We start from the raw sequence: 57,671 nt of genomic DNA on the forward strand, positions 1-57,671 counted from the left end.
TCTTCCACTCCGGCAAGCACCTGAACCAGTCCCTGATGCAGGGCAACTACTTCTTCAAGGACATTAAAAAGGAAGGCATTGTACTGTATGATACCGGCAAGGTACACTTGCAAAACCCTAAGAAACTCACCGCGGAAGAGGCCCGGCAAAAGGCTCAGGGGTATTTTGATCAGTGGTTTACGAGTGCTAATGAGTTCTTAGAATTTTATCAATTAGCATATGACAAAAGTTACTTTCATAACGCAGCGTTTCTGCTTCATCAAGTCACTGAACGTTTATATACAACCATACTGCTGGTCTATACAGACTACCGCCCCAAAGAGCATGACCTGGAGCGGCTGGACCTGCGAGTGAAAAACTGTGACCCTCGCTTTGCAGTATTCCCCTCCTCCACGGATCAGGAAAAACAGCTTTTTGAGTTACTCCGTCGTGCGTACGTAGATGCCCGGTATAAGATGGATGAGTACAGTATTTCTAAAGTGGAGTTAGATTACCTGGCGGATAAGGTGGAACAGCTAAAAGAGCTTACGGAGAAGCTTTGCAGGGAAAAGATCGGGGAGATTGGGAAAGGGGAGGTGTAAAAATTGTTAATGAGGTAAACTTAGATATGGCTCTTTAAATCCTAATCAAAATCAATTCGTCAAAAGTATCCGCATTATAATGCTACAATGCTCGGTCATACGAGGAAAAGGGGAACGCATTACGATTTGCTAAATGCGCTCCAGAAGAAGCCATTTCTTGCGCCACCAAGATATTTAGGTGTAATGTGAGACGAAACGGCCAGAGGCCTTCCCAATAGCCGTCACTTGCCAAAGGCATAGCGACTGTTTTTATCTTTTTTGGATACACGAGCGATTGATAGAGCAGCGGCACTGACTAAACATGTGGATATGCCCATAGGTACGTATACCGGAACACCACAGATTTCAGTACCTATATACACTATTGAAGATAACAATCTACAGATTCCAATCTCACTAAGCTACAATGCCTCCGGAATTCGGGTCGCTGAAGAGGCCAGTTGGACGGGTTTAGGTTGGGCCTTAAATACAGGAGGGGTGATCTCCAGAACGATAAGAGGAGTTAATGACTTTGAAATAACCGTGAAGACAGGATTTATCAGATCAAGGCAAATACCGGTCACAGGGCTGAATGATATTGATTCTGTTTTTTATGATGACCCTAACTGGCCCAGTATCATGGGAGCAGCAGTTCTGGGCTATTATGATCCCGAGCCTGATATGTTCTACTTTAGCTTTTTGGGGAATTCAGGTAAATTTTTCTTTAAGAATTGTTATGGATGTCCTCCCAAGACCATAGAAAAACCTGTATTTGATCAACAGGGAGATGATCACTTGGACATCGAATATCATCGAAACACTGACAAGTGGGAAGTGACAGACGTCATGGGAGTCAAATATATTTTTGGTACAAAGGAGATTACAGATACCAACACCATTTCCTCTGCGACTTATCTTCCTGATGATGCTACTGTCGGGATGAGTCTTGATCCCGTAACAAGCTCTTGGTACCTGGATAAAATTATTCTGCTCAACGGGGAAGAAATAAACTTCGAATATGACGTTGTTACGGCGAATAATATTTCCCTATACAGAAGTAAAAGCCAGTTAAGAAAATCCCAAAGTAGTACACGATCTGTTTCTCCTAGACCTATTGTTTACTGCTATACTGAATGCGGTGCTCCTGATGCGAATTGTCAAAACCCTTCACTGATCATTAATAATCATACGGCTTCATCAACTGTAACGGACCACATTTACCTAAAGAAAATAACATTTTCAAATGGTTACATGGAGTTTTTAAAAAGTCAGCGTTTAGATCTGGACCCAGTATTGAATCCGGGGTACCTACCACCTCAGAAACTTGATGAAATTTTGATCTACAACTCCAATGACGATTTGATAAAAAAGTATAAACTCTACCAGAGTTATTTTAAAAGAAACCCGACAGATACGGATACAAGATTTTTGCGTCTTCGCCTGGACAGCATACAGGAGATCAGTCCGGAAGGCGGAGCAATACCGCCTTATAAATTTGCCTATATTGACAATATATCCATTCCTAAGAAAACGTCCAGGAATATAGATCATTGGGGGTATTACAATGGTAAGAACAATGAAACGATCCCCGATTGGGGTAGAAACGGGAACACTAACGGGACATTGATCCCCAACTATTTTGATGGACTGGGTAATTCTTTCCTGGGAGCAAACAGGGAGCCTGATATCGATTATGCCAAAATTTTCACGTTATATCAAATTGAATTCCCGACTGGAGGCATACATACCTACGAATATGAAGCCAATGAATTCTTCAGCCTATCCCCACCCACTACGGTGGTACAAAACAAATCTTTATTTGATCCCATATATGCCTGTACTTTAGGACCTGATTTCTGTGATTATAATGACCCTGAGGTGATTTTGGATTTTGAAGTTACCACAGAGATGATCCAAAACAGCCCCTTTTCCAATGAGATTGAGGTTAGCTTCACTTTTGATGGTATTGCAAACCCGGTTGATTGTAATGATGGTATGATTTTACCCGGATCATTTTTGGGCATGGTTTGGTTGAATGAAATTGATGGCCCTGGTTCGGCGGCAGGTCAAATAAGACTAAACATCCTGTATCCCGATCCTTCTGATGCTGTCTACGGCTGTGAAGGTGGTGTTTCAGGCGAGTACTATTATTCTTCGAACCGGGACGATCGTTACCACAACCTCGATAAGGTAAAACTACAGGCAGGATGGTATAGGTTAAAAGTAAGATCTGAAATGGCGGGGCTTGAGATCTATGCCGATGCCACCTACAAGGCTAATGTGAGCATACCAAATAATCCAAATCAAAAGGGAGGTGGTCTGCGGGTTAAAAGAACGGAAATGAACCCAGGGGCAAACAGTATCATCAAAACCTATGAGTATACAAAAACCAATAACCCTGCTGAAACCTCTGGCTTGATCATGTCCAAACCGAGCTACTTTGTAGTACCTCCGTCCATAAACAACAAAAAGGTGTTTGGAGTAAATAGTTATGGTCATATCTATTGTTCTATCGGCGGCTATGTCAATGCATCTTCGGATAGCTACAGGTTGCTAAGTTCAGCTGCACAGGGCAGTTATATAGGATACTCCAGTGTTAAGGAAACCATGGAGCCGGATGGAGGGTACATCATTTATGAATTTGAAAATAATGTTGATCAGTATACTGGCCCTCAGGAATTACCCCAAATGCCACTGATTTCCCACCCCGGGAACGGAAGCTTGCGTCACAAAAAATATTACAACAACGGAAATACAATCGTTCGATCAGAGTATAATTCATATGATTACGATGAAGGCGAAAGTATTTACCATGTGGGAGTTAAGTTTTATGCTGTTCCACTGGAAGGAGGAGGTGTTTTGCCAATATTTTCTTCTTATCAGGTAAGATCTAGCGGATATTGGAGATTAGCATCGACCGGAATTACTGTATACGATGAAGGAGGAAGCCCTACAATTACGAAGGCTACATCTTACGAGCACAACACAAGCAACAGGCAAATTGCACAAGTGACCAGGCACAACAGCCACGGAAAAAATCATATAACGTCATACTTGTACCCTACAGATTTTCCCCAGGGTAATCCTCAATACGGTAGCGACCTTCTCCTTACCAATAAGATGAAGGGACAGGTACTGTACGAAACCCGAAACTATAATGGGAGTTCGATCTTTTCAAAAGAAAACCATTACAATACCCAGGAAAATCACATAGTTCCCGGTAGAATAGTTGAAAAAAGCAAACCATCTTCCACCCCCATTGTCCATGATATCGTTTACGATTCAAAGTCAAATCCTATTGAAGTGACTCGTGAGCATGCTCCGACTACTTCCTATTTCTGGGGCTATAACAAACAATACCTTATCGCTAAAATAGAAAATGCCAGCTACCAGGATATTGTTGATGTTCTCCCAGGTGTCAATAGCATCACAACCCTTAAAAATTTTGATGAATCCAATTTAACACAATTGGATCAACTCAGAGATCTGCTTCCCGAAGCAACTATGGTAACTACCTACACTTATCATCCTCTTGTAGGGGTTGCCAGTATGACTGACCCGGGAGGTTATACTACGCACTATCATTACGATGAATTCAAACGGCTTAAAGAAGTGCGTGACAGGGATAACAATCTTGTATATAGCTACGAATATCACTACGCGGGGCAGACCAAGTAAGGGCCGGGAAAATAAATGCAAACATGAAATCATGGATGTGCAGATTAATTAAACAGGATGTGAGCATTCGTAGGAAGTAAATTGATATTATATATCACTTAAGACAATAGAAAAAAGAAGTTAAGTTATGAAATTAAGGTTTACTTTTTTTAATTCAATTGTTGACTTCAACAAACGTTTACCCATACTAATATTAATATTGATTGTTCATAACCTTGTCTATGGACAAAGTCTTGACATAGTTGGTCCAACCAACGTTGATCTTAATGGGACATATCATTATTATATTCCAAATTTTCCGGAACCGATCAATTCCTATACTTGGGATCCGACAGGTATAATTATCAGTGAGAATTCGTATAGTGTGGATATTAAATGGGACGAACCAGGGGAAAATTATTTGTATGCAGAGTTCTATGGAAGTTCCAACACCTATGTTATAGATCTGATTGTCACTGTAGTTGATCCCAATCCAGTGCCCTATACTCCAAATGCTCCTTACAGGCCTTTGGATGGCTGTGGAGATGCAGTTGTGAAAAAGACTGGAAGTATCCCTGAAAATGTTACCTGGTACTGGCAAACACAACCCAATGGAACAAGTACCTCAGATTCCAGCTCTAGCATTACAGTTTCGAGTTCACAAACAGTTTATCTAAGGGCAAGACATGATATTTCTGGATTATGGAGCGTCAGCTCTTCGTACTTGGTAGTCAACATAAAGCCTATTCCTGCCGTCCCTTCACCTGCGTCCGTAACCAATAATTGTGGCAGCAGCCTATTGACTCGTGGTAATCCTCCCAGCGCGATCACATGGTACTGGCAGAGCAGCGTCTCAGGAACCAGTACGTCAAATTCCAGTGCTTCTGTTACTCGTACTACCGGCAGTACCTATTACCTAAGGGCCAAGTGGAACAACACTGACTGTTGGAGTACTGCGAGAGCTATAAACTATTCAATACAACAACCGACACTTTGGTATGCCGATACGGATGGAGATGCCTTTGGTGATCCCAATGTGACGCAAAATGCCTGTTCACAGCCTGCCGGGTATGTAGATAATAATCTTGACAGGTGTCCCGAAGAGTACGGAGAAGTGGAGGGATGCCTTTTTACACCTTATGATCTTTCATTATCTGATGAAAATTATGTGTATATCAGGCAATACCAGGTGCCCACGACTACACAAACAGTGAAATATAGCAAAGAGGTTGTGGAAGTTGTAAACTACTACGATGCGCTGGGACGTCCAAAACAAAAAATCGAAACTGCGGCAGGCGGAATTGATGCTGAAAATTACGTCAACGAACTGTCCATGGACTGGAGCGCAGGCACAGGTAGTGCTCCTTTCTTCAACCAAAATGGTAGTGCCAGTGAAAACAATAGGTTAACGGGGGTGGATCCCAGTGGTGGACTTTCTTTGCTTTGGAAATGTGGTAATGATATTGAAAGTAATGCTGACGGAGGATGGAACACTGATTACTTCAATGTAGACAAAAGTACGGGATATCGATATACAGTTTGGGTAAAACGTACAGGCTCTCAAAATGGAACTACCTATCATGGAACCAATAACGTCAGTAATCTTGCAGGAACAGTACAAAGCAATCCCTATTTCTGGTATGGAGATCTGCCACAGCTTGACACCTGGTACCTGATCGTAGGGATCATTTATCCCTACGATTATGCCGGAGAGGATCAAGGGATTAGTGGAGTATATGACCAACAAGGAAACAAGGTACTGGATGGAACCGAATTTAAGTGGAATAGCAATACTACCACAGCCCGGTTCAGAAGTTACCTGGATTACAGTACCGATCTCAGCACTAATCAGTTTTTTTGGAACCCGATCGTGCAAAGATCAGATGGGAATGAAACTTTATTATCTGATCTTATTAATGATCAACAGGGAAAACCAGCAGACATAGTAACTCATATCGAACATGATCAATATGGCAGGCAGGCAAAAATGTATTTACCGTTTGCGTCCGGCACCCTGGCTGGAAGTTATAAAACGATAAATATCACTGAAGATATCCATCAATATTACAAGAACCGCCATAGTGATGACTTTCCCGGAGTAGCTCTTGCTGACGTAAATGCGTATTCAGAAAGTATTTATGAAGCCTCTCCTCTTGACCGGGTACTGGAAAAGGCTGCTCCTGGGAAAACCTGGAAAGCGGATCCCGTTGTTAATACAGATCATACAATAAAATTTGATAGGAATAGCAATGGGGCTAGCGAAGTAGTATTCTTTTCTGTTGATTTTCCAAATAGTGGTGATACTTCGTCCCCCGTTTTGGTCAAAAACGGGAATTATAATGCAAATGAACTTTACGCAACCATAATCAAAGATGAAAATTGGCAACCCGGACAGGCCTATATAGATAATCATACTACCAGAGAGTATAAAGATAAATTAGGCCGTTTAATATTAAAACGCACCTACAATGCAAGCGAAGTACTCAACACTTACTATGTCTACGACGATTTCGGTAATCTTAGCTTCGTTCTGCCACCCAAGGTAGATGTCAATGATGGAGTGAGCCAGGAAGAACTTTCGAAATTATGCTACCAGTATAGGTATGATCACCGAAATCGTGCATTTGCCAGGAAGCTTCCAGGAAAAGGTTGGGAATATACCATCTTTAATGAGCTTGATCTGCCTGTTTTGACACAAGATGGCAATCAGCGAAGTAAAGATGAGTGGCTGTTTACCAAGTATGATGTTTTGAACCGCACTATAAGCACCGGTACCCTCCACGATTCAGGGAGTAGAACGGTCTTACAGCAAACCGTTGATCGACATTTTGCTACCAACGATTTTAGCTGGGACACACATTCAGGTGTGGTGTTTAACGGGGATCAGCGATTTACCAAAACCGCAACGGATTCATGGGGCAATGCCATACTGGCTTCTTTACCTATTGCCGGTGCCGGAGAAGATGCCATGATAATGATAGAAGCCCAACAAACCGACAAGGGATTCAGGTTTGGATTTGATGACTCCAGCGACAATACGGTATACAACGATATTGATCATTCCATTTACGTTCAGGTAACCGGTGCTCTGGCCATCTATGAAGGACCAACCTCAGTCTATTCATTACCAAGCGGAGCGTATGACGTAGGGGATCTGCTGTCCATAGAACGTGTCAATGGGGTGGTATACTACAAAAGAAACGGAGAGCTTCTGCACACCTCTTCTGTAGCTTCAAACGGATCAATAAAAGTTAGCACTGTAGTACACTCCAATAACACCGAGTTATACTTTCCTAAGGCTACGCATGAAGATACAGGAACGATGTTCGGTTATTCTAATTATAGCTTCCCTTTTACCAGTAAAGAAGAGGACTACCTGACGATCACTTACTACGATGATTATACCTTTCATCATGCCAGCCTTTCGGAATACCAGTTTAAGCCCAGTGAGGCACATAGCACCTACTTTGATGGAGTCAAAGGTCAGGTGACCGGTACCATGACCCGGATACTGGGGAGCAGGCAATGGCTGCGTAACATCACCTATTATGACGATCGCTACCGGGTGATCCAGGCCATAAATGACAACCACCTGGGGGGGTCAGACTGTATGACCAATACCTATGACTTTGTGGGTAAGGTGCTGGAAAGTAAAACCAAGCATACTACCCCGGAACCCATCCTGTGGCGTAACCGAAAAAGTGTCCGGGAGGTCAATAGTATTTTCACCGGGCTGGCCAGCAGCTCAGGATTTTCCTCGGTCAATACATTGGATGAAGACCAGGATGGCTGGGTCAGTACTGTAGTGACCAGCCTAACCGGGAGCCGTGTTTTTGGGTTGAATGATAATGACCTGAACACCAGCGTAGCAGACATTGACTACCCGGTCAACCTCTACAATGATGTTCTCCGGGTATTCGAACCGGTCAGCCAGTGGGTGGTTGTCGGATCGCTTGAGCTGGGAGACGTGATCAAACTGTCGCGGGAAGGCGGTAGTGTGAAAGTTTACCAGAATGACGTGCTGGTGCATACCTTTAGCACTGCCACTACCGGAGCATTGGTGATTGACACCTGGTTAGCAGCCGGTTCCGAATTAGCCTACCTGGACTGTTCCTTTTCCTTCGTCCGGCAGGCTACCGCACCCTATGACATCCTGTGGACCGGACTATCCCGGGTAACCCAGTCCTATGACACCCTGACCAAAGATGCCGTAGGCGGTTGGAATGGCGGAGCTTCCTCAGTGAACCGACTGGCCGCCGGGTATGACGGATGGGTCTCGTTTAAGAGTATGTTCACCGATAAGGCCCTTATGGTAGGACTCTCCCGGCAGGACATGAGCATAGCCTTCAATTCGATCGAATATGCCCTTTCTTTACAAGCCAATGGCCAGATCGTGGTCTATGAAAAAGGCGTACTCATCAATTCCTTTGGCACCTACCAGGTAGGGGATGATTTCCGTGTGGAACGCAATGGGACCCAGGTTACCTACCTTCATAACGGTACCCCATTTTACACCTCCACCACATCTTCTGCCACAGACCTGATCGTGGATGTTTCACTTTCCACGGCAGGTGCAGCGATGTCAGACCTGTACTGCTCTTTTGGGTTATTGCATCCTAAGGAAAAGAACTTCCCGATCACCCGTCAGTTTGACTACGACCACGCCGAACGACTGATCAATACCTGGCACAGTGTCCCCGAACATGCTTCCTTTACCGATGTAGTAGGTGTCGAAGTGCAGGGGAATTCGATGGTAAAGACCACCCTTGCAGCCGGTTACAATGCCGGTGCGGCTACGGTCAATACCATCCCTGCGAACAAGGAAGGCTGGATCTCGATGGAAGTGATCGGAGATAATTACGTTCTGTTTGGGTTAAGCGATGTAAATACCGGCACAGATTATCAATCCATAGATTATGCGCTACTAACGAATCCGATAGACCAACGGATTGTAGTCTATGAAGGTGGTACGAGCCGGGGAATCAAAGCCTATTATGAAGAAGGGGATATTTTAAAAGTAGCCCGGGAAGGGGAGACGATCAGGTATTACCGTAATGAACAAGAGCTCCATACCTCAACCCTCTCTTCCACTTCAGCGCTGATCGGAGATTTTTCACTTTACAACCAGGGCGACCGAATTAACAATGTGCAGTTCATGGGAGCCCCCATATTACTGGCCCATAACGAATACAATGAATTAGGCGAGCTGATCGAGAAGAATTTACACCAGGAGCCCGGGGGGACCGATTTTGCCCAAAGTGTAGATTACCGGTACAATATCAGAGGGTGGCTTACGAATATCAATAATGCAGCATTGACCAGCACAACTGTTAATGACGACACCAACCAAAACACCGATTACTGGGGAATGGAACTTGGATACAACACACAGTTGACAGGAGTAAATGCTGTACCTTCATACAATGGCAACATCAGCGGAGCGAAATGGAGTGATCGATTAGGGCAGCGTACCAAAGCCTATGCTTACGATTACGATCCCATGAACCGGCTTATTGATGCAGACCACAGCATTGTGGGACAGACCAACGGCCCTGCTTTTGACGTCAGCATCCGGGATGGAGTGAACTCCGGCTATGACCTGAATGGGAATATTAAAGCCCTTAGCCGGGGGGGAACCTCAGGAGCAGGTATGGATGTGTTGACCTATAACTATGGTACAGGAAGTGCCAGGAGCAATCAATTATTAGCAGTTACTGACGCCGGAGACACAGCAGGTTTTCGGGATGGCAATACTACGGGAAATGATTACGGCTACGACGCTAACGGCAACATGACCCAGGACCTGAACAAGGACATCACCGCTATCAGCTATAATCATCTAAACTTACCTGAAACGGTTGAAAAAACAGACGGCCAACTGATCTATTATACCTACGATGCGGGAGGTATTAAGCTGAAACAGGAAGTACACGAGACGGTATTGCAAGACCAGTCCTTTACCCCAAGTGAATTGATCTTGTGGAGTCCCTCCAATACCTTCAGAAGTGTGATAAGCGGACCCATAGGAGGAGAAAGTAATGTGTTAAGAGTATATGCCGGAGGCCAAAACAGCTTACACCGTCTGCTCAAGTACATGGAACCGCTTCAGGGAAAGCGGGTACGGGTGAAAGCAAAACTGTACCTGCCTTCCGGGAACACGAATGTAGACGGTGTACAAATAGGGATAGGAGCTTACAACAGTGCGATCTATACCGCTACCGATCAATGGTTAGATATCGAATATTTCCTGGACGATGTGGAGAATACAAACGACGGATTTGTGTATTTTCACATGGTATCCGGGGGAAATCAGATCTTCACGGGGGCTAATAGTGTCACGGACGATTTATTTTACCTTAAGGATATCGAAGTAAGCACAGTAGAACCGGTGAAGACAACAGATTATATAGGCGAGTTTATTTATGAAGATGGGGAGATAGCCTTGATCCAGCATGAAGAGGGGAGGATTGTGTTTGATCCGGTTACGGAGGTGCCTGAATACCAGTACCACCTCAAAGACCATTTGGGCAATACCCGAGTGACGTTTACGACGAAACCCAAAACGATTGAGTTCACAGCGAACTATGAAAACAACCCGGCAGTGCCTGATGATCTGGGCTTGTTTGAAAAGGTAGATCACACGACCCTTACTTCCAATGACCTGTTCGACCATACCGATGCAACAGGAACAATATACACGTACACTCAACTACTAACAGGAGGATTAAACTCTCAGATCGGTTCGGTGATCGCTATCCCTGTAGGTATGGGAGACACCTTACATGCAGAAGTCTTTGCGAAATACAAAGATAACTCAGGCAATGGCAACAACAGTGGGGCATTGGCTTTGGCTAACCTGTTAGTCACTGCCTTTACAGGAGGCACAGGTTATGTCAATGAGTTAGGCAACCAAAGCATTCATAATAACTTCCAATCGGGTGCTTTGATCGGTACTACGGGGTTTGCTCCTGAAGATAGTGATGCTCCTATGGCCTTTTTGAATGTGATGTTCTTGCCGGAAGGTGAGTTGGTCAGTTTAGACAGTGCAGTATCTTTTGCCTATGATCAGATAGATGCAGCAGCCCAGCAGCCTAATACATCTGTGAAAGCTGCCCATGATCGATTGCATGTTGATAACTTCCAGGCTCCTAGCAATGGATATATACTGGTGTATGTAAGTAATGAGAGTAGTATGATGACCGAAGTGTATTTTGATGATTTAAAAATAACTGTCAATGAGCATCCGGTGATCCAGACGGATAACTACTATCCCTTTGGAATGGCTCATGGGAACGGGTATCAACGTGTTACAGCTCAAAAAAATAAGTTTAAGTACAACGGTTTTGAATTACAGACTGCTTTAGACTGGGGTGTGTATGATTACCAAGCAAGGTACTATGATCCTCAAATAGGACGATTCTTAATGGTTGATCCTGCTGCGGATTTGATGCGAAGGCATAGCCCTTACAATTATGCGTTCGACAACCCGATCCGGTTTGTTGATCCAGATGGGATGATGCCGGGTGATGGAATATTTGGTGGGTTTGTTTCCAATCTAGCTACAAAGGCTAAAAATTATGTTGCTGCTAAGGTCAATGAAGCCATAGTTAACACTGGAAGGGCCATAGTACAGGAAGTTAGATCTTACGCTAATGATCTAGAGATAAGTTTTTATGGTAAGGCGGAAGGAAAATTGACAACTGGCCCTAGGATAGCCGGTGAGATTAAAGGAGTCGGTTTTGATGTAGATCTAGGCTCTAAAGAAATAGAATCAATAGAAGGAGAATTGACTGTAAATGTAAAAACGGGAGAGTTTGGTGCTGATGGCAATATTGATTACACGCTAGAAAATGGGAATGATAAATATACTGAAGGAGGAAGCGTAGGTTATTTGGTGGAAGGAGAGTATAAGGAAGAAAGCTTACAAAATTCAAACGGGGAAGTGGTGAAAGAGAAATCTTCAGGCAGTATGACCGTTGGAGTTGGAGTTGGAGCTAAATTTACTTTAGAATCAGGATCCTCTGAAGAATTTGAAACCCAATCTCTGAAAGGGGGGGCTGCTTTTGGAGGCAAAGTTGGAGCGGGTTTTGTTGTAGAAGGCGAACTACAGCTTGGACTAAAAATCGAAAGGAAAGTTGAACGAGATTAGTAATGGCGATAAGTGATAACAGTACCTTGATAATACAAGGATTTAATCTTTTTATTTTTTTGATGATAGTACTAATAGCGCTAGGCATTTGGTTATTGAGTGGAGTTCTTAGTTCTACATTTTATGTTTTAGGAATAGGCTTTGTTTTTTGGGGTCCTGTAATCTTTATCTTTTTGAAACTTCGTGAAGTGCAACTTACCGCCAGAGTTTTTTTGGTTAGAAATATTTTTGGAAAGAACCAGTTTGAAAAGTCTCAGTTCCACAAAATTGAGAAAACGATTTTATCTCCCATCGTTTATAGGATATGCTTTAAAAATTCATCTAACTATTATTTTATGGCCCCAATGGAGTACTTCTTTAAATCTATATTCAGCTTGGGGAGTGACTATGCTCTGGGAAAGATGAATGATAAAGTGAATGCGGTATAAAAACTATTTAGATAGAGTTGATGCTTGCTCCAGTTCATCTATTATCTCTGAGTCATATTGAAAATTTTGCACCCTCCATTCATTTTTTGGATTGTATAAAGTAATCTTAAATCTTATAGGCTGTAGATCATACTTCATTAAGAAGCTATATTGTTGAAGGGTATTATCAACTTTTTTTGAGGTTAGCAAATCATAGCCGTGATATTTTCCTAATTGATCAAGAACTTTAGACAAACTAGTTTTAACCTCTATTATTTGTTCTTTTCCTATAGACTTATTTGTTGAGAAAAGATAGTTTATTGCAGAGTCACTGCCCTCATTTTCATACTTAGTTAAAAATTGATCCACAATAGGGTTCAAGTCATCAGTACTAGTGCAGCTACAAATAAACAATACAAAAAAAGGTAAAATTTTCTTCACTATGTTTTCCAGTTAAAATTACAAAACAAAATATTAAAGGTTAGCCCCTTATAGAGATAGTTGTTTTTGCAGATCTCTTTGAAAAATAAAAGCCTTAAGCATGGCTTTGATAGACTGGCGATCCTCTTCACTTAAGGGTTGAGCTTTAGTAAACATGGTCAATAGCTCTGCATCCTGAATTTTACCTTTGGCCTTTTCCTCCTGAGAACCATAGACGAATATATCAGTAGATACTTCCAAAAGATCTGCCATCTTTTTGAGCACATCAATAGAAGGGACAGTTTGATTGCGCTCGTATCTTGAAATATGGATTGGATGAATGCCCATCATATCGGCCAACTGGCCTTGTGATACTACTTTTTCTGTCCTTGCCTCTTTTAAATTATCTCCAAAAGAACTCATGCTTCATACGCTTATGACATCAAAAATACCATAAAAGGCTATTAAATGAAATTGTTAGCTTCCCAACTAGTCCACAGTATATCGAGAAGTAAAAACTCGGAAACCCCTCCCCTAACTGGTCGTAGCATGAACGCAGTGGTGCTACGATCTAAAACCGGATAGGGCGTCCGCCCGGTTGAATTCAAGAGACGATATTTTTATAGCAGAAATTGAAACATCAGACAGAAGAAAAAAGTCATTTCCAAGAAAATCACCAATTATACAATTCGTTGTTTGAAGCACGATTGCTGTCAGGTGGCCCTGGTCAAACTGGCATAACGACCCGCAGCCTGTATCCCGTTCATTAAACTAAAATAAAAATGAAACCGTTATCTTTGAAAAAATGACAACCTCATGGTGACCGTAATCAAAAAAGGAACAGATAAAGAGATCATAGACAAATTATTGAAAGAAGCCCTTAAAACTAAAGGTGTTGATACCCACAAATATTGTGGTGTAATCAAGCTAAAAGAAGACCCTTTAGTGATCCAGAAACGACTGAGGGATGAATGGGAATAGTGTGTTATTAGATACCAATATTGTACTTTATCTTCTGTCAGGGGATGAAGTTTTATCGGATTTATTATATAATCGGAAACTGTATATCTCGTTTGTTACCCAATTGGAATTGTTAGGTTATCAAGGTATCACAAAAAAGGAAGAACAAGAGGTTAAACACTTTTTAGAGGACTGCATTATCATCGATATCAATAATCAAATCAAAGAGGAAGTGATCCACCTCAAGCAGTCGCGTAAAATCAAATTACCGGACAGTATTATTTTAGCCACTTCAAAGTATTTGAATATCCCTGTCATAAGCTCAGATAGTGATTTTAGCAAGGTTGAAGAAGTAAATGTGATTTATTACGAAAAGGAATAATCCTAACTGGTCATAACATGAACACAGTACTACAATCTAAAACCGGATAGGGCATCCGCCCGCTTGAATTCAAGAGACGCCTCGCAGATATGAAGATCTTGTTGAGGTCAACCCTCTAGCAGAGCACATTCAGCAAAGCGTAAGCCATTCCAAATTTACTTTCACAAAGAACATCCAATATCTCTAAGCCCACATTCCTGACTTGTGGCTGTGCTTAGAAACAACATAAAACACTAATTAACTACCTCACCTTTCATTCTGATCTCCTCAAGGGCCTTCCAAATATCCTCTCGCCGGGCTTCTTTTTCTACATGAACCGGTGGCGCTATACGGTCTTCACATTCTGTCCATGAGCAGCGTTCGCAGGTGGTGTTGACAACACGGGATTTGATCTTTGGATCCTGGATAAACCTTACTTTTTTCCTGAGATCATCGTCAATGTAAAAGCCTATGGTCACGCTCATGCTTTCTGCCGGATTAGACACGTTGGGAAAGGCCAGTGACAGGCACAGGTAATCATCCTCAGTTCCATGATACTTTGAGATCTGGGCGCCGGACGTGATCGCATTCGCTTTGCCGATTCGCGAAGAAGTTCGCAGCTGTTTGATCATACGTATGGCTAACCATCTACGACAGTAATGTTCATTAACGCCATTCGCATGCGGATTATGGAACCGGGCCAGGTGAAGCTCCTTAGTCAGGTTGTAAAATGAGAAATTATCGGTACCTACGAACCGAAGGAAAAAGAGGTTCTTGATCTTAAAATGTTTTGGCAGCATATTCGTCAACCGTTGCATCAACATCTCCGGGGTGGCACGATACTTATCAATCAAACGCACCATCATGCTGGTATCCAGGGAAGGAGAAGCGGCCACTTTATGTACGTCTTTCAGTATTTTCTCCTCCGGCAGAATTAATGCGGCAGAAAAGTAAGAAGCCTTATAATTACTGAGAATGGCTTCAAAACTGTCACCTCGCTGGGGAGGCGTTTCCATTGGGCGATGTGCCAGGTCCAGGTATTGAAAAGCTATCTCGCGGCCAAGCAGAAAGCTTTCCTGCTCCCGTGTTAACCCCTGATTTAGCAAGACCTTCTTTTCTTTTGCATTATAGTAGCAACGCAGATCACGCAATGATTCGTAAGTGGAAAGTGTACGCCGGTCCAGCTTAATACCGTACGTCTTATTCAGAATATCTTTCAAAGCGTTAACCGAGACAGGAACCGCCAGTAATGCGCCATGTTCTTTTCTAAATTGGCTGGCCGCTTCCTCTATTTCAGGAAAATAATTATCGTGTAACTCCTGGTAGGAGCGTAAGGCAGCAAAATAAAAATGCTCCCCGCGCATTTCATAGTTACGCGCAATGGTAATAACAGAGGTGATAAAGGCATTGATCTTTTCAGGGGCCTGGGACAACAACTCGATGACCTTTTGCGGATCAAGGCCGAACGTTTCTAACGGGAACTCTTTGAAAAAGTCAGATTGCATCAAATTGATAATGGGCTCCAGCTTTTTGGATACCCGCAGGGAGACGAGGTAATCATAGGTCACTTTTAAAGCCTCTGCCAGCGCCAGTATTTTGTCCCCTTTTGGATATTTTTTCCCCTTTTCAATCTCACTGAGGTAGGAAACGGATAATCCCGTCTTTTCTGATAATTCCTGGAAGGATAAGTCTTTACTCATCCGCAAGTCACGGATTTTCAGGCCAAAAATGTGCTTGAGTTGAAAATTACCATTGGTCATAAACAAAGATATCAAAATTTATGCTAAATTTTCTTTTAGCGAATTTTCGCTATTAAAGAATTTTCTCTATATTGCATGAGATTGACAAAAAAAGACAGATAAAATGATGGAGACCGACAACAATATCACTGAAACCGCCTCGTCTCTCAGAATAACTGCTGAGGTGCCTGAGGCCTATGCTCAAGTACTCACCCCTGAAGCACTGGCTTTTCTGGAAGTGTTACATATGAATTTCGATACGGAAAGAAAACAACGTCTGTCAGCGCGTGAACACCGGCAACTGGAACTCGATAGCGGTAAAATGCCTGGCTTCAGACCAGAAACCAAGGCCATTCGGGACGGGAACTGGACAGTAGCTCCTATCCCCGAAGATATTTTAGACCGGCGGGTAGAGATCACCGGACCTGTGGAGCGTAAAATGATCATCAACGCGCTGAATTCAGGTGCGAAGGTATTTATGGCCGATTTTGAAGACAGCAACACCCCCAACTGGGAAAATACGATCCAGGGACAAATTAATCTGAGTGATGCCATTGCAGGCACAATAGCTTATACTCACCCTGCTTCAGGAAAAGAATATACTCTGAACCCGGAGACGGCCGTACTCTTTGTACGACCACGTGGCTGGCACCTGGAAGAAAAACACATCCTGGTGGATGGTGAACCTATGAGTGGAAGCCTGGTAGATTTTGGCCTGTATTTTTTCCATAACGCCGCTAAACTTCTGCAAAAAGGCAGTGGCCCTTACTTCTATTTACCCAAAATGGAATGCTATGAGGAAGCACGCCTGTGGAATGATGTCTTTAAGTTTTCGCAAGATTACCTGGGCATCCCTCAAGGCAGCATTAAAGCAACGGTACTGATAGAAACGATACTGGCCAGCTTTGAGCTACACGAAATCCTATATGAGTTGAAAGAGCACAGCGCCGGGCTGAATTGTGGACGTTGGGATTACATTTTCTCTTTCATTAAAAAATTCCGCAATAAGGAAGGTTATGTGATGCCGGACAGGGCACAGATCAGTATGGAAGTGCCTTTTATGAAGGCTTACTCACTGGCCGTGATCAAAGCCTGCCATAAAAGAGGGGTCCACGCCATGGGAGGTATGGCAGCTCAGATCCCGATCAAATCTGACCCTGAAGCGAATAAGGCTGCACTTGAAAAAGTAAGGAAGGATAAAATGAGAGAAGTCCGTATGGGCCATGACGGCACCTGGGTAGCACATCCCGGTTTGGTGAAATTAGCCAAAGACACTTTTGACAACTGGATGCCCACGAAAAATCAGATCCATATCAAAAGGAACGATATCTACATTTCAGAAGAGGACTTAGTGGCAAAACCCATTGGGACCATCACCGAAAAAGGACTGAGAACGAACATTAATGTAGGTATCCTGTACATAGAAAGCTGGCTGAGAGGCAATGGCGCAGCGGCATTGTATCACCTGATGGAAGATGCCGCCACGGCAGAGATCTCGCGCACACAGGTATGGCAATGGATCAATAGTAAAGCACACCTGGAAGATGGCAGGCTGATCGATAATGCCCTTTATCAAGAGCTAAAAGCCGAAGAATTAGAGAAGATAAAAGAATATATAGGAGCTGAGAATTATAAGAACGGACAATTCGGCAAAGCCATAGCCTTGTTTGATCAACTGGTACTCTCAGAAAACTTTGAAGAATTTTTAACACTTAATGCGTATCAAATAATCCACTAATATCATGAGTAAAGCAGATCAAATCGAAAAGTTGTATAACGATTGGATGACTAATCCTCGTTGGAAAAACGTAAAACGCCCTTATGTTCCTGAAGAAGTGGTAAAATTACGTGGCACAGTCACCGTAGAACATACCCTGGCACGTCTGGGAGCTGAAAAACTATGGAAAAAGCTTAATGCCCAGGATTTTGTGGCCGGGCTCGGAGCTCTGACCGGAAACCAGGCCATCCAGGAAGTAACTGCCGGACTGGAAGCTATTTATCTTAGTGGATGGCAGGTAGCAGCTGATGCCAACCTAGCGGGACAAATGTATCCTGATCAGTCCCTCTATCCTGCCGACTCTGTACCTAACGTGGTCAAAAAGATCAACAACGCGCTCATGCGCAGAGACCAGATCCAAAGTGTAAGCGGGGAAACCGATATCGACTGGATGGTGCCCATCGTTGCGGATGCTGAAGCCGGTTTTGGAGGTAATCTTAATGCTTTCGAACTGATGAAAGGTATGATAGAGGCAGGAGCTGCAGGCGTACATTATGAAGATCAGCTTTCTTCTGCCAAAAAGTGCGGTCACCTGGGGGGTAAAGTACTGGTACCCACCCAAGAGGCCATTAATAAATTGGTAGCAGCTCGTCTGGCGGCTGATGTAATGGATGTCCCTACACTGCTGGTGGCCCGTACGGATGCTGAAGCTGCTAACCTGATCACTTCTGACATTGATGAAAGGGACCACAAATTTATTACAGGCAAACGCACTGCGGAAGGGTTCTACCATGTGAATAACGGGTTAGCGCAAGGCATTGACAGGGGGTTAAGCTATGCCCCGTATTCAGACCTGCTTTGGATGGAAACCTCAAACCCTGACCTGGGACTGGCCAGAGAGTTTGCACAGGGTATCAAAGAAAAGTATCCTGATCAAATGCTGGCGTATAACTGCTCGCCTTCTTTTAACTGGGCAGCCAAGTTATCCGTAAGTGAAATGGAAACGTTCAGAGAGAATTTAGCAGAAATGGGGTATAAATTCCAGTTCATTACCCTGGCAGGATTTCATGCATTGAACACTTCTATGTTTGAACTGTCGCTGGACTACAAAAATCGTGGAATGGCCGGATACAGTGCGCTCCAGGAAAGGGAGTTCGCGCTTCAGGACAAAGGATTCAAAGCAGTGAAACATCAGGCATTTGTAGGAACGCAGTATTTCGATACAGTGCAGAACATCGTACAGCAGGGAAGTTCAAGCACCACAGCGATGAGTGGAAGCACGGAAGAAGCACAGTTTGTGAAATAAACAAAGTAACCCCCTTGACGATTTCACCCATCTGATCTTCGGAACAGAGAGCACAGCAAATGACTGTGTTCTTTGTTTTTATCATTATTCATATCTTTTCATTCCCTTAACTAAATATTACTTTTACTTAAAAAGTTTTAACTGATGGAAATGATCGACATAAATGAATAGACCCATGCTCTTCCTTAATTTCATACTCTTACTTGTTTTTTCGTGTTCAGATGATAATAGTAATGACTCAGGCGATGACAGGCAGGATAGAAAACAGCATGCGGATATCACTGCCGTCAGAGCTTCTGGTAGTAACGGTAGCTATACCTTCTCTGTAACGCTGTCTAGTCCTGATACTGGCTGCGATCAATATGCCGACTGGTGGGAGGTACTTTCAGAAGATGGCAAGCTGGTCTATCGACGTATCCTGGCACACAGCCATGTCAATGAACAGCCTTTTGCCCGATCAGGAGGTCCGGTAGGTATTGATGAAAATCAAACGGTTTGGATAAGAGGGCATATGAATACTACGGGGTACGGAGGACAGGCTTTTAAAGGAAGTGTTGCCACTGGTTTTGAAGCCGCTGAACTGCCCGATCCATTTGCCACAGGTGTAGACAGCCAATCACCATTGCCCGGGAACTGTGCATTTTAAATGGTCAGTTTATCCAGTCTGTCTATCCCCCTTTTTCTTAACCTGTAGAGTAACCTCATCAATAACAAAGCGGTAGAATAAGCGTCGCCCAGCGCTGAGTGACGCTCAAGAGGAGTCACCTGAAAACGCTCCATAAGCGCATCTAAGGTATAATCCTTTCGATTGACATTACTCCGATCAAAGCGGGAATGTTCTAACCGGATGGCTAGTTGTGCGGTATCCAATTTAGGATTAGCTAAAGACAATCCTTTGTAGTATTTATCTAAAACAGCATTGACCATTGCTACATCGAAATCTATGTGATGCGCCACTAATACTGCCCCTTTAATGTATTCTAAAAAGGTTTCGATCAACTGTTCCGGTGTCATCCCTTTGTCACTCTGCCTCTTCGTGATACCGTGTATTTCCACATTTTCCGGGCGTGAACTTTCTTCCCATGACACATAACAATCCAGGGCAGTTTCAATATTGATCTGATGGCTTGTACAACTAACGGCACCAAGTGAAAGTAAGCGTGCCTCTTTCACGTTGAGTGAGGTAGTTTCAGTATCAAACACCACAAACCGTAGCCCCTCAAGCGAAGCAGATCTTTTGACCTGATCACATGAACTCAGATATTCCAGGGCAAACCCGGGAAGGTCTTTTTGCCGATCACCTTGAAACCACCCGGACAAAAATCCCATTATTGAAAATACCCTAGTTGATAGCGTAGACTCAGCATTTTCTGAAGTTGATTAATGGGTTCAAACGTATTGCGGAGGATCTGTCTCTCCAGCTTACTCAATGCGCTGATCGTAATAAACCGACCTGAATCCTGGTGCTTGAAGCCATTCAATGCACGAATTTGCATCAGGTATTCATAAGACTCAGCTGCTTGTGTATAAAGCTCACTACGTTTAGGTTCTTTTTCCGCTAATGCCAGGTAACGTTTTACGGTATTCATTTCGTCCAGCAAACCAACATCCAGGGCCAGGACCCTCGCTATATCTACCAAAGGCATCATGGCCCTGGCTTTTATATCAAACTCATCCTGGTGTTCGCCGGATCGTTCCACCATAAAGTTTTTGAAAAAAGTAAGTGGAGCCGGATTTTTCAATGCATTACTCGCCAGGAAGTTCAGGAAAATCCGTTCACTATTGATTTCTTTGGCCAAATGGGTTTTCAGCTCCCCAATGAGGTCAGAAGAACCGTATACTTTCCGGTAATCAAAAAAAATAGTGGACAGCATGAGTGATTTTTCCTGTGGTTGACTTATCCAACCGGTAAAGTATTTTTTCCATGCTGACAAAGGCTGACACCATTCTTCATTACCCGCCATCATATCCGCCGGGCAACGCTCAAAACCCGTATCCTCCAGTATTTGATTCACACGGGCAGCTAATTGCAGGAAATAGTCTTTTACCTCACTAAGCTTATTCTCAGCTACATCTTCAAAAACAATGGCATTATCCTGATCGGTACGTATTAACTGTTCTGAACGGCCTTCACTCCCTAAACTGATCCAGCTAAAATCTACGGGAGGACTACCTAAAGCAGGCACAAGCTCCTGCAGCGCGAGCGTAATGGCTTTATTGATCAAAGTATCATTGATGTGCGTGATCAATGAGGAAGTAAGCCTAACGGAAACATGCTGTTCCAAATAAAATTTAACCAGTACATCTGCATCACCTCGTAATCGCACCAGGTCATTGACAGAGGGTGCGCGCTCCAAAGCATAAATAAGCGCCATGGGATGGTTTTGGTGAGCGGCCATTAAATCGCGTTCACTTAACATTCCCACTGGCCTGCCTTCTTCTTCCAGGCAGATATGACGTATCTTATGCCTGAGCATTTCCAATAAGTACCTGGAAAGTGGCTGGCCCAGCGGCATTTTGATCAAACCTGCAGACATGATTTCATTTACGGGTGATGTAATATCAACCTTCCCGGTCCCTACCTTCTTTCTAAAGTCAGTATCGGTAACAATACCGATGGCCTGATCACTTGCATCGCAAAGTATAACGGACCCCACACGCTCCGTTTCCATCTTCAGCGCTATACTACGTATGGTTTCCGTAGTGTAAGCCCAAACCAAAGAACGCGATGGCTTATCTACCGCACGGTTCCAGTTTAACAATGCGCCAGGGTCCTGTACCGGAAGGGGATTGGTTTTCTTCTTCAAGAGAACGGCCTGACCGCCGGCCAACCCTGCTGCAAAGAACATGGCAATTTTACCATTTCCTTCCAGCATGGATTGAAAAAGTGCGATCGGAATGCCATACACCAGGCTTTCTTCTTCACACCTTGCTTGAAAAACATAGGGTTTACCGCTAAGCATGGCCCTCACACCAAAAAGGTCCCCTTCATCACATGTATCTACCAGTACGGCGACACCTGCTTCCAGCCTTTCCAGATGCACCAGACCTTCCCGTATTACATAAAGATAGCCCGACTTCTCCTCCCCCTGCTGAAAGACAAAATCGCCCGGGCCAAAGTACCGGACGATTGCCTGTTCGGACAACTGGCTTAACATATTCTCTTCCAGGTAAGAGAAGGGTGGATATTTCTTTAGAAAATCCGCAATTCTTGATCCTATGAGATTGGCAGCCACTTTACACTGGTTATGCGTTTATTTCAAAGCTATTTAGCCCCTTCCATGATCTCCTCCACTATTTCCGGGTTTAGCAAAGTGGAGGTATCTCCCATATTGCTTACTTCTTTCGTAGCTATTTTTCGTAATATTCTACGCATTATCTTCCCGGAACGGGTTTTAGGTAAGCCGGAAACGATCTGTATTTTATCCGGTTTGGCTATAGGCCCGATGATCTTGGTAACGGACTGCCGGATCTCCGAGGTAAGGTTCTCTTCAGAGCGGCCTTCCATATCACAGATCACATAGGCATAAATACCCTGTCCTTTAATATCATGAGGGTATCCGACAACGGCTGATTCCACCACTTTAGGGTGCTCATTAATGGCATTTTCAACTTCAGCCGTACCCATTCTATGCCCTGAAACATTGATCACATCATCTACTCTACCCAATATCCTGTAGTAACCATCTTCATCACGTTTCACTCCATCACCGGTAAAATAATATCCCTTAAACGATGAAAAATAGGTCTGTTGACATCGTTTGTGGTCGCCATAGGTAGTCCGGATCATAGCCGGCCATGGATACTTGATACAAAGATTACCTTCCACACTATTGCCGGTAAGCTCTTTCCCATCATTGTCCAGAATTGCCAATTGAATGCCTGGCAGTGGCAATGTAGCATAGGAAGGTTTAGTGGGTGTAACACCCGCTATTGGCGAGATCATCATGCCTCCCGTTTCTGTCTGCCACCAGGTATCCACAATGGGGCACTTCCCTTTTCCAACGTGATCATGATACCAGTGCCACGCTTCCTCGTTGATAGGTTCTCCCACCGAACCGATCACTTTTAACGTATCCAGTTTATAGGGTCCAATAGGTTCGGTACCATACGCCTGCAACGCTCTGATAGCCGTAGGTGCGGTGTAGAACTGGTTTACTTTATGTTTATCACAGATCGCCCAGAAACGTCCCGGATCAGGATAAGTCGGTACCCCTTCAAACATTACGGTAGTGGCTCCGGCCAGTAATGGTCCGTAAACAATATAGCTATGTCCTGTAATCCAGCCTATATCGGCACTACACCAGTATACGTCTCCTTGTGAGTATTGAAATACGTTTTGAAAAGTGTAGTTGGTATATACCATGTATCCTCCACAGGTATGCACCACGCCCTTTGGCTGTCCTGTAGAACCGGATGTATATAAAATGAAGAGCATGTCTTCCGAATCCATAATCTCGGCTTTATTTTCCGTACTAACACCCTCAATGGCTTCATGCCACCAGATATCACGCCCTTCCTGCATTGTTACGTCCAGCCCTGTTCGTTTTAGGACAATGGTCTTTTCAATCGTCGTAGTTTTTTCCAGGGCCTCATCCACTACTGCTTTAACGGGTATCTTTTTAGTTCCCCGGAAATTGCCATCGGCCGTAAGCACCATTTTTGCTTCACAGTCATTGATCCGGTCTGCCAGGGAGGTAGCGGAAAATCCTGCAAACACTACCGAGTGTACCGCTCCAATGCGGGCACAGGCCAACATAGCGACTGCGGCTTCAGGCACCATTGGCATATAGATGATCACTCGATCTCCTTTTTGAATGCCTTGTGCTTTCATGGTATTGGCAAACTGGCATACCATCTTATGCAATTCACTGTAAGTGATTGTTCTGGACGCTTCTTCAGGGTCGTTGGGTTCCCAGATAATGGCCGGTTTATCCCCCATGATAAACAGATGCCGTTCCAGGATATTTTCAGTGATATTTAATTTCGCGTTGGTAAACCACTTTACGTCGGGGTCATCAAAATTCCACTCCACGACTTTATCCCATCGCTTCTGCCAAAAAAAGGAATCGGCTACTCTGGACCAAAAAAGATCAGGGTTTTGAACACTCTTTGCGTATTCATGTATGTACCCGCTGAGGGTTTGGATCTTGTTACTCATAATAGTATAGTATTAAGGTTTTGAGACTGTTAATTCATTTATTTTATTCACTAAATTTTTTGTAGAAAATGGTTTGGTCATATAGAAATCAGCACCTACTTCATACCCCTTGGCAATATCACTTTCCTTTCCTTTGGCAGATAAGAAAATAACCTTAGCTACCGGGGTTATCTTTTGCTGTTTTATATACTCGCATACCTCATAGCCGTCCACGTGCGGCATCATTATATCCAGGATTACAATATCAGGACGTTCGCGATCCACTGCTTTGATAGCTTCCGCCCCATTTCGGGCAATAAATACTTCATAGCCGTTTTTTTTCATTAAAAATTCCAATGACATGATAATATTAGGTTCATCATCTACGATCAGTACTTTTTTCATAGGCTAAATTCTAGGTATGCTAAAGGTGACTACTGCGCCTTTTTTGATTCCATTTTTCACCCATATTTTCCCATCATGCATATTAATGATCTTTTGACAGATGGTTAATCCCAGGCCAGTGCCCTCCGGTTTTTTTAAGGTCTGATTTTCCGCCTGATAAAAAGCTTCAAAAACCAATGACTGGCTTTCAACAGGTACACCAGGACCATTGTCAAGTACGGACAACTCCACGCTGCCATTATTTGTCCCGGTAACAATCCGAATCTCTCCTGACTTCGGATCACAAAACTTCATTGCATTAGATACCAGGTTCAATATGACCTGCATCAACCGATCTCTGTCCCCCTTGATCATGGGTAGTTTTGCATGTAATTGTGTTACCAGTTTGATCTGCTTTTCTTTCAACAAGTGTTGCATAGAATTCAAGGCATCCCTGGTCACATCATTTAAACGTAAATCCCGGAGTGTAAGCTGTATCTGCCCTGATTCCATTTTCTCCAAATCCAACACCTGGTTGATCAAACGCTCCATACGTTCTGTTTCATCAATGATAGTTTTCAGAAACTGCCCGTGCTGCTCAGCTTCCAGATCGTCATTGTCATTCAATATCTCAGAAAATGCACGTATCGAGGTAATAGGTGTCCTCATTTCATGGGTTACTGTGGAAATGAATTCATCTTTTAGTCGATCGAGCTTCGTAAGTTCGTCGTTAGCTTGCTGCAGCTTAAGACTTGCCTCCTGAAGTTCTTCTGATTTTCGTTTCAGCTCCTTATTGTCCGAAATGTAGTGCTGCGTTTCCTGCAGCATATCAAATACCTCGTGCATGTTGATCTTTTCTTCCTTTACTACGGAAGACATCAACACCCGGGCTGATGCTGAACCCACAGCCCCGGCCAACAATTTCTCCGCATAATTTACCACACGGGAATCCGCCTCTATGGAATCCGCTTCTATATCATTTCTGGCCTTAAATTTCCTGAATGCTCTATCCGTACGTTCGGGTCCTAAAAATGTAGCCAGCAGATCTCTAATGTCTGCTACAAAGGCCTTACCTTTCCATAAAATGGCACTTTCATATACTGTTGAGTATTTGAAAATATCTACAAATACTTCCGATTGATTGGTCTCCTGGGTAGATTGGCGCGTGATGGCAGAGACCGCTACATAGGCCAACGTATTCAATAAGATACTCCACATGAAACCTTGTGCCACAAAATTACCCGTGTTGAGCCCCATAAAATAATTAGGCCTCAGATAGGATAGTCCTAAAAACCCTTCATTTAAAAGGTTTGAAGGTAAAATATCGGCAGTGACCATGGTAGGAAGTATCAGTGTAAAAAACCAAACGACAAAGCCTATGATCAGCCCGGTCAAGGCTCCTTTATAGTTCCCCCTTTTCCAAAATAGTCCCCCTAACCCCGCCGGAGCAAATTGTGCAACTCCTACAAAAGAGATCAATCCAATCGATACAAGTGAAAACCTCTCGCCCACCAACTTAAAATACAGGTAGGCCAGAATAAGCATTACTACTATCATCACCTGGCGCCCTCTCAATACCACGGAATTCAACCGCCCTTCAAATGACTTCCCCAGAAAATGGTTTCTCAGCACCATCGGCACCAATAAGTTATTACTTAACATAATGCTAAGCGCCGACGTAGAGACTATGATCATACTGGTGGCCGCTGAAAAACCTCCTAAATACACCAGTAATGCTAACGCCACACTATCGTTTGCCAAAGGCATGGCCAAAACATAAGTATCAGCATCTACCCCCTGACCTTCGAACAATAACCTTCCCCCCAAAGCGATGGGAATAACAAATAAATTGATCAGTAACAGGTATAAGGGAAATAACCAAACTACTTTTTTCAGTTGTTCTTCATTCGTATTCTCTTTTACCGTAACATGAAACTGCCTGGGAAGTAATATAATGGCGAGCATAGATAAAAGATTAAGCCAAAACCAATTACTATAACCATGCTCCGGATCAATAGTAATGAGCCTTTCAAAATCAGTTAATCTTTTGGCAGAAGAAAAAACATCTCCAAATCCGTCAAAGAGTCCATAAGTAACATAGATCCCTAACAGCAGGAATGCGAAGAGTTTGAATAAAGATTCAAAAGCAATCGCGGTAATCAGACCTGTATTTTTTTGAGTGGCATCAATCTTTCGTGTACCAAACAAAATCGTAAATATCCCCAGCACCATGGTAACGTAGAAAGCGGTATCCTTGAAAAACGTATCACCCCTGGGAGGCAACTCTTCAGAGAATATGCTAAAACTATATGAGATAGCCTTCAATTGAATGGACATGTAAGGAATGATAGCCAGTACACAAATAATGGTAATGAAAGCCCCAAGAAAAAGGCTTTTACCGTACCTTGCTGAGATAAAATCAGCAATAGTAGTGATACGTTGCACTTTACATATCCGGATAATCTTACGACTCACCACCATATAAAGTGGTGCCATCAGTATAGGTCCTACGTAGGTTGTCAGGAAGTCAAGGCCCTGGTTTGCCGCTCGTCCTACACTACCATAGTAGGTCCATGCCGTACAAAAAACGGCTAGTGAAAGGGCGTAGATATATGGGCTGGAAAATAACTTTTTGTGTGCATTTTTTTCAGCCCACCCGGCTATGAAAAACAGAAGAGTGAGGTAAGCAAAGGAAAGTACGATAACTACCCATTCAATCGCCATGCTCGTCTTTTGATTTACGTCTAACGATCAAGTAATTAGTCACTATCAGACCTACCCAGATGACGGCCAGATAAATGATAAAAACCGGCATACCAAAAATGTATTTCGCTTCATTCGTCACCGCAATAAATGGATAGTGAAACAGAAATGAAAATACAACAAAAGATACAATGAGGTATGTAACGGTTTTTCCTGACATAATGCGATTATTCTTTATTCAAGGTCAAAAATCCCATCTTAAATAGCAAACCCAGCGCTCCTAAGAGTGAGACGCCCAGGAGGAATGAAGTAAGAAAATCAACGTTAAACTTCATTTCAAAATAAAACCTGGCAGCAACGGTGATCACACCATAAACCAGTAAAAACACTATGGAGGTTTCTCTTTTTAATTTCATTGGATGAAAAATTTATAACTGGAAAAACAAGCATAGCCCTCTCTCACCATTAGTTTGACGTAGAGAAGGCTACGCTCACCGTACTACCTATTAATGATCATGTGCCTCTCCCGCACCCCTGGGGAAACGAATATTATCGACAATGCTCTGTACATTTTCCGGTGGTGGTGGTGTGAAATTGCTTACGGCAATAGACACTACAAAGTTTAGTATCATACCAATGGTACCGAAACCTTCCGGAGATATACCGAACCACCAATCGTCTGAAGTGGTAGGTCCGCCAATCCATCCGAGTTTGTAGCGCATCATATAAAACAAGGTGATACCCAGCCCTACTACCATGCCGGCAATGGCGCCTTCTTTGTTCATTCTTTTGTAGAAGATGCCCAGGATAATAGCCGGAAAGAAAGATGCAGCAGCCAGGCCAAATGCCAGCGCCACTACAGCCGCAACGAAGTCAGGCGGATTGATCCCAAAATATCCTGCTACTACCACCGCCAGAACCGCTGCGCCACGGGCTATCCAAAGCTCTGAACTGTCTGAGATGTCCGGCGCTATCTGTTTTTTAACCAGGTCATGCGAAACGGAAGTGGAGATCACCAGCAACAGACCTGCCGCTGTAGACAATGCAGCAGCTAAACCACCGGCAGCCACCAGCGCTATCACCCAATTCGGAAGGTTGGCAATCTCAGGGTTGGCCAAGACCATGATGTCGCGATCTATTTTCAACTCATTTTGCTCTTTATCCGCTACATATTGTACTTTACCGTCACCATTTTTATCGTCATAGGTCAAAAGACCTGTTTTTTCCCAGTTACTGAACCAGTTGGGTAAAGAAGCATATTCTTTATTGCTCACGGTTTCGATCAGGTTAGTACGGGCAAAGGCTGCTACGGCCGGTGCCGTAGTATAAAGGATAGCGATAAAAACCAATGCGTATCCTGCTGAAATACGGGCATCTTTTACACGCGGTACGGTAAAGAACCTTACAATTACGTGAGGAAGCCCAGCGGTACCTACCATCAAAGCAAAAGTGATGAAGAATACATCTATCATTGACTTACTTCCGCTGGTATAAGCAGCGAAACCCAGCTCTTCATGAAGGCCGTTAAGCTTGTCCAGCAAATACGTTTCCGTTCCATCCACGGTACCACCAAACCCTAATTGAGGAATAGGGTTATTCGTAAGTTGTATGGAGATAAAGATCGCTGGCAACATAAAGGCGAAGATGAGAATGACATATTGGGCCACCTGGGTATAGGTGATCCCCTTCATGCCACCTAGTACGGCGTAGATGAAGACGATAAACATCCCAATATAAACCCCGTTATTGATGTCCACTTCCAGGAAACGGCTAAACACGACACCCACACCACGCATCTGTCCTGCTACATAGGTAAAGGAAACAAAGAGCGCACAGATGACCGCCACTGTTCTGGCAGTATTAGAATAATAACGATCACCTATAAAATCAGGCACGGTAAATTTTCCGAATTTTCTGAGGTAAGGCGCCAGAAGTAACGCCAGCAGCACATATCCTCCGGTCCATCCCATAAGGTAAACGGCGCCATCATAACCTGCAAATGAGATAATACCGGCCATCGAAATGAATGAAGCCGCAGACATCCAGTCAGCAGCCGTTGCCATGCCATTGGCCAGGGGAGGCACACCTCCACCCGCTACGTAAAATTCTTTCGTAGAACCAGCCCTTGACCATATCGCTATACCGATGTAAATGACGAAGGTGATCCCAACAATAATATAAGTCCAAGTTTGTACATCCATGAGATTATTCTTTTTCGTCTACATCAAATTCTTTATCCAGCTTATTCATCAGTGATACATAAACGAATATCAAAATGACGAAAACGTAAATCGATCCTTGTTGAGCAAACCAAAAGCCCACAGGAAAACCACCTATTTTAATAGTATTGAGAGGTTCTACCAGAAGTATTCCAGCCACATAAGATACGAGGAACCATATGGCAAGTAAAATGGCGAGATAACTCAGGTTCTTCCGCCAGTACTGTTTCATTCTGTCATTATTCATGATTAATTAGTTTTTATAAGAAAATATGTGTCTGAAGCCTCCACTGGGTTACATCGCCACCGGTGCCGGAAGAATCACGGAAGTCTCCGCGTATGGTATGGTATTCAAGCGTGACTTTGGCATTGTGTCCATTCACATAGTAATTCACCCCAAAATCGAATGAGGTGATGTTGTCTTCCAACGCCTCATAGTTACCTGACTGATAAGCTATGTAAGGCATGATCTTAAGATCAGATAAAAAGTATCCTGCATGCACATAAACGTTAGTACCAGTGCCAACCCACCTGGAAACGTAGTTGTCGCCATAGTTAAAGCTTATAAAAGAAGCGTAGGCATTAATCCCTCCACCAGGAGCCGGAGCATCATAGAAAACATCTCCTGCTACATGAAAGACATTCTCATGATCGTTAGCAATGGTATCGTAGGTGCCGTTAGCATGACTGAAAAAACCTGTCCCGATACCCAGTACTTTCTTCTTTCCAAAATAAGTACCTACCTGGTAAGGTAATTTGGTGGATTCAAGGTCTAACAGATTGTACCTGAAGTATCCTTCAATAATTGTATTTCCGGTAGGATCTCCATCTTCATTCGCTGTTGCCGAACCAGTATAGGTAACCGATGATGCTTCTGCATTGGGAAAGGCATCCCCATAATTTCTCCCGGCGCCTAAAGCATTTGCAGGGTTCAATGGATTATTAACGGCTATTCTATAATCAAACTGGCCAATCTGACCTTTGGCATAAATACCAAAATGCCTGGCAAACTGGTCCGTGACACCCAGCGAATGCCAGTGTGTAAAGGGCCTTGCCTGATCTAAGGTCATAAAATTCAGTGTAGAAGCATTCGCCAGTCGGGTTAAGCCTTTCCAATAGTGTAGTCCCGTTCCTACATGAAGTGCTTCATTGTTAGAAATTTTAAACTCCGTCCAAACGTCGTGAAGGAAAAATTGCGGACCGTCACCATTATTACCCAATGAAGTAAGATTACCTGTATTTAGATTATTAAGACCAAAATGGGTTAAAATCAAGAATTTGGGTGAAACCTGGGCGTAAGCCAAAAAACGGCTTCTACGCGCAAATGAATTGAGTTGTAGTTTTGCATCATCGACCTCGCGGTTATTGGTTTGTAGCCATTGCTGATGCCAAATAATAAAGCGAACATACTTACTACCGTTTTCATTTAAATTGACCTTTAACGGTTTGTAAGCATGGTCGTCCTCGGAAGTCTCGTCTTGGGCCATTAAGGGCATAGAACAGCACCATAACAGGCCCAGGGCCATTACAATTTTGTAGGTAATAGTTTGCATGTATGTTGAAATTTTAGTTGTCTCAGGGTAAAAGACGGCCGTCTAAAACTTCAAATCCAATTTGATATTTTTAGAAAGAATATTGCTAATTGGATATATACTTTTGCTAATAGTATAGTTTTCAAGAATGGAAACGCTCCCATTTTATGAGCATGAATTTATCTCCAAGTTCTGTGATAATCATCCCGGATCCGCTCATATACTCCGGATCAGCAATAACATTTTGTAATTCTTCATGACTCAAAATGCGATAGGTGGGCCGGTATTCATAGCGTTCCGGGGGTTTGATCTGGTATTTTTTCACCCAGTTCATAACAGATACATGGCTCACCCCCAGCAGTCTTTCTATCTCTCGATAGCTCACTCCTTCAAGGTAAAGCTGAAGGGCCTTGATAACGTAGTAATCATCAATTCTCTTCCCTAATTTATTGACTGTAAAGAAGTAATTACATTTTTTACACCTGTAGCGCTGCTTGCTGTTAACGATACCGCTTTTTATTACAGTGCGTGAATCACATCTTGGACAGGGTATATTTTGCATAACTATATCAAGTTAGCATAAATATAATATTTTAGCAAGAAAATAGTTTTTAAAACCAAACCTCAGCCATAATGGCCACCAACGCACCCGCCAGGGCTACTCCAAGCCTGCGTGCATTGAAGTGATGATCAACGCTACTTTCATAAACTATCGTGGTAGAGATATGTAGAAAGCTACCACTGACTATGGCAAACAGAATGGAAAATGTCTCATCTGAAAGTTTACTGTTCTCAACGTAAAAATCACCTATCAGCAGTCCGATAGGAGATGCCAATGCGAAAATGATGAGAAACAGCAAGGCTACATTCTTCTTCATAGAACATAACAAAATGGACATTAATGCAAAAGCAGCCGGGGCCTTATGTAAAACGATACCTGCCAGTAAGGATCTGCTATCATGATGTGGATGAATAGTGCTGGGGTGCGCCAGTAAGGACCCTTCCAAAAAAGAGTGAATCAACATGGCAATAAGTAGCATAGCAGAACCCTTAATAGAATGCGAGGCACCCTTTTCATGCTCATGAACATGGCCATGCTCTGCCCCGTCGGTAAAATATTCCAGAAACTGTTGGAAAAAAAAACCTGCCAGCACATAAAGCCCTATGGTACCGGGCTGTTTTGTGTGGCTAAAAAGCTCAGGCAAAATATGTATGATGGTAATAGAAAACAGGTAGGCCCCTGCAAAGACAAGGGCTAATTTGTAATGTCTGGACCGGACTTCGGGCAGGGCAAATGTGGAAATACCTCCTGTAAAGGCTGCCAAAAATAAAATAAGAAGATCAACGAACATCAGTTTTTTTAATTGAATGCAAATATACAACAATGTTGCATTTGGGTTTTATTTATCAACAATGAATATCATTCGATCAGAAGTTTCAGCTTCATAGGGTTCAAAACTGTAATTACCATATATTCCTTTGACTTTTAAACCGGCACGATGAAAATAATCAAGAAACTCTATCCGCCGAATGGCTCGTACCCGCTCCTGAAAATAATGAGGCACTCCTTGATCAAAAAAATGAATGTCTTTAATGATAAAGTCTTCTTCGAGTTTTTTTGAGATCTTAAAAGTAATCCCGTGCATTACCTTCTCTTCAGAAAGCTTCAGGTTATGGATTACCGTGTAAGGGTTTAAAAAGTCCAGAAGAAATGTGCCCCCTTTTTTAAGAGAGGCGGCAATGGCTTTTATAGCCACTTCATTCTCTTCTTTGGCCTCAAAATAGCCAAAACTGGTAAAGAGATTCAGAATCACATCAAATCCTTCTCTGGCAAATACTTCACGCATATCATGCTCGTAGAAATGAAGGTGTTCATTTTCATATTGCCGGGCGAATTCAATATTTTGCTCGGACAGATCAATGCCCACCACATCAAACCCCTTTTGATTAAGGTGAATGGAATGCCTCCCTTTTCCACATGCCACGTCCAGGATTTTATCCTCCTCAGAAAAATGTAGCACTTCTACCAGCTTATTGATAAACTGTTCTGCTTCTTTATTATCACGCTCTTTGTAGAGTACGTGATAGTAGGGTGAGTCAAACCACTCGCCAAACCATTCTTTTCTTTGTGGCATTACTGCACTGGGTTAATAAATGACGCTATTCCCGGTGTTGCAAACGTATTTAACTTACCGGTTTCATCACTATAAATAAGATATGCATCATACTCCGTATGTTGCTCTAAAAATGCCTTGGTTTTTTCCAACCCGAATACCATAAATGCGGTAGCCAGCGCATCTGACGTGTGACAGTTATCAGTAATCACAGAAGCACTTAGCAAAGAGTGCTGGATCGGGTAACCCGTCATCGGACTAATGGTGTGACCGTATTTCACTCCGTCGACAATGTGATAATTAAAGTAATTTCCGGAAGTGGCCATCCCCTTATCTGATAATGAGATAATACTGACAAAACGCTGGTCCAGCTCTTCTGAATTAGGGTCCAATATGCCCACCTTCCACTTTTCGCCCGACTGTAGGTTAATACCTGAAGCCCTTACCTCACCGCCTATTTCCACAAAAGCGTTGGTAATGCCCTTACTTTGTAACAGCTCTGTCACCACATCCACTCCATATCCCTTGGCTGAAGCGCTAAAATCTAACTGTACACGTTTATCCGTTTTGGTTATATGTTTCTCATCAAACTGTACTTTGTCAAAGCCTGTAAATTGACGGAGCGAATCGATCACCGTGCTATCCATAACAATTGCTTTCTGATGGCCGAACCCCCAGGTATTGATAAGCGGCCCAATACTTGGATCAAAAGCTCCCTCTGTGAGCTCATATAACTCCTTACTGACTAAAACTGCCTCGCGGAAATAGGGCAACTCAAATTGAAAAGATGTGTCCGTATTGTATTGTGTTATCTCCGAGGAAGGAATATATGTGTTTAAGGACTGATTGAACACCATCAACACAGAGTCAACTTCTTTTTGAAAATCACGTTCTTCTGCGTCGAAATATTTGACGTTATAGGTGATTGGCCCCATGGTTTTACCTGAAAAATATACCATATGCGCCGATTCGTCCGTTTGACGATACTCATATACCAGGTACATTGCCAGAAGAACCAATACCGTGTAAAGTATATTTTTATATCGATTACTCATTCATCCTTTTTTGCGGGCAAAACTAATTAATTGAGAAGGTTGAGGGTAGTATAGCTTGAATTATTTCCAACCCGGCATAACGCATGAAGCAAAGCTTCAAGAGTAACTTATTTCAACAAGCCTGACCTAACACAAGCTATGCTCCTTCCTCCATGCGCCACACCCTCTGCCCTCTGCTCCATACGAGCGAGCGCTTTTTAAGCAATTATCACGTGGGTTAATCAAGGGTTATTTAACTTAGTGAGGTGTAAGCAATACATTTGGATCCGTTAGAATTAGATTCGATATTATTATCGTTGCTTACTTGAGGCAAGTTATCTTATGAGAGAAGATTATTTACAGGCAGACGACGAGAATTACAGCTCAGAAGAACATGAGATTGAACGTGCATTACGTCCTTTAAATTTTGGTGACTTTACCGGACAACAGAAAATTGTCGATAATATCAGCGTATTTGTTCAGGCTGCAAAAAAAAGAGGTGAACCCCTGGATCATGTATTACTTCATGGCCCTCCGGGACTAGGTAAAACAACACTTTCCCACATTATTGCCACAGAAATGGGAAGTAACATCAAGATAACTTCCGGCCCTATACTGGATAAACCCGGTGACCTGGCGGGCTTATTGACCAACCTGGAAGATAATGAGGTACTGTTTATTGATGAGATCCACCGCCTGAATCCAATTGTAGAAGAGTACCTGTATTCAGCTATGGAGGATTATAAAATTGATATTATGCTGGACTCCGGGCCGAGTGCAAGAACAGTACAGATTACCCTATCCCCTTTTACGCTGGTAGGCGCTACCACACGTTCCGGGCTGCTTACTTCTCCGCTAAGGGCACGGTTCGGCATTAATGCGCGCCTGGAGTATTATGATGCTAAGATACTGACAGGCATCGTAAAAAGATCATGCGATATTTTAAACACTCCCGTAGATGATGATGCAGCTTATGAGATCGCCAGAAGAAGTCGGGGCACACCTCGTATTGCAAATAACCTGCTGCGCAGAACACGGGATTTTGCGGATATTAAGGGGGATGGCACCATTACCAAAGACATCGCACAATTAGCCCTGAATGCACTGGATGTGGATGAGCATGGCCTGGACGATATGGATAATCGTATTCTTTCTACCATTATTGAAAAATTTAAGGGTGGCCCTGTGGGTATTTCTACTATCGCCACAGCTTGTGGTGAAGAAGGTGAAACCATCGAAGAAGTTTATGAACCTTTCCTGATACAAGAAGGATATATTAAAAGAACTTCACGAGGCAGGGAAGCAACCGAATTGGCCTACAAACACTTAAAAATTGTGCCCCCCAGTAAAAATATGGGATTGTTTGATTGATCCGATCAGCAACCTTGCTGAAATTATTCTTCCTTCAGGCCCTCAAGGATCTTCCTTAGCTTTTTGATCTTCCGCCCATAGATAAGGTTGATCAAAAAATGGAACAGGAGATAAACAGGTACAAAAATCACGGTAACCAGTAATAATGGCCACACATGTTCTGCAAAAATGAATTGCCCTTTTTCCGAAGCTGTTTCATAGTACCCGTAAAACCCACCAAAATATAATGACAGGAACATCACCACTTTATAGTGTAACAAATAGAACTTCAAATAATTGTAGATTTTCGTGAGGCTCACCTTTACATCCCCGGAGAAATCAAACGCTCTTAGCTTCAGGATCAGAAAAAGGAAATATAAAAAGTAAACTACACCTACCACAATCAAAAAGACCACAGTGATCCACGAGCCTCTTTGTATCTCTAAATAAATGGCAATGGGTGTTATTACGAGATTAAGGCAAAATTCAATGGTAAGAATTACGCGAAGCCAAAATAAGACGTTCCTTGACCTGGCACCCTCGATATGCTCTATCCCAGGAAACTCTACTCGTTCAGGTCGAACAATGCTTTTATTCCATATGTCTTTAATGTCCAGTTCAGCCATTGATAAGTTCTTTCAACTGGTTCTTCACCCGATTGACGCGGGCCCCTACGTTTGTAACTGTTATCCCTAATATCTCTGCCATTTCTTTGTAACTCTTATCTTCCAGGTACAACAATATAATGGCTCTGTCAGATTCTTTTAACTGTCTTATACTCTTATATAGCATGGCCACCTGTTCTTTTTCGGCTTCTGACTCACTTTCATGAACATCGGTCTCCAAAAGTGCTACTGTATCCACTCCTCTCTTTTGTTTCCTGGCCAGTGTAAGGCATACATTTAATGTAACACGATACACCCAGGTAGATAGCCTGGACTTATTTCTGAATTTATGGTGAGACCTCCATAATTGAATGGTCACTTCCTGAATAAAATCCTTGAGTTCTTCACTATCGTTTGCATATGCACGGCATATCTTATAGATCGTAGCTTTATTGTCTTCGACAAATTCCTTAAAGAAAGCGTCCGACTTCATTTATCCCGTATTGACCCGTCGATGAAAAAAAGTATTAGAATTTGTAATAAAACATAAATCCAGCGTACTAACATAACAAAGAAAACGAGAAAGTCATGGTTAGGAAACATTTTAAAGAATTCATCATAGCGCTCGGATTGATTGTAGCTTTACTTATTACAAATTATGTTTGCCTTACCCCTACTCCTGTTAAATCCGATAAGAGAAATGTACAGGCCCAGATCAAGGTCAATAATAAACAGACTAAATACGTGCCCATATTTACTGAAGTAGTTTTGCTTACTACTAAAATGATGTTAAAACCCAGACGCTGATAGCACAATACTACGAAAGCTGGCCAAACAGCTATATTTGTAGATAATGGGTAGGCATTCAGCAAAATACAGTAACACCGCACTTGTAAAAAAAACAGCTGCAGAACTGGGCTTTATGTATTGCGGTATTTCTAAAGCAGAATTTCTGGAAGATGAGGCTCCAAGGCTGGAAAAATGGCTTAAACAAAATCATCATGGTGAAATGGCGTACATGGCCAATCACTTTGATAAACGGCTTGACCCTACCCAACTGGTCCCGGGAGCACAATCAGTTGTTTCCCTGGCATACAACTATTTTCCGAAACAGGATCTGGCAAAAAAAGACCATTTTAAAATTGCTAAATACGCCTATGGTAAAGACTACCATTTTGTGATAAAAGATAAGCTAAAGGCCTTTCTGAATATCCTCACAGAACAGATCGGAGAAATTAATGGACGTGCTTTCGTAGATAGTGCACCTGTTATGGAGCGACAATGGGCACAAAAAAGCGGGCTGGGCTGGATCGGAAAAAACACACTATTACTTAACAAACAGAGTGGAAGTTTCTTCTTTTTGGCGGAATTGATCACCGACCTGGAATTGGAGTTTGATGGTCCGGTAAAAGACTACTGCGGTACCTGCACTGCCTGCATTGACGCTTGCCCTACAGAAGCTATCCCACAGCCTTACATAGTGGATGCCAGTAGATGCATTTCGTATCTTACCATTGAATTAAAAGACAATATCCCGGACACGTTTAAAGGCAAATTTGATAACTGGGTATTTGGCTGTGACATTTGCCAGGATGTATGTCCCTGGAATAGGTTCAGCAAACCCCATTCAGAGCCAGCATTCAGTCCTCATGATCAGTTAGCTGAGCTTAACACAGTGGACTGGGAGGAGATGACTGAAGATGTTTTTAACACACTGTTTAGAAAATCAGCCCTAAAAAGAACAAAATTCACTGGCTTGAAAAGAAATATTTCCTTTTCAAAAAAATAATATCCTTTCTAAAGGCTAACAAGCAACCGTATTTCACGTCTACACCATTACAAAGCAGCGCTGTAATACCAGTGGATGCTCATCATTGAATTTTTCAAAACACCACCTTCTTAGTTCGTCGATCTCTTCTCCAATGAGTGATTTGAGGGCCTTTTTTAATTCTTTTTCAAAAAGTTTTTTGTCAAAGCTAACTTTAAGCAAAATAATTTTTACGTAGTCTAACATATTGATAGAAGTCTATCTGGTAACGATAATAATGGCCGCATCGTACAACCATAATATACAAAAAACTAATAGCATATACAGAGATTGCTATAACTTTGTTACGTGTGGAAGTGTGAAGTGTAAATAAAATATTAGGGCATTAACATGATTAATGTGATGATTGTTATAAGACATCTTTTTGCATCATTAAGTATATTACTGATTACCTGTCAGTTAGCTCTTGGGCAAGAGGCAAGTATTGAGTTAGGTCCGTCGCAAATCGGCGAGAACCAGGCCTGGACCATTACATTGACAGTTTCTAATGAAAGATTGAAAAGCTATGATGACTTTCCAGACATTAAAGGCTTTCGGAAACGTGGAACGTCATCTTCATCCAGTACCCAGATCATTAACGGCCAAATATCCTCCTCACAAAGTATCACAATGACCTATGTTCCCACCAGACAAGGTACCTTTCGCTTAACGCCTTTTAGTATGGCCATTAATGGCAAAACCGTCAAGTCACAAGGAACAACGATCACGGTAGGTCCTCCGGTAAAACGGCAACAACGTCGCGATCCTTTCAAAAGCCTGTTTGATAGAGATCCGTTTGACACATTCAACGACAAGGGTGACACAGAGTTCGTGGATATAGCTGATGACGCTTTCCTGGCCTTAACCACCAGTAAAAAAGAGGTATACGTTGGAGAAGGGTTTACCACTACATTGTCCTTTTACGTAGCGGACAATAACCGCGCTCCTTTGCAATTCTACGAGTTGGGCAAACAGCTTTCTGACATTTTAAAACAAGTACGCCCTGAAAACTGCTGGGAGGAAAACTTTAACATTGAGAACATCAATGGTGAGCCAGTAAACATCCGAAATAAGCGATATACCCAATACAAGGTGTATCAAGGGGTTTTCTATCCCTTAAACTCGGAGACTATCACTTTTCCTTCGGTAGGCTTAAAAATGATCAAATACAAAGTGGCTAAAAACCCTTCTTTCTTTGGACAGAACAGGCAGGAAGATTTTAAAACCTTCTATTCAAAGGAAAAAATGGTAAAGGTAAAGGAATTACCACCACATCCTCTGAAAGACCAGGTAGCCGTTGGGGATTACTTGCTCGACGAGCGCATTAATTCCGAAAACCTGGAGACCGGCCAAAGTTTCTCTTATGAATTTAACATTTATGGTGAGGGTAATATTTCCGGCGTAGGTAATCCTGTAGTCGATGGAGGTGAGAATTTTGATTTTTATGATCCGAATGAAACGCAAAAGATCAACCGAAGAAATAGCAGAGTAACGGGGTCTAAGTCATACAGCTATTTTGGCATTCCAAAAGAACCCGGCACATATGCATTACAAGACTATTTCAACTGGGTCTTTTTTAATCCAAATACTGAGAAATACGACACCCTCAAGTCAAACATTCAGGTGACGGTAAAAGGAGAAAGCAAAAAAAATGAGTCTATACAATCTAATGACCTGGGGTCTTTCTACGACCGCATAGCCTTTGAAGACAATACCCTCTTAAGCAATGATCGTTTTGAATGGACCAAGATAGTTGCTAACCTTTTGATTTTAGGAATGTTGCTGACCTCAGCGTACATTTTCATAAAAAAGTGATAGAAAGCCCTCCGACAGATTGAGTATGTATGATTCTTGTCATTGCTCATGCTGATAAAGAAGTCGTTTAGGACATTTTTGGCATTTTTGTGCTCGAAGTTTTATTAATTAACTTAGCCGACTTTTAAGGAAAAAAATCAGATTTCAATTGGGGAATTCATTTGGTGACCTTTTTAAAATAACTACGTTCGGCGAATCTCATGGAAAAGCCATTGGTGTAATCATAGACGGTTGCCCGCCCGGTTTAGATATAGATGAGGCATTCATTCAGTCGGAACTGACGCGCAGAAAACCAGGCCAGTCTAAAATCACAACGCAACGTCAGGAAGATGACCGCTTTGAAATACAATCAGGAGTATTCGAAGGTAAAACAACAGGCACACCTATATCGCTGGTCATCTACAACCAGGATCAAAAAAGTAAAGACTATTCACATATAGCAGACAAATTTCGACCCTCTCATGCAGATTACACTTACTTTGAAAAGTATGGCGTGCGTGACTACAGAGGAGGTGGGCGCAGTTCTGCAAGGGAAACCGCCGCCAGAGTGGCCGCAGGAGCCATTGCCAAACAGATCCTCCGACAGTTAAGCGTTGAGATCACTGCCTATGTAAGCGCTGTCGGTGATATTGAAGCACCGCACTACAGTGAATTGGATTTAAGTACTGTGGAGGATAACATTGTTCGTTGCCCCGACCCGACTACCGCAGAAAAGATGATCGAACGGATCGATACCATAAGGAAAGAACGAGATACTATAGGAGGCCTTGTGACATGTGTTATAAAAAATACTCCTGCAGGTTTAGGGGAGCCGGTATTTGATAAACTTCATGCTAAACTGGGATCAGCTATGCTTGGGATCAATGCAGTCAAGGGTTTTGAGTATGGCAGTGGTTTCCAGGGCACAAAAATGAAAGGTTCAGAACACAATGATGAATTTTTCGAAGAAGAGGGTAAAGTAAAAACCAAAACCAACTTTTCAGGCGGAATACAGGGGGGCATATCCAACGGGGAAGATATTTATTTTAATGTAGCCTTTAAACCGGTGGCTACTATCATGCAGGACCAGGATAGTGTGAATGAAAAGGGTGAAAAAGTAACCGTGACTGGTAAAGGTCGCCACGACCCTTGCGTTGTGCCCAGGGCAGTGCCTATTGTAGAAGCTATGGCTGCACTTGTAATCGTAGATTTCTACCTGATAAATAGCGTAACCAAATTGTGATCCAATCTTAATATAACATGAAAAAACTCGCACTGCACACTCAAATTTTGATTGGCATGACGCTGGGATTGATCTTCGGCATGGTTTGCCTTGAATTTGAAGGACTCTCAGGTTTCACTCTTGACTTTATAAAACCCATAGGAACCATATTCATTCGTTCATTAAAAATGGTAGCCGTTCCGTTGGTTCTGGCATCTCTGATCATAGGTGTAGCAAATATTGGCGATGTTTCCAAACTGTCACGAATGGGAGGTAAAACGTTAGGCATTTTTGTGCTTACTACTGTTATATCCATCACCGTCGGGTTATCATTAGTAGCTGTTATGAAACCCGGGCATAAGCTACCGGAGGAAACCCGGCAAAATTTAATGAGTTTGTATGATTCCAATGCCGAAAGTCAAATTTCTGCAGCAGAGGAAGTAAAAACAAGGGGTCCTTTACAGCCATTAATAGACATGGTCCCTGATAATATCTTTTTTGCAACCACCCAAAATGGCAGAATGCTCCAGGTAGTATTTTTTGCCATATTAGTAGGCGTAGCTTTATTGCAGGTCCCAAAGCAAAAGGGAGCAACCGTACTGGGGTTCTTCAATGGTATCAACGATGTTATTATCAAAATTGTACAGTACATTATGTTAATAGCCCCGTATGGTGTCTTTGCTCTGATTGCCTCGTTGATCATTGAAATTGCCGGAGATAATCCCGAAAAAGCATGGGAACTATTGTACGCTCTTCTTTGGTACACCATAACGGTCGTTATAGGCATGTTCTTGATGATGATATTTGTTTATCCCATTCTCATAAGGTACTTTTCCAAGATCAAATATTTAGAATTCTTTAGAGGAATACGACCAGCCATGCTTTTAGGGTTTAGCACAAGTTCAAGTACAGCTACTTTACCAGTAACCATGGACAGAGTGGAAAAACAACTGGGCGTTTCTGAAGAAGTGAGCAGTTTTGTGCTTCCACTCGGTGCCACCATAAATATGAATGGTACGAGTTTATATCAGGGGGTCTCCGCAATTTTTATTGCACAGGCCATGGGACTTGAGCTAACTCTTAGTTCACAAATAACCATAGTACTTACGGCAACTCTGGCGGCTGTTGGAACTGCGGGAGTTCCCGGAGCGGGCCTGGTGATGTTGGTTATCGTGCTGGAAGCTGTAGGTATACCTGCAGCCGGAATTGCACTTATTATGGCTCCTGAGCGTATTCTTGATATGGTCAGAACCATGGTAAATATTACAGGAGATGCTTCAGTTGCTGTAGTAGTTGCTTCAACAGAAGGTGAATTAGACCCTGATTTCGATAAAAAACTCACCACCGAGCAATCTTCATAGCGTCAATGGTCCACAATAATATAATCTGAGTATTATGAAAAAACTTCCTATTCATGTAAAGATCATTTTTGGGTTAATTCTCGGAGTTATATGGGCCTTCCTATCCAGCGCACTGGGATGGAATGAGTTTACCATCAACTGGATTGATCCTTTTGGAACCATTTTTATACGGCTATTAAAATTCATTGCCATCCCACTCGTCTTGTTTTCAATCATTAGTGGGGTTTCAGGTTTAACCGATGTCTCCAAATTAGGTCGTTTGGGGGGTAAGACCCTCGGGGCTTATATGACCACTACCTTTCTGGCCATTGGTGTGGGGTTAATTTTCGTGAATGTAATTAAACCAGGCACACGTATTGACCAGGAACAAAGGATTAAAAACAGGCTGTCCTATGAAGTCTGGCTTCAAGACAACCAAATGGGACCTTCCCAGGACGGCAAATCGTACCTGAATGATCCGACATATGCTCAATACCTGTCTCCTGATCAAGAATTGCATCAGCTAACAGAAGCCCAAAAGAGTGACTTGGAAAAGAAAGTAAGTGCGGCCAAAGAAAAAAAAGAAGGTAAGCCACTACAGTTCCTTATTGATGTAGTACCTGAAAACATTGTTTTTTCCATTTCAAATAACCAATTGATGTTGCAGGTAATATTCTTTGCGATCTTCTTTGGCATCACCATCATTCTTATTCCTAAAGATAAGGCAGCTCCTGTGATTGCTTTTGTAGAAGGAATTAATTCTATTTTCCTCAAAATGGTAGAGCTCGTAATGAAGGTAGCGCCTTTCTTCGTGTTTGCCCTGCTGGCAGGGGTAATCGCTAAAATGGCCGATACACCTGGCGAGGTATTTGAAATTTTTCTTGGATTAGGGTCGTATGCCATAACACTGCTTGGCGGGTTATTTTTTGTCGCCTTTATTCTTTATCCATTGATCTTAAAACTCTTTGTACCTAAAGTCAGCTACAAAGAGTTTTTCAAAAATATGAGTCCAGCGCAATTCCTGGCATTCTCAACAAGCTCGAGCGCGGCAACTTTGCCTGTTACTATGGAATGTGTGGAAGATAATATGGGTGTACCCAGAAGCATTTCAAGCTTTGTATTACCTATAGGAGCCACTATTAACATGGACGGCACCAGTCTGCATCAAGCTGTAGCGGTTATTTTTATGGCACAGTTACATATGGTGGATTTAACCTTTGCTCAGCAGCTGACCATTGTACTAACGGCATCATTGGCTTCTATAGGAGCAGCAGCCGTACCAAGCGCCGGTTTAATTATGATGATCATTGTGTTGCAGTCAGTAGGTTTAAATCCGGCATGGGTGGCCATTATTTTTCCGATTGACAGACCCTTGGATATGTGCCGCACTGTGGTAAATGTAACAGGTGACGCTACAGTTTCTACGCTAATTGCCAAATCAGAAGGAGAGCTGACCAAATATTCTTAACCACACCGGGACAGTTAGGAGATTCGGAATGGTGTTAAATCCTTAACTTTGCCGGAACTAACTTTACCGAATATTGTTTTCATTCTAACGCAAAAGAATAAGTCATGCAAATAGAAAATTCAAAAGTTGTAAATCTATATTTAGAGGCAAACCCTAATCCTAATTCGCTAAAGTTTGTAGCTAATTTCATGCTGGTACCTGAAGGCCAAAGCCATGACTTTCCGGATGCAGCCAGTGCAAAAAACGCTCCTTTAGCAGAAGAATTACTGGCATATGATTTTGTAGGCAGGGTTTTCTATATGAGTAACTTCATAACAGTTACCAAGAAGGAAGATATTGAATGGGCAGAAATAAAACAAACATTAAAAGACCATATTCAAACTTACCTTGAGTCTGGAAAACCGGTCATTACGCTGGAAGAAGACGCCCCTCTTTTCGATGAAAACGACTCTGAAACAGTAAAAAAGATCAAAGGTATCTTAGACGAATATATTAAGCCGGCAGTAGAACAAGACGGTGGCGCCATCGCGTTCCACTCTTACACAGACGGTGTAGTAAAAGTATTGCTGCAAGGTTCTTGTAGTGGATGTCCTTCATCCACGGTAACTCTCAAAGCCGGTATTGAAAATCTTTTGAAAAGAATGCTTCCTGAAATTCAGGCTGTTGAAGCAGAAGGCGTATAGTTCCTGATCTTATAAGGTGACATAATCTATATCACGCTGCAAGAATAAAATGCCCGTTCCTCAAAGAGTAATATGGGCAGTGTATTATTTTTTTCATTTATCGCATCGCTAAAATTCAAGTGATCCTGGTTGATGTTTTACCATGCTGTTCTCAAATAAATATTTTCATTCAATCTTAACCAATTGACTACCAATGATGTAGAATCTCATAGCACCTACAAGTGATGCTGGAAAGGCGAAATGGCAATGTTTTTGATTAATCACCACTTATTAACTCATCAAAAACATAACTTATGAAAACCAGCATTATTTTTTCCATGATCCTTTTAACGCCATTCTTTTACTCATTAAAATCACAACACGTAGACCCCATTTTAAAAGGAAAACATGTGATAGGTGGGGGGATCAACATTAACTTTTCAGAACAGGATGCAGACAATGTAAGAAACAGGTACAGGATAAACGACAGTCGGTCTTTTGGCTTCAGGCCTTACGTAGGTAAGTTCATTAAAGACCGGCTCCTGATCGGTGCAGGGCTATCCATTTCATCCAACAGCCAGGATACGGAAGATCAATTTAATGACAGACTTGATAAAAGTAACTTTGAATCCTACAGTTATGGGGCAGGCTTTTTTGTAAGAAAGTATTATCCTATTGTTGGCAGGTTCGGCACTTTTTTTCAGCCCGAAGTGAATTTTGCTATTTCAAACCAAGAAATGGACCGCTCCGCTTTCAACGTGAACTCACAAGAGGTTATCGATGAATCAACGGATGAAACAGACCGCGTATCGTTTAACCTGGGAATAAACCTGGGATTATACCTTTTCCTGGGCGATCGTTTTTCAATAGAAACGAACCTTGGGAATTTAAGCTTTAGCCATGCTACTTCAGATCGGGAAATCCGATACGTTTCAGGCGCTACTGAACGTTTTGATGATATCTCATCTAACAGTTTGAATATTAACCTGGTCAATGAAATAGCTTTTGAGAGGCTTTTCGTGATCAATTATTTCTTCTAATATTATTATATTAAAAGGGGACATGACGTCATGTCCCCTTTTCTTGCTGATTAGATCATTGTTTACACACCGGATTTTCAGCTTTAACACGTCTTACTTTCATCTTCCATTTCGGAAGACGTAGAATACCATTGACTATGGCAATCCCGGATAAAATGAGTATCGCTCCAATAAATGTTTCCATGGTAATCGTTTCACCTAACACAGTAACCCCCAAAACCACACCATAAATAGGCATCAGGTAAGTGACCAAAGAGAGATACGATGCACTGGCCTTTTCTAACACCTTGTAATACACCACAAAAGCCATGGCAGTACCTGGCACTGCCAGTATCAAAACCGAACCTATTGCGTTAAAGGAAAGTGAAGCCAAATTCACAGGGCCATCCGTTAAAAATGCAAAAGGAACCAGGTATACTGCCGTTACCAAAAGTTGTGATGCCGGAGCGTATACAGGCTTAACTGCCTTTAAATTCAATCGTGAATAAACCAATGCAACACCATAACTTGCGGCTCCGATACCCACGGCTACCACTCCTAAGACACTGGCCTTAATACCTGATATCAAACTGGGAGAGATCAAAACCATCAACCCGATAAAGCCCAATATCGTGCCCAGAATTTTCTTAACGTCCATTTTATCATCTTCAATGACAAAATTGGCCATAACAATGGTAAACAAAGGCGTAAGCCCATTAAGAATAGAAGCCATAGCACTGTCAATGTACTGCTCACCCCAATTGATGAGTATAAATGGCAACGCGTGTGCGAAAAACCCGGCAATGGTCACGTGCTTCCAAAAAGCGAGTTCCTTAATAAAGCTTCCTCCTCTCATATAGAGGTACAAATTGATAAAAACAGCGCCTATGCCGATGCGCAACGCCGCCAAAGTGACCGGAGGTATTTCAACAATTGCCACCTTTATGAAAAGGAAGGAAGGTCCCCAAAGAGTGGCCAGTAATAATAACATTAGAAAATTTTTTAACTGCATAGGCTTTATATTTTAGACCTGAATAAAACTATTGTATCATAGACCTCTTTAAAACCCGATTCTTGCGGCCCTATCAATATCTATGTAAATCAATGTTAACGCCTTGCTAAATTTCCAGTTCTATTAATAGGATGAATATATTTTCTTATATTCATGAAATATTTTAATATCACAATTTCACTATGTTAAGTCAGATATTTAGCTGAATAAGAAAGCATTAGACTATGGAAATAAGACATTTAAGATTGATAAAAGAGGTAGCGGAAAAAGGCAGTCTTACCAAAGCAATGGACAGGCTTTATCTCTCTCAATCCGCCTTAAGCCATCAACTGAAGGAAGTGGAAAGTCAATTAGGGGCTCCCCTGTTTCATAGGGTAAACAAAAAGTTGGTATTGACCGGAGCGGGCAAAATAATATTGGCATCTGCCGAAAAAATCTTAACGGAGCTGGAGCAAGCGGAAATTTCTGTAAAGAAATATGCCAGTGGAGATATAGGGTCCATACGTCTTGCCACAGAATGTTATACCTGCTACCACTGGCTGCCTTCTCTCATGATCGATTTTAACCGGGAGTTTCCGAATGTAGAAGTAGAGATCTTTCCCGAAACGGCACTGGAACCCATCAGGCTGATACTCGAAGGACAATTGGACTTAGCCATTGTAAGTGGAGACGTGGACAATTCCCAAATTCATGCAGAAAGATTGTTCACAGATGAACTGGTGGCTATTGTACCGGCGCATCATCCCTGGGCTGAAAAACAGTACATAAAAGCAGAAGACTTCACAGACCAGCAGGTACTCATTCACTCATTTCCGTTGGAATCCGTGACGTTGTTCAGGCAAGTGCTCAACCCTGAAGGGATCAGGCCTAAAAAAGTCACTGCCATTCAAATTACGGACGCTGCAGTACAAATGATAAAAGCCGGAATGGGTATAAAAGTCATAGCCAAATGGATCATAGCGCCCTATTTGAAGGATAAAAGCCTGGTCTCGATACCTGTTACCCGTAAAGGCCTTCACAGGAACTGGTATGCTATCACGTTAAAAGGTTCAGAGCGGCCGCAATACCTTGATAACTTCATTTCCCACTTAAAGTGTAACATCAATGGATTGTGCGAATCGACTGCCACGGTGGTAGTATAATGATGAGACCCATCTCCGATTTTTTTATTCAAAACGGCGCAAAAAGTATATCTTTAAGTGGGTAACAATGATTTAATCCATGATATTAGTGATTTGATATGGATTTGATTATTCTTGGGGTGTCTAAAGTTACTATCAATCAATTGAGTAAAAACGTTACATACGGTCTGTATACGTTGGTTTTATTTTTCATTATTCATGTCCAATGCTTCGGTCAGGGCTCCCCGGGACGGCATTATTATGTCATTGCAGGCGCCTATTCTTCTGAAGAAAATGCCCTCCGTTTTGCCTCACAAATCGATGAACAAAAGTATAATCCGAGTTACGCGCTTAATGCTGAACGGGACGTCTATTATGTCATACTACTGGAAACAGAGGATAAAAAAGAAGCCTATGCCTATGGCGCTCAACTACGGTCGCAGACCCTGTTTAAAGACAGTTGGGTATATTCCGGCAAGCTGACAAAAGTAGTTTCTGATGAACTTTTGGTTCAGGAAACCCCGGAAGAAGAAGAAGAAGTAATGGCCCAGGCTGAGGAAGAAGAATCGGACGTAATGGTGGAGCCGGAAGAAGAAATACAAGAAGAGATTATGACTATTGCAGAGGTAGCTGAACCTGATGTTACTGACGAAGTAGTAATTTCTGAAAATCCAGTAAATAAAAGAGACCCGAATCTCACTTCCTTTTTTTTCAAACTCACCGGAACGGATACCAACGAAGATGTCAAGGGGCAGGTTTATATTCTTGAAAATGAAAGAGATACACGCTTCGAATCGTTTCGTTCCAACGAAACCGTTCAGTTAAGTCCTCCTAAGAATTCCGAAAAAACTTACCTGATGGTGGTCAACGCTCCGGGATATAAGCCTGTGACAACTACTATCAATTATGAAGAATTGAAGGCTGCAGCAAGTGAGGAGGTAGTCGTCCCTCAAGCCCTGAAACGCTCAAAAAGAGGTGATTACATTGAATTTAACAATGTCCGTTTTCTGAGTAATTCTGCCATATTCACAGCCACTTCAAAGCCGGAACTGGATGCTTTTGCTGAAATGTTAAAGGTAAACCCAAAGTATAAAATAAAAATCCATAGCCATTGTAATGGCAAGTTCCAGCGTAATGCCACTATCCGCGATGAAAGCCCTGACTATTTTGTACGTGCTGAGGGAAATAAACAAATTTCAGCTTCGCCAAAGCAATTAACAGCTTACCGGGCGTCCTTATTTCGAGATTATCTGGTGGATCAGGGCGTTTCATCCAAAAGGATAAAGACGGCAGCCGAGGGTGGCAGCACCATGTTATTCCCTCAAAACGGACCATTGTCCGGCTTCAATGACAGGATAGAAATTGAGATCATCAAAGGGAAATGAAGACTTCGGTTCAAAAAGAGTATCCCAAAGCCCCGCTCATGTGAAAATGTTATGTATGTGGCTACAATAAAAACTTTTCGCCCTGCATACCGTTTTTCTACAAGGTATTTAAAGTTACAATATGTCTAAAACAGTGCTCATAACAGGAGGCACCGGTCTGGTAGGCTCGCGGCTTACAGAACTGCTAAAAGAAAAGGGGTATAATGTTCGGTTCATGACCAGGAATCCAAAAAAGTCCTCGGACATTGCACTGTTCGGATGGGACGTCGGGCAAGGTACTATCGACGAAAGCGCACTGGAAAATGTAGACTATATCATGCATCTGGCCGGTGCAGGTGTAGCGGATAAACCGTGGTCAAAAGAACGGAAAAAAGAGATCCGCGACAGTAGAACAAAATCTACACAACTACTGAAAGATACACTGGAAAAAAATGCGCACCAGGTAAAAGCATTTATATCAGCTTCAGCCATTGGTTATTACGGGTGGGATTCCGGCGGCGTGTGGAAAAAAGAAGATAGCCGATTTGGAGATGACTTCCTGGCCACCGTCACAAAAGTCTGGGAAGCTGAAGTAGATGAAATAGATAAACTAGGCATCAGAACGGTCAAATTAAGAATAGGCGTAGTGCTCAGTGAGAAAGGAGGTGCATTAAAAGAGATCACGAAACCGATTAAATGGGGTGTTGGCGCTCCTTTGGGACCCGGCGACCAATACATGAGTTGGATACACCTGGATGACCTGTGTAATATGTTTATTTATGCCATGGAAAACGAAAACACTACAGGCATCTATAACGCTGTAGCTCCTAATCCTGTCACTAACAAAGAACTGTCAAAGTTGAGCGCCAAAATGCTTAATAAACCCTTTTTTCTCCCCAATGTTCCTGGATTTGTGCTTAAATTGATACTAGGCGAAATGGCTTCTATGATATTAGGAGGCAGCCGGGTATCTCCTGAAAAAATCCAGCAGGCAGGCTTCCGGTTTGATTTCACGGAAATTAAGCCTGCATTGCAAAATTTGCTGACATAATTTACAAGAATTTTACTTAATTATTTTTTTAACAGACGAGCTATGGACGCTAAAAAAGCCAAATTCGATCATATAGATCAACCCAACATGCCTACTCAGGATGACGAGCAGAAGATCATCAAAGCATTTGAACAACGGGACTGGAATGAAATAAAAAGTTACGATTCATGGGTGATCTTCAAGGTGATGTCCGAATTCGTAGAAGGGTTCGAGAAGCTGGCCAAGATCGGACCGTGTGTTACTATTTTTGGATCTGCTCGTACTAAGCCGGACCATGAATACTATAAAATGGCAGAAGAGATCGCTGCCAAACTGGTACGCCATGGTTATGGAGTAATTTCAGGGGGGGGTCCCGGTATTATGGAAGCGGCCAACAAGGGCGCAAGTTCAGAAGGTGGAAAATCCGTTGGCCTGAATATTATCTTACCGTTTGAACAGAAAGGAAATGATTACATTGATCCGGATAAACTTATTACGTTTGATTACTTCTTTGTTCGAAAAGTGATGTTCGTAAAGTATTCACAAGGGTTTATTGTTATGCCCGGTGGCTTCGGTACATTGGATGAACTGTTTGAAGCCCTGACACTGATCCAAACAAAGAAAATTGGAAGATTCCCTATTGTACTGGTAGGAAAAGCCTTTTGGTCAGGATTAATAGACTGGATAAAAGCGGCGTTGCTGGCAGATGAGAAAACGATCAGCGAATCTGACTTGGACCTCTTCCACCTGGTGGAGACACCAACAGAGGCGGTAGCAGCTATTGACGAGTTTTACTCCAAGTACTTACTTTCGCCCAATTTCTAGTATTTACAAAAACCAGGCAGTTCATTTGAACTATTCCTTAGGATTTCTACTTTTATTAATACAATTTTTTAAACTAGGTTATGAAGTATTTTCCGCATTTCATGTCCCTGCTGGCGTTTATAGTGATACTGGGATATATTCAATACGATCAGGCAAATGACACGACCGTGAAAAGTCCATCGGATGAAAATCAGCTGGCTTTTTATAAATTAGATAACCCACCGGCAGGAGAATATGCAGGGTACCTTTATGCCGTTACACTGGAGCTTCCCAAAGAGCTTTCCTTTGCCGGTGAACGCGTGCCTCTGGAAATTCCTGACGTTGCCGAAAGACTGGATAGAGAGCTCCATATCAATACCTATTGGCATAGCAGCACTATCTTCCTCATAAAAAGAGCGAACCGATGGCTGCCACAAATCGAAAAGATACTGGCTGAAAACGGGATCCCCGATGACTTCAAATACCTTACCGCCATAGAAGGTGGTTTTGTGAATGACGTATCTCCGAAAAATGCTGTAGGCTTCTGGCAGATCCTCAAGTCTTCAGGAAAAGAAAATGGCCTGGAAATCACACGTTATGTAGATGAACGCTATGACCCTATACGTTCTACCGAAGCGGCCTGTAAATACCTGAAAAAGGCTTATAAAAAATTTGGGAACTGGACCAGTGCTGCCGCTTCCTATAATCGAGGCATGGCAGGGTTAGGCAGGGCATTCAAAAATCAGCAGGTAGATTCTTATTATGATTTATTATTGAACAGCGAAACGTCCCGGTATGTCTTTCGCATCTTAGCCATTAAAGAGATCATCGAGCGCCCAAAAAAATATGGCTTCAATATCGACACCAACCACCTGTATGAGCAGGAAAAGCTCAGGTACGTTGAAGTAAGTAAAGACATCAAAGACCTGGTAAAGTTTGCCAAAGAGCAGGGCATTAACTACAAACTGCTAAAAAGGCATAACCCCTGGCTTAGAAACGAGCAACTGGACGTCAGAAAGAACAAAACCTACCGCATTGCCATACCTGAAGATGCCACCCCTTAAAACCTCTCCATTTTGCTCAAAATGGCGGCTATAAACAACACCTGCAACAAAACTTTGGGGACCTTCCTGATCTGGATTTTATTTCATAGTTTCATAGCTTACAATAGCCAGAGGGAAAGTAGGATTGCACCTTTACCCCTATAGCCCGGACTGAGCACAAATAGAAAATATGACCAACATATATCAGGCTGCGAACCTGAAAAATTCGAATAAAAACATCACCATCAACAAGCGCTGTTACGGCTTTTCCCACAGTTATCAAATCCAGTGGCCCGAAAACAGTAACCTAATCCATTTATGAAAGAACACATTGAAGCAACAGCAACGTACCTTAAAGAAAATGGTATGGATGCTCCTGAAATAGGTATAATTCTGGGTACCGGGCTAGGAAGCCAGTTTGTAGAGGCTATGAAAGTTGAAAAAACGATCAGCTATACAGATGTCCCCAACTTTCCGGTAGCTACTGTCGAATTCCACAGTGGCAAATTGGTATATGGCGAGGTACATGGTAAAAAAGTGATCGCCATGCAGGGCAGGTTTCATTATTACGAAGGTTATAGCATGCAGGAAGTTACTTTTCCGGTACGTGTACTTAAACAATTAGGTGTCCAACAATTACTGATCTCAAATGCCGCGGGTAACCTGAACATGGAATGGACCAAAGGCGAGCTTATGCTCATTGACGATCATATCAACCTGCAACCGGACAATCCGCTCCGGGGAAAAAACCTGGATGAGTTTGGGCCAAGGTTTCCGGATATGAGCGCACCTTATGATAAGGTATTAAATAAAAAGCTACAGAACATCGCCGCTACCCAGGGCATAACACTTCGAGAAGGGGTATATGTATCTGTGACCGGCCCTAACCTGGAAACACGTGCTGAATACCGGTTCCTCAAAACCATTGGTGCAGACGCTGTGGGCATGTCTACGGTACCGGAGGTCATTGTAGCCGCTCATATGGGTCTGCCCTGCTGTGCGATATCCGTATTAACAGACGATTGTGATCCTGACAACCTACAGCCGGCTAATATTGAAGAGATCATAGCCATTGCCGGAACTGCAGAAGTTGCTTTGACGACATTGTATGTTGAATTGATCAAGGCATTGTAGATTTATTTGGAAAATACGAAGGACCGTTATCAAAAAATGACCTGAAACACTGATGTAACGTTATGTTGTGCAACTACCTCTGCCTAATAATGCCTGGCCTGGTCATCTCAAAAACTTCATAAGATACTTGAAATAGAAAGTATTTCAGAAAAGGTTAAAATTCAACCTATAATTTAAAAATGAAGTACCTTCAATGAAAATTGAGTTACTTATTCAAAATACGTCGTACGGTATTTTCTAAATAACAAGGCATCATGGGGAAATTGGAACATTATTTCATTGCAACATTTCTGGTAATTTGCTGCTCGTGTTCCGACACTCCGGAAACTAAAAAAACACTCCCCAATTTTATTGTCATTTTCACGGACGATCAAGGCTATGGTGATTTGAGTTGCTTTGGCCATCCTACTATTAAAACGCCTCATTTGGATCAGATGGCAGCTGAAGGGCAGAAATGGACGCAATTTTATGTAGCCGCGCCTGTATGTACACCCAGCCGTGCCGGTTTACTCACCGGACGGTATCCCATCAGAAACGGGATGACTTCGGCTAAAAGCGGTGTATTATTCCCCAACTCGGCGGGAGGATTACCTCAAAGTGAAATTACCATAGCAGAGGTGTTGAAACAGAAGCACTACGCTACAGCCATGATCGGCAAATGGCATTTGGGCCACCTCCCACAATTTCTACCCACCGCCCAGGGATTTGACTACTATTATGGCATCCCCTATTCCAATGACATGAACGCTGTGGGAGAATGGAAAGAGTATCTCAAAAACACGGACGACCCAAATTACCAGGCGGATATAACCATGTATGATGTTCCGCTTATGGAAAACAATGAGATCATTGAACGCCCTGCTGACCAACGCACGATCACCCATCGTTATACTGAAAAGGCAGTGAGCTACATTCAGGCCAATAAAGATCAGCCCTTTTTCTTATACCTGGCCCACAGTTTACCCCACATCCCGCTATTTGCGCATGATGATTTTAAAGGAAAAAGTAAACAAGGACTATATGGTGATGTCATTGAAGAAATAGATTGGAGTGTAGGCAAGATACTTCAAAAACTTCGAGACGTAAACCTGAAAGACAATACCGTGGTGGTTTTCACTTCTGACAACGGCCCCTGGCTGGCTTTCAAAAGTCACGGCGGTTCGGCAGGCCCACTCAGGGCAGGCAAAGGGACTACTTTTGAAGGCGGGCAAAGAGTACCTGCCATTTTCTGGGGCCCGGGCATTGTAAAGCCCGCCATTGTCAGTGAAATGGGTTCTACCCTGGACCTGATCCATACCTTTGCTACACTATCAGGCACAAAAGTACCGGCAGATAGAAAAATGGACGGTTATGACCTTTCTTCGGTGCTAAAGGGGACAACGGAAGTTAGCCCAAGGTCCGAGTTTTTCTATTGGACGGAAGCAAAATTATATGCGGTCCGATCCGGTAAATGGAAATTACATATTCAGCAAACGGAGCCTATCGTATATTGGAATAAGACCGAACCGCTCGAAAACCCCGAATTGTACAATGTAGAAGCGGACATTTCAGAAAAATACGATCGTGCAAGTGCAAAACCTGAGGTAGTAACCCGATTAAAACAGGCACTTAAAGATCATCAGGCTGATATTACGGATGCTTTACCCGATAATTTGGCGGCTAAGGTAGAGGGTGAATGATGCTGTCTTTTTCAAAACTTGAACCTGCAAAAACCGATATCTCTACCAGCCCTTCTATTAATTTTTCGTAGTCATAATCCATCCCGGCCGGAGGCCTGGTCAATAGTCGTCACTCGGAAACCCGAGCGACTGGTAAAACCGTACCCGACATAGAGAGGGTACATAATTAACGCTCTAAATCTTTAGGGTTTCGGCTAGTGTGGAATACAGCATAGATCACAACAGATGATTCTTCTATGCCATAGACAATTTTGTAGGGAAAACGAGTCATAACAGCAACATGAACTTCTTTTTCTGCTTGATAAAGCAACGGGTTAGCAGTTATTCTATTAAAATACTCTTCAAGCAAGCTGATAAATTCGTCTCCTAAACCTGTTTTTCGAGATTCGTACCAATGAAAAGCATCATTAATCTCATCAGATGCTTCTTCCTTAATTTCTAAAAAATAGGCCACTTAAGATTGAAGGCGCTTTTTTACTTCATCCCATGTATAAGACTTGGAGTCACCTGTTCTATGACGACTAATCCTTTTTTTGACCTCTTGATGTTCTGAATCGCTGAGTAAAAATTCAGAAGATTTATCGGCCTGTATCATACCATAAACCAAATGAATGAAGCGTTCATCTGCCTGACTAATATAATCTTGAACTTCTTCTCTTATGGTGGATGTCCGCATAATTGATAATCTATTGTATTTGTAAAGATAACGTTTTCATTGGTCATTTGGGTTTCACTAACAAAAATGCAGGCCGCAACAAAAGCGGCCAGCATGATAATAATGGACCAGGTTAGAACTTAGGAGGAGTAGCTTCATGGATTTCCAATAGCTCGATGTACATCCTATGTTCGGTATGGGCATCGTAAAAGCTGTCACTCAACTCTTGCAAAGCATAGCATAAGCTACGCTGGTCACGTTCGGGTAACCGATCTTTGGCTAAGAAGTGTAAACCGTAAATCGCGCGTTTCAGGTCCAGGTGCACCGAGGCGTAATCACCAGCATACACGTCTTCAATCGGTTTTGTTAATACTTAGAGGTCTTTTTCGGCAGATAGTTTCATTTGGGTTCGAATAAAAGAACCCCTGTCTAGCCTCTCAATGCTCGTAAAAGGTATTGGCAGTTGTTTACGACTGCAAGCCATACAGGGTGAGGTAGCACAAAATTAAACGTTACGATGCCGAGAGTAAATGCACTGATTTTAAAGGCTTTTCCTAAGGACTGCGGTTATTTAGAGTTCATAAGCGTATCATTTTAAGGTTTCGTAGTAATAGCCATTCTTCCGGTCTCCTCTCACACGTTGTATATACCCACTGTTTTCCAAAGCAATGAAATGACAGCGCTATATACTCAATGGCAGTTGAATGATTTTTTGGGCTTCTCGAAAGGTAAAAGGGTGGTAACCGAACGCTGTTTTCAACTCATGATAAAGCTCACAGGTCTTTCTTCTGAGTAAGGTTTCAGGGATCGTGAGCGGTTGCATCAAGCAAAATTATATGCGGTCCGATCCGGTAAATGGAAATTACATATTCAGCAAACGGAGCCTATCGTATATTGGAATAAGACCGAACCACTCGAAAATCCCGAATTGTACGATATAGAAGCGGACATTTCAGAAAAATACGATCGTTCAAGCGCAAAACCCGAGATAGTAATCCGGTTGAAACAGGTACTTAAAGATCATCAGGCTGATATTACGGATGCTTTACCTGATAATTTGGCGGCTAAGATAGAGGGTGAATGATGCTGTCTCTTTCAAAACTTGAACCTACAAAAAACCGATGTGCGACTAGTTTGTACAACATTTTATTTTTTTCTTTTTGAGATTGTACAACCTTGTACAACATTTTTAAAAAAATATTTTCACCTTGTACAAAAGCAAAAACCGTTCTGTACAATCTCATTTCATTTTTATTTTTTTGTTGTACAAACATCTATTCATTAACAGGAGGTTAGCAAGCTAATACCGTTTTTTGAGGTAAGTGCGCTTGGGGCAATGGGCAGCTTGTGCAGCGTGCTTACCTCAAAAAAATGATGCAAGCCAACTGCTTATTAACTTCTGGTGGTATCGGTTCTTCGTGCTGCTAAGGACTACTGCAACGATAAAAGCCCCATGATTGGGGTCTACCTTCATTCCATTTCGGCAGATAAATTGGGGTTGATCTTTCGCGAGACGCGTGCGAGTTCGACAGAAGCCGGGCAGGAAAAGGGCGATAGCCCGACTGACCGTGTCTGATGGCGGCCGCAGGCGAGCAATAACTCGGGCTGTGGTTTACTTTTTTACCCATAGCGCCGCTGGTGGCTTAATAACTCATCAAAAAAGTAAAAGGAAACAGCCGTGGCGAGGAACACAGGACGGGCAAGTGGAGTAAAAAGCAAGGACAACCCCAGGGAGCTTGTATAGCCTTGCTTTTATGGAGCTCAGTTCCGGCCGAGTACCACAGGCACACCTTACCTAAATTACTGCCTTAAGCAGTAACAGCGCGTTGGCCTGTGCGATCTGGGGCGGACTAGCGGGGTGGTTTTGGAGGAACGGAGAACTGTTCGAACTCTTCCAAAAAGTGTTTGTAACGATGTTGTTTTCTCACTTGACCGGCATGGTAAAAACATTCGCCCAACTCATAGACCGTAAAACTTAACTGCTGTAGTTCTGACCGTGAAAAATCCTGATCACTAACGAAGTGTAGGCAGTAGGCTATTTTTTGCAGGTAGCGGCTTAATACAACATAATTGTCATCATAATCACCTTTGATATGTTCGATAAGCTTTTCAAGCTCTTTTTTTCTCTTGTATTTCATTTTTACGGATTTTGGAAGTTTA

The 57,671-nt window shown here is 42.6% G+C and carries 49 protein-coding genes; 25 read left to right on the top strand and 24 right to left on the bottom strand.

The genetic code is table 11. The features are described from left to right. From FNH22_RS24805 to FNH22_RS24815, 3 genes are all read left to right on the top strand, one after another. A partial coding sequence (locus tag FNH22_RS24805) for a HEPN domain-containing protein (RefSeq protein WP_143401203.1) occupies positions 1-581 on the top strand: 581 nt, incomplete at its 5' end. 258 nt (positions 582-839) lie between these two features. Next, complete coding sequence (locus FNH22_RS24810) at positions 840-4,238, top strand: RHS repeat domain-containing protein (RefSeq protein WP_143401204.1); 3,399 nt, start codon at positions 840-842, stop codon at positions 4,236-4,238. 127 nt (positions 4,239-4,365) lie between these two features. After that, positions 4,366-12,366, top strand: coding sequence for a DUF6443 domain-containing protein (locus tag FNH22_RS24815; protein ID WP_143401205.1), 8,001 nt, complete (start codon positions 4,366-4,368; stop codon positions 12,364-12,366). A gap of 431 nt (positions 12,367-12,797) precedes the next feature. On the opposite strand, the gene FNH22_RS24825 is transcribed toward FNH22_RS24815, so the two are convergent. Beyond that, positions 12,798-13,214, bottom strand: a complete 417-nt coding sequence (locus FNH22_RS24825; protein ID WP_143401207.1) for a hypothetical protein — start codon at positions 13,212-13,214, stop codon at positions 12,798-12,800. A 48-nt stretch (positions 13,215-13,262) separates the two neighbouring features. Continuing rightward, positions 13,263-13,616, bottom strand: coding sequence for a helix-turn-helix domain-containing protein (locus FNH22_RS24830; protein ID WP_143401208.1), 354 nt, complete (start codon positions 13,614-13,616; stop codon positions 13,263-13,265). A 393-nt stretch (positions 13,617-14,009) separates the two neighbouring features. Here FNH22_RS24830 and FNH22_RS32135 point away from each other — a divergent pair, with 393 nt between their 5' ends. After that, the gene (locus FNH22_RS32135; protein WP_185154396.1) at positions 14,010-14,174 is read left to right on the top strand and encodes a hypothetical protein; all 165 of its coding nucleotides are present in this window, start codon (positions 14,010-14,012) and stop codon (positions 14,172-14,174) included. After that, the gene (locus FNH22_RS24835; protein WP_143401209.1) at positions 14,161-14,535 is read left to right on the top strand and encodes a type II toxin-antitoxin system VapC family toxin; all 375 of its coding nucleotides are present in this window, start codon (positions 14,161-14,163) and stop codon (positions 14,533-14,535) included. The genes FNH22_RS32135 and FNH22_RS24835 overlap by 14 nt, the downstream gene beginning before the upstream one ends. 233 nt (positions 14,536-14,768) lie before the next feature. Here FNH22_RS24835 and FNH22_RS24840 read toward each other — a convergent pair whose 3' ends face one another. Beyond that, positions 14,769-16,274: a helix-turn-helix domain-containing protein gene (locus FNH22_RS24840; RefSeq protein WP_143401210.1), complete on the bottom strand. Its 1,506-nt coding sequence runs from the start codon at positions 16,272-16,274 to the stop codon at positions 14,769-14,771. 103 nt (positions 16,275-16,377) lie between these two features. Between FNH22_RS24840 and aceB the strand changes: the two genes are divergently transcribed. From aceB to FNH22_RS24855, 3 genes are all read left to right on the top strand, one after another. Next, positions 16,378-17,991: a malate synthase A gene (aceB, locus tag FNH22_RS24845; RefSeq protein WP_255518154.1), complete on the top strand. Its 1,614-nt coding sequence runs from the start codon at positions 16,378-16,380 to the stop codon at positions 17,989-17,991. Between the two features lie 4 nt (positions 17,992-17,995). Next, entirely contained in the window at positions 17,996-19,276 is a 1,281-nt protein-coding gene (gene aceA, locus FNH22_RS24850) for an isocitrate lyase (RefSeq protein WP_185154398.1), read from the top strand. A 175-nt stretch (positions 19,277-19,451) separates the two neighbouring features. Continuing rightward, the gene (locus FNH22_RS24855; RefSeq protein ID WP_143401212.1) at positions 19,452-19,922 is read left to right on the top strand and encodes a hypothetical protein; all 471 of its coding nucleotides are present in this window, start codon (positions 19,452-19,454) and stop codon (positions 19,920-19,922) included. Here the strand turns inward: FNH22_RS24855 and FNH22_RS24860 are convergent. From FNH22_RS24860 to FNH22_RS24925, 14 genes are all read right to left on the bottom strand, one after another. Beyond that, positions 19,919-20,605: a PolC-type DNA polymerase III gene (locus FNH22_RS24860; protein WP_143401213.1), complete on the bottom strand. Its 687-nt coding sequence runs from the start codon at positions 20,603-20,605 to the stop codon at positions 19,919-19,921. The two genes, FNH22_RS24855 and FNH22_RS24860, sit on opposite strands and share 4 nt — an antisense overlap. Continuing rightward, positions 20,605-22,512 carry a DUF294 nucleotidyltransferase-like domain-containing protein gene (locus FNH22_RS24865; RefSeq protein WP_143401214.1) on the bottom strand — a complete coding sequence of 636 codons (1,908 nt, stop codon included), beginning with the start codon at positions 22,510-22,512 and terminating at the stop codon, positions 20,605-20,607. Before FNH22_RS24865 ends, FNH22_RS24860 begins: the two co-directional genes overlap by 1 nt. A gap of 29 nt (positions 22,513-22,541) precedes the next feature. Then, positions 22,542-24,437, bottom strand: a complete 1,896-nt coding sequence (gene acs / locus FNH22_RS24870; RefSeq protein ID WP_143401215.1) for an acetate--CoA ligase — start codon at positions 24,435-24,437, stop codon at positions 22,542-22,544. 12 nt (positions 24,438-24,449) lie between these two features. Beyond that, positions 24,450-24,821 carry a response regulator transcription factor gene (locus FNH22_RS24875; RefSeq protein WP_143401216.1) on the bottom strand — a complete coding sequence of 124 codons (372 nt, stop codon included), beginning with the start codon at positions 24,819-24,821 and terminating at the stop codon, positions 24,450-24,452. A gap of 3 nt (positions 24,822-24,824) precedes the next feature. Continuing rightward, positions 24,825-27,524: a sensor histidine kinase gene (locus FNH22_RS24880; protein WP_143401217.1), complete on the bottom strand. Its 2,700-nt coding sequence runs from the start codon at positions 27,522-27,524 to the stop codon at positions 24,825-24,827. Then, the gene (locus FNH22_RS24885) at positions 27,514-27,723 is read right to left on the bottom strand and encodes a hypothetical protein (RefSeq protein ID WP_143401218.1); all 210 of its coding nucleotides are present in this window, start codon (positions 27,721-27,723) and stop codon (positions 27,514-27,516) included. Before FNH22_RS24885 ends, FNH22_RS24880 begins: the two co-directional genes overlap by 11 nt. Before the next feature lie 7 nt (positions 27,724-27,730). Then, entirely contained in the window at positions 27,731-27,919 is a 189-nt protein-coding gene (locus FNH22_RS24890; RefSeq protein WP_143401219.1) for a hypothetical protein, read from the bottom strand. A gap of 90 nt (positions 27,920-28,009) precedes the next feature. Further along, a complete protein-coding gene (locus tag FNH22_RS24895) occupies positions 28,010-29,704 on the bottom strand; it encodes a sodium:solute symporter family protein (protein ID WP_143401220.1) in 1,695 nt (564 codons plus the stop codon). Positions 29,705-29,708: 4 nt separating this feature from the next. Beyond that, positions 29,709-29,969 carry a DUF4212 domain-containing protein gene (locus FNH22_RS24900; protein WP_143401221.1) on the bottom strand — a complete coding sequence of 87 codons (261 nt, stop codon included), beginning with the start codon at positions 29,967-29,969 and terminating at the stop codon, positions 29,709-29,711. Positions 29,970-29,982: 13 nt separating this feature from the next. Further along, positions 29,983-31,275, bottom strand: coding sequence for a porin (locus tag FNH22_RS24905; protein WP_143401222.1), 1,293 nt, complete (start codon positions 31,273-31,275; stop codon positions 29,983-29,985). A 121-nt stretch (positions 31,276-31,396) separates the two neighbouring features. Further along, entirely contained in the window at positions 31,397-31,816 is a 420-nt protein-coding gene (locus tag FNH22_RS24910) for a helix-turn-helix domain-containing protein (protein WP_143401223.1), read from the bottom strand. Positions 31,817-31,865: 49 nt separating this feature from the next. After that, positions 31,866-32,606 (bottom strand): ZIP family metal transporter, encoded by a 741-nt coding sequence (locus tag FNH22_RS24915; RefSeq protein WP_143401224.1) that lies wholly within the window; start codon positions 32,604-32,606, stop codon positions 31,866-31,868. Between the two features lie 48 nt (positions 32,607-32,654). After that, positions 32,655-33,389, bottom strand: a complete 735-nt coding sequence (locus FNH22_RS24920; protein ID WP_143401225.1) for a bifunctional 2-polyprenyl-6-hydroxyphenol methylase/3-demethylubiquinol 3-O-methyltransferase UbiG — start codon at positions 33,387-33,389, stop codon at positions 32,655-32,657. Continuing rightward, positions 33,389-34,423, bottom strand: coding sequence for an FAD:protein FMN transferase (locus FNH22_RS24925; protein WP_143401226.1), 1,035 nt, complete (start codon positions 34,421-34,423; stop codon positions 33,389-33,391). Before FNH22_RS24925 ends, FNH22_RS24920 begins: the two co-directional genes overlap by 1 nt. Positions 34,424-34,744: 321 nt before the next feature. Between FNH22_RS24925 and ruvB the strand changes: the two genes are divergently transcribed. Further along, entirely contained in the window at positions 34,745-35,773 is a 1,029-nt protein-coding gene (gene ruvB / locus FNH22_RS24930) for a Holliday junction branch migration DNA helicase RuvB (protein WP_143401227.1), read from the top strand. Positions 35,774-35,796: 23 nt separating this feature from the next. Here ruvB and FNH22_RS24935 read toward each other — a convergent pair whose 3' ends face one another. Together FNH22_RS24935 and FNH22_RS24940 are read right to left on the bottom strand one after the other, a co-directional pair. Next, positions 35,797-36,378 (bottom strand): hypothetical protein, encoded by a 582-nt coding sequence (locus FNH22_RS24935; RefSeq protein ID WP_143401228.1) that lies wholly within the window; start codon positions 36,376-36,378, stop codon positions 35,797-35,799. Next, positions 36,371-36,850: an RNA polymerase sigma factor gene (locus tag FNH22_RS24940; RefSeq protein WP_143401229.1), complete on the bottom strand. Its 480-nt coding sequence runs from the start codon at positions 36,848-36,850 to the stop codon at positions 36,371-36,373. The genes FNH22_RS24935 and FNH22_RS24940 overlap by 8 nt, the downstream gene beginning before the upstream one ends. 95 nt (positions 36,851-36,945) lie before the next feature. Here FNH22_RS24940 and FNH22_RS24945 point away from each other — a divergent pair, with 95 nt between their 5' ends. Together FNH22_RS24945 and queG are read left to right on the top strand one after the other, a co-directional pair. Continuing rightward, positions 36,946-37,164: a hypothetical protein gene (locus FNH22_RS24945; protein WP_143401230.1), complete on the top strand. Its 219-nt coding sequence runs from the start codon at positions 36,946-36,948 to the stop codon at positions 37,162-37,164. A 46-nt stretch (positions 37,165-37,210) separates the two neighbouring features. Next, the gene (queG, locus tag FNH22_RS24950; protein WP_143401231.1) at positions 37,211-38,146 is read left to right on the top strand and encodes a tRNA epoxyqueuosine(34) reductase QueG; all 936 of its coding nucleotides are present in this window, start codon (positions 37,211-37,213) and stop codon (positions 38,144-38,146) included. Positions 38,147-38,185: 39 nt separating this feature from the next. Here queG and FNH22_RS24955 read toward each other — a convergent pair whose 3' ends face one another. Continuing rightward, positions 38,186-38,371, bottom strand: coding sequence for a hypothetical protein (locus tag FNH22_RS24955; protein WP_143401232.1), 186 nt, complete (start codon positions 38,369-38,371; stop codon positions 38,186-38,188). Positions 38,372-38,527: 156 nt separating this feature from the next. Here FNH22_RS24955 and FNH22_RS24960 point away from each other — a divergent pair, with 156 nt between their 5' ends. The 6 genes from FNH22_RS24960 (at position 38,528) to FNH22_RS24985 (ending at position 45,690) form a co-directional block, all read left to right on the top strand. Next, positions 38,528-39,979 (top strand): BatD family protein, encoded by a 1,452-nt coding sequence (locus FNH22_RS24960; protein ID WP_143401233.1) that lies wholly within the window; start codon positions 38,528-38,530, stop codon positions 39,977-39,979. A 148-nt stretch (positions 39,980-40,127) separates the two neighbouring features. Beyond that, positions 40,128-41,201, top strand: coding sequence for a chorismate synthase (gene aroC, locus FNH22_RS24965; protein ID WP_143401234.1), 1,074 nt, complete (start codon positions 40,128-40,130; stop codon positions 41,199-41,201). Positions 41,202-41,218: 17 nt separating this feature from the next. Continuing rightward, a complete protein-coding gene (locus FNH22_RS24970) occupies positions 41,219-42,541 on the top strand; it encodes a dicarboxylate/amino acid:cation symporter (protein WP_143401235.1) in 1,323 nt (440 codons plus the stop codon). Positions 42,542-42,575: 34 nt separating this feature from the next. Continuing rightward, positions 42,576-43,988: a dicarboxylate/amino acid:cation symporter gene (locus FNH22_RS24975; RefSeq protein WP_143401236.1), complete on the top strand. Its 1,413-nt coding sequence runs from the start codon at positions 42,576-42,578 to the stop codon at positions 43,986-43,988. 104 nt (positions 43,989-44,092) lie between these two features. After that, positions 44,093-44,671, top strand: coding sequence for a NifU family protein (locus tag FNH22_RS24980; RefSeq protein WP_143401237.1), 579 nt, complete (start codon positions 44,093-44,095; stop codon positions 44,669-44,671). 293 nt (positions 44,672-44,964) lie between these two features. Then, positions 44,965-45,690 (top strand): autotransporter outer membrane beta-barrel domain-containing protein, encoded by a 726-nt coding sequence (locus FNH22_RS24985; RefSeq protein WP_143401238.1) that lies wholly within the window; start codon positions 44,965-44,967, stop codon positions 45,688-45,690. 55 nt (positions 45,691-45,745) lie between these two features. On the opposite strand, the gene FNH22_RS24990 is transcribed toward FNH22_RS24985, so the two are convergent. Continuing rightward, positions 45,746-46,660: a DMT family transporter gene (locus FNH22_RS24990; protein WP_185154399.1), complete on the bottom strand. Its 915-nt coding sequence runs from the start codon at positions 46,658-46,660 to the stop codon at positions 45,746-45,748. Positions 46,661-46,905: 245 nt separating this feature from the next. Between FNH22_RS24990 and FNH22_RS24995 the strand changes: the two genes are divergently transcribed. The 7 genes from FNH22_RS24995 to FNH22_RS25025 all read left to right on the top strand — a co-directional run bounded on the left by FNH22_RS24995 (position 46,906) and on the right by FNH22_RS25025 (position 54,856). Beyond that, the gene (locus FNH22_RS24995; RefSeq protein ID WP_143401240.1) at positions 46,906-47,823 is read left to right on the top strand and encodes a LysR family transcriptional regulator; all 918 of its coding nucleotides are present in this window, start codon (positions 46,906-46,908) and stop codon (positions 47,821-47,823) included. A gap of 98 nt (positions 47,824-47,921) precedes the next feature. Next, positions 47,922-49,187 (top strand): OmpA family protein, encoded by a 1,266-nt coding sequence (locus FNH22_RS25000; protein ID WP_143401241.1) that lies wholly within the window; start codon positions 47,922-47,924, stop codon positions 49,185-49,187. A 121-nt stretch (positions 49,188-49,308) separates the two neighbouring features. Continuing rightward, positions 49,309-50,217: a TIGR01777 family oxidoreductase gene (locus tag FNH22_RS25005; protein ID WP_143401242.1), complete on the top strand. Its 909-nt coding sequence runs from the start codon at positions 49,309-49,311 to the stop codon at positions 50,215-50,217. Positions 50,218-50,304: 87 nt separating this feature from the next. Next, complete coding sequence (locus FNH22_RS25010) at positions 50,305-51,021, top strand: TIGR00730 family Rossman fold protein (RefSeq protein WP_143401300.1); 717 nt, start codon at positions 50,305-50,307, stop codon at positions 51,019-51,021. 80 nt (positions 51,022-51,101) lie between these two features. Next, entirely contained in the window at positions 51,102-52,064 is a 963-nt protein-coding gene (locus tag FNH22_RS25015; RefSeq protein ID WP_143401243.1) for a lytic transglycosylase domain-containing protein, read from the top strand. Positions 52,065-52,361: 297 nt separating this feature from the next. After that, positions 52,362-53,177, top strand: a complete 816-nt coding sequence (locus tag FNH22_RS25020; protein ID WP_143401244.1) for a purine-nucleoside phosphorylase — start codon at positions 52,362-52,364, stop codon at positions 53,175-53,177. 254 nt (positions 53,178-53,431) lie between these two features. Continuing rightward, the gene (locus FNH22_RS25025; RefSeq protein WP_143401245.1) at positions 53,432-54,856 is read left to right on the top strand and encodes a sulfatase; all 1,425 of its coding nucleotides are present in this window, start codon (positions 53,432-53,434) and stop codon (positions 54,854-54,856) included. Between the two features lie 166 nt (positions 54,857-55,022). Here the strand turns inward: FNH22_RS25025 and FNH22_RS25030 are convergent, their stop codons facing one another. Further along, positions 55,023-55,310 carry a type II toxin-antitoxin system RelE/ParE family toxin gene (locus FNH22_RS25030; protein ID WP_143401246.1) on the bottom strand — a complete coding sequence of 96 codons (288 nt, stop codon included), beginning with the start codon at positions 55,308-55,310 and terminating at the stop codon, positions 55,023-55,025. Between the two features lie 334 nt (positions 55,311-55,644). Beyond that, complete coding sequence (locus tag FNH22_RS25035) at positions 55,645-55,860, bottom strand: hypothetical protein (RefSeq protein WP_143401247.1); 216 nt, start codon at positions 55,858-55,860, stop codon at positions 55,645-55,647. Between the two features lie 468 nt (positions 55,861-56,328). Between FNH22_RS25035 and FNH22_RS25040 the strand changes: the two genes are divergently transcribed. Beyond that, positions 56,329-56,595 carry a hypothetical protein gene (locus FNH22_RS25040; protein ID WP_143401248.1) on the top strand — a complete coding sequence of 89 codons (267 nt, stop codon included), beginning with the start codon at positions 56,329-56,331 and terminating at the stop codon, positions 56,593-56,595. Between the two features lie 766 nt (positions 56,596-57,361). Here FNH22_RS25040 and FNH22_RS25045 read toward each other — a convergent pair. Then, complete coding sequence (locus tag FNH22_RS25045; RefSeq protein ID WP_143401249.1) at positions 57,362-57,649, bottom strand: hypothetical protein; 288 nt, start codon at positions 57,647-57,649, stop codon at positions 57,362-57,364. Positions 57,650-57,671: the final 22 nt, after the last annotated feature.

The organism is Fulvivirga sp. M361 (assembly GCF_007097395.1).
GTDB lineage: Bacteria > Bacteroidota > Bacteroidia > Cytophagales > Cyclobacteriaceae > Fulvivirga.

Excerpts from the sequence above, each read along its gene's own strand:
- FNH22_RS25010 (WP_143401300.1), top strand. The coding sequence starts at position 50,305 with ATGCCTACTCAGGATGACGAGCAGAAGATCATCAAAGCATTTGAACAA.
- FNH22_RS24980 (WP_143401237.1), top strand. The coding sequence starts at position 44,093 with ATGCAAATAGAAAATTCAAAAGTTGTAAATCTATATTTAGAGGCAAAC.
- FNH22_RS24900 (WP_143401221.1), bottom strand. The coding sequence starts at position 29,969 with ATGAATAATGACAGAATGAAACAGTACTGGCGGAAGAACCTGAGTTAT.
- FNH22_RS24990 (WP_185154399.1), bottom strand. The coding sequence starts at position 46,660 with ATGTTATTATTACTGGCCACTCTTTGGGGACCTTCCTTCCTTTTCATA.
- FNH22_RS24830 (WP_143401208.1), bottom strand. The coding sequence starts at position 13,616 with ATGAGTTCTTTTGGAGATAATTTAAAAGAGGCAAGGACAGAAAAAGTA.
- FNH22_RS24875 (WP_143401216.1), bottom strand. The coding sequence starts at position 24,821 with ATGAAAAAAGTACTGATCGTAGATGATGAACCTAATATTATCATGTCA.
- FNH22_RS24905 (WP_143401222.1), bottom strand. The coding sequence starts at position 31,275 with ATGCAAACTATTACCTACAAAATTGTAATGGCCCTGGGCCTGTTATGG.
- FNH22_RS25005 (WP_143401242.1), top strand. The coding sequence starts at position 49,309 with ATGTCTAAAACAGTGCTCATAACAGGAGGCACCGGTCTGGTAGGCTCG.
- FNH22_RS24940 (WP_143401229.1), bottom strand. The coding sequence starts at position 36,850 with ATGAAGTCGGACGCTTTCTTTAAGGAATTTGTCGAAGACAATAAAGCT.
- acs (WP_143401215.1), bottom strand. The coding sequence starts at position 24,437 with ATGAGTAACAAGATCCAAACCCTCAGCGGGTACATACATGAATACGCA.
- FNH22_RS25000 (WP_143401241.1), top strand. The coding sequence starts at position 47,922 with ATGGATTTGATTATTCTTGGGGTGTCTAAAGTTACTATCAATCAATTG.
- FNH22_RS24860 (WP_143401213.1), bottom strand. The coding sequence starts at position 20,605 with ATGGGATTTTTGTCCGGGTGGTTTCAAGGTGATCGGCAAAAAGACCTT.
- FNH22_RS24935 (WP_143401228.1), bottom strand. The coding sequence starts at position 36,378 with ATGGCTGAACTGGACATTAAAGACATATGGAATAAAAGCATTGTTCGA.
- FNH22_RS24985 (WP_143401238.1), top strand. The coding sequence starts at position 44,965 with ATGAAAACCAGCATTATTTTTTCCATGATCCTTTTAACGCCATTCTTT.
- FNH22_RS24885 (WP_143401218.1), bottom strand. The coding sequence starts at position 27,723 with ATGTCAGGAAAAACCGTTACATACCTCATTGTATCTTTTGTTGTATTT.
- FNH22_RS24995 (WP_143401240.1), top strand. The coding sequence starts at position 46,906 with ATGGAAATAAGACATTTAAGATTGATAAAAGAGGTAGCGGAAAAAGGC.
- FNH22_RS24835 (WP_143401209.1), top strand. The coding sequence starts at position 14,161 with ATGAATGGGAATAGTGTGTTATTAGATACCAATATTGTACTTTATCTT.
- FNH22_RS24945 (WP_143401230.1), top strand. The coding sequence starts at position 36,946 with ATGGTTAGGAAACATTTTAAAGAATTCATCATAGCGCTCGGATTGATT.
- FNH22_RS24925 (WP_143401226.1), bottom strand. The coding sequence starts at position 34,423 with ATGAGTAATCGATATAAAAATATACTTTACACGGTATTGGTTCTTCTG.
- FNH22_RS25020 (WP_143401244.1), top strand. The coding sequence starts at position 52,362 with ATGAAAGAACACATTGAAGCAACAGCAACGTACCTTAAAGAAAATGGT.
- FNH22_RS24840 (WP_143401210.1), bottom strand. The coding sequence starts at position 16,274 with ATGACCAATGGTAATTTTCAACTCAAGCACATTTTTGGCCTGAAAATC.
- FNH22_RS24855 (WP_143401212.1), top strand. The coding sequence starts at position 19,452 with ATGCTCTTCCTTAATTTCATACTCTTACTTGTTTTTTCGTGTTCAGAT.
- queG (WP_143401231.1), top strand. The coding sequence starts at position 37,211 with ATGGGTAGGCATTCAGCAAAATACAGTAACACCGCACTTGTAAAAAAA.
- FNH22_RS24960 (WP_143401233.1), top strand. The coding sequence starts at position 38,528 with ATGATTGTTATAAGACATCTTTTTGCATCATTAAGTATATTACTGATT.
- FNH22_RS25015 (WP_143401243.1), top strand. The coding sequence starts at position 51,102 with ATGAAGTATTTTCCGCATTTCATGTCCCTGCTGGCGTTTATAGTGATA.
- FNH22_RS32135 (WP_185154396.1), top strand. The coding sequence starts at position 14,010 with ATGGTGACCGTAATCAAAAAAGGAACAGATAAAGAGATCATAGACAAA.
- FNH22_RS24955 (WP_143401232.1), bottom strand. The coding sequence starts at position 38,371 with ATGTTAGACTACGTAAAAATTATTTTGCTTAAAGTTAGCTTTGACAAA.
- ruvB (WP_143401227.1), top strand. The coding sequence starts at position 34,745 with ATGAGAGAAGATTATTTACAGGCAGACGACGAGAATTACAGCTCAGAA.
- FNH22_RS24890 (WP_143401219.1), bottom strand. The coding sequence starts at position 27,919 with ATGAAATTAAAAAGAGAAACCTCCATAGTGTTTTTACTGGTTTATGGT.
- FNH22_RS24815 (WP_143401205.1), top strand. The coding sequence starts at position 4,366 with ATGAAATTAAGGTTTACTTTTTTTAATTCAATTGTTGACTTCAACAAA.
- FNH22_RS24910 (WP_143401223.1), bottom strand. The coding sequence starts at position 31,816 with ATGCAAAATATACCCTGTCCAAGATGTGATTCACGCACTGTAATAAAA.
- FNH22_RS24920 (WP_143401225.1), bottom strand. The coding sequence starts at position 33,389 with ATGCCACAAAGAAAAGAATGGTTTGGCGAGTGGTTTGACTCACCCTAC.
- FNH22_RS24880 (WP_143401217.1), bottom strand. The coding sequence starts at position 27,524 with ATGGCGATTGAATGGGTAGTTATCGTACTTTCCTTTGCTTACCTCACT.
- FNH22_RS25025 (WP_143401245.1), top strand. The coding sequence starts at position 53,432 with ATGGGGAAATTGGAACATTATTTCATTGCAACATTTCTGGTAATTTGC.
- FNH22_RS24895 (WP_143401220.1), bottom strand. The coding sequence starts at position 29,704 with ATGGATGTACAAACTTGGACTTATATTATTGTTGGGATCACCTTCGTC.
- FNH22_RS24970 (WP_143401235.1), top strand. The coding sequence starts at position 41,219 with ATGAAAAAACTCGCACTGCACACTCAAATTTTGATTGGCATGACGCTG.
- aceA (WP_185154398.1), top strand. The coding sequence starts at position 17,996 with ATGAGTAAAGCAGATCAAATCGAAAAGTTGTATAACGATTGGATGACT.
- FNH22_RS24915 (WP_143401224.1), bottom strand. The coding sequence starts at position 32,606 with ATGTTCGTTGATCTTCTTATTTTATTTTTGGCAGCCTTTACAGGAGGT.
- aceB (WP_255518154.1), top strand. The coding sequence starts at position 16,378 with ATGATGGAGACCGACAACAATATCACTGAAACCGCCTCGTCTCTCAGA.
- FNH22_RS25045 (WP_143401249.1), bottom strand. The coding sequence starts at position 57,649 with ATGAAATACAAGAGAAAAAAAGAGCTTGAAAAGCTTATCGAACATATC.
- FNH22_RS24975 (WP_143401236.1), top strand. The coding sequence starts at position 42,576 with ATGAAAAAACTTCCTATTCATGTAAAGATCATTTTTGGGTTAATTCTC.